We start from the raw sequence: 51438 nt of genomic DNA, 5'->3' as shown, positions 1-51438 counted from the left end.
AAAAATATTTGGCACTGACATTCATCGACACACTGTTGAGTTCTCAAAGAACACGCACACACCATCACTTCTGACACACTCGCCAGCCGCTCCGGGGCAACTTTTCCAGCTTATCTCATCGGGTTGACCGGCGCAAACCGGCACCCGCTGAAGACATTCCGGGGTTGAAGCACAACCATACACGATGGTGAACTTCGGATTGGTCAGGCACTTCGTACAACCTCGTTGCATCACCAGGTGGTGAATGTCGGTGTCCGTGTCGCTCTGACTTGGAATAAGTTACGCGAACCGCACGCGATATTCCAAATCGCCTGGTCGCGGGGATTCGCACGCTGGAATCCGCCGGATCTGCCATTCCTGCCGGCGTGCACCGTCAGATCAGAAGCGTGCACGCTGAGCCGGTTCGCAGGTCCGAAAGCTCGACGATGGGACCGTCGCTCCCATTACCACTCACTCTTCATCGGGGAGTCTTCATGAGGAGTACGGCATACCGGCAGTCACCACTCTCGACGGCACCGACATCCTCTACAAGAACTGGGGTGCCGGCCGCCCGTGGTCCTGAGCCACGGGTGGCCGCTCAATGCGGACAGCTGGGAAGCGCAGGACCGACCTCGCGGCGTCCGAGCTGACGTCGACAAGGTCGACGGCGCCGCGCTCGGGGTCTACCCGGGTGCCCGCACGGCATCACCGACACACACAACGTCGAGCTCGGCAAGGACCTGCTCACCCTTCCTCGATACCTACACCTCGTGGCATCCCCTCACCCGAGACAAAAGGATCACAGTCATGAACAGTCACACCGCAGCGCCCGACACCCTCGACCTCGTCCACGGGCTGTGGACGACCCCACACAGCTGGAACGGCGCCTGGCTGACCCGGAGTTCGATCTGCTCGACGAACCTGTCGAACGCCGAACGCTGATCGGTGGGCTGCTGACGTGCAGCCTTTGGAGTCTAGTTCGCCGCACCAATTCTCAGACGGTCCTCAGAAAAGCCACAATTCGGGCCCCTATCGTTGCCCCGGCAAACCAACCGACATGGGAGGACTCGTCATGAATGTTTCACGAGCACGTCTGCACTTCGGTATCGCCGCCGTCGGCGCGATCTCCGCCGCCCTCGTGATCCCGGGCATCGCCTCCGCCGATCCGGTCGACTCCGACTCCGCCCGCCTCGTGAACTCCACCTGCAGCTTCGCGCAGATCGATGCGGCGATGCACGACGTGACTCCGCAGCTCGCCGCACGCCTCGACCAGGCCCCCGAGCGCAAGGCTCAGCTGGCCGACTTCTTCGCGAAGTCCCCGGCCGACCGCCAGGCCGTCCTCGACGCGCACCCGCAGCTGAAGAGCCGACTGGACACCGCGCCCACCGAGGGACCGGCAGTCGAGTGGCGCGCGAAGGCGCTGACGATCGCCGAGACCTGCGGTAACTACTGACGCACGCTAGGCGGGGCGGACGGTGCGCAGGACCGTCTGCCCCGTGTCCAGCCTGCGAATGTTGTCGGTGATGTCGCCGACGCGACCGACGAACGTGTGGTCGGTGACGCCGGACGAGTGCGGGGTCATCAGGATGTTCGGCAGGTCGCGGAACGGCAGCGCGCTCGGGGCGCCGTGACCGCCGGCGTCGGGGTAGGTGTACCAGACGTCGATGGCCGCGGCCGCGATCCGGTGCGAGGCCAGCGCGTCGTACAGCGGTTGTTCCTGGACGAGGGGGCCGCGCCCGACGTTGATCAGGATGCCGTCGGGGCCGAGCGCGTCGAGTTCCGCGCCGCCGATCATGCCGCGGGTGTGATCGTTCAGCGGCGCGGACACCACCACGACGTCGGACTCGGTCAGGAGCCGGAGCAGCGACGTGTTGTCGCCTGCCCATCGGAGGCCTTCCGCGGCGGCGTCGAGATTTCCCCGCCCGGTCACTGCGCAGCCCTCGGCGCCGAACGCGCGCAGCACATTCCACGAGCGCCGGCCGATGTGACCGAAGCCGACGAATCCGACCCGCGCGCCGCGCATCGACCGGGACTGCGCGATCGCGTCGTCGTAGACGGATGTGGCCCACACGTCGCCGCGGAGTGCGCGGTCGTGACGGAGGAATCCGCGTCTCAGCATCAGCGCCGCCGACACGATGTACTCGGCGATCGAGTCCTCGTGGTGGAAGGTGTTGGCCACCAGGGTGTCCGCGGGCAGCGCGGCGAACGCCACGTTGTCGGTGCCCGCGCCTGCGACGTGCAGCAGGCGCAGTTTCGGCGCTGCGGCCGCCATTGCGGCGGTGAACCGGCCGCCCACGTACACGTCGGCGTCGGCGAGGTCGGCGGCGATCGCCGGCTCGTCGAACGTCCGATGCCACGACACCGTCGCGCCGGACGGCAGTCCCGACTCGAACAGTTCGCGATGCGGCAGCAGGTTCCGGTCGCCGACGACGACCTTCATCAGGCGCGCACCAACGCCGGGCGCTTGCTGTCGAATGTCCAGTTCGGCACCAGGAACTGCATGCCGATCGAGTCGTCGCGCGCGCCGAGCCCCTTCTGCAGGTACAGCTCGTGGGCGGCCTCGACGCGGTCCATGTCGAGTTCGACACCGAGACCGGGAGTCGACGGCACGGTGAGGTAGCCGTCTTCGATCTCGTACGGGTCCTTGGTGATCCGCTGACCGTCCTGCCAGATCCAGTGGGTGTCGATGGCGGTGATGTCGCCCGGAGCCGCGGCCGCGACGTGGGTGAACATCGCGAGCGACACGTCGAAGTGGTTGTTGGAATGCGAACCCCATGTCAGGCCCCACGCATCGCAGAGCTGGGCGACGCGGACGGACCCGTTCATCGTCCAGAAGTGCGGGTCGGCGAGCGGGATGTCGACGGCGCCGGAGCGGATGGTGTGCCCCATCTCGCGCCAGTCGGTGGCAATCATGTTGGTGGCCGTCGGCAGTCCGGTGGCGCGCTTGAACTCACTCATCACCTCGCGACCGGAGAAGCTGCCCTCGGGGCCGACCGGGTCCTCGGCATACGCGAGAACGTCTTTCAGCCCGCGGCAGGTCTCGATCGCCTCCGACAGCAGCCAACCACCGTTGGGGTCGAGGGTGATCCGGGCGTCGGGGAACCGCTCGGCGAGCGCCGTGACGGCCGCCGCCTCCTCGCGGGGTGCGAGGACACCGCCCTTGAGCTTGAAGTCGGCGAAACCGTACCGCGCCTGGGCCGCCTCGGCGAGCCGCACGACCGCGTCCGGTGTCAGCGCCTCCTCGTGCCGCAGGCGCAGCCAGTCGTCGGACTCCGCCGCACCCGACTGGTACTCGAGGTCGGTCTTGTTGCGGTCGCCGACGAAGAAGAGATAGCCGAGCGCCTGCACCTTCTCGCGCTGCTGGCCCTCGCCGAGCAGGGCCGCGACGGGAACGCCGAGGTGCTGCCCGAGGACGTCGAGGAGTGCCGACTCGACGGCGGTGACGGCGTGGATCGCGACACGGAGGTCGAACGTCTGGTTGCCGCGGCCCGCGGCGTCGCGGTCGGCGAACGTGCGCCGCAGATCGGCGAGAACGCCGTTGTACTCGCCGATGCTGCGTCCCGTCACGATCGCACGGGCGTCCTCAAGGGTACGGCGGATCGGTTCACCGCCGGGCACCTCGCCGACACCGGTGTTGCCGTCGGAATCGGTGAGGATCACCAGGTTCCGGGTGAAGTACGGGGCATGCGCGCCGGACAGGTTCAGGAGCATGCTGTCGTGGCCCGCGATCGGGACCACTCGCATGTCGGTGACGACCGGGGTGCTTGTTGTACTCATCTTCCGAAAACCTTCCTTCACAGCGCAGCGACGCCCGTGAGGCGCCTCACAACCCAAACTCTAAGTGGCCCGATCGATACATGTCCAAGACTTGTTGAGCATCGAACGATGCAGACACTGCATCAGAGAAGTTGCTGTCCGATCAGCATCAACGCACCGACACAGGAGACCGTGATCGACGCCCGGCGCAGGCGTGCCGCGTCCAGGTGGCGGTTCACGAACCGCGACGCCACGTAGCCGAGCACCGTCGCCGGGATCAGCAGCAGGAACATCACCGCCGACTCGCGGTGCACCGACCCCGTCGCGGCGAGCACGGCGACCGACAGCGTGGAGCCCACCAGGAAGAACGCGCTCATGTTGCCGCGCAGCTGCGCCCCCTTCGACCCCTGCATCACCAGGGCCATCGGCGGTCCGCCGATCGACGTGGCCGTGCCGAGCAGACCCGACGCGGCGCCGGCGACGGCGAGGTTCCGGCGCCGCGGCGGCGGTGCCCAGCCCAGTGTCGCGAAGACGACCCCGGACAGCACCACGGCCGCGAGCAGCAGCGACAACCCCCGTTCCGGCAGCACCACCAGCAGCAACGCACCCGCGATCGTGCCCGGCACCCGGCCGGCCAGCGCCCACCCGGTGCCCGACAGATCGAGGGCGTCGCGTTCCCGCCACACCACCATCACCGTGACGACCGTTGCCGTCATGATCAGCGTCCCGGGCAGCAGGCCCGGATCGACGAGCGCGACGACGGGTGCCGCGAGCATGCCCATCCCGAATCCGATCGACGCCTGCATGCACGAGGCGAGAAAGACGGCGAACGCGATGATCGCGAACTCTGCCCCGCTCACCCGACCGCGACGGGGACGCCGAGTTCGATCGGACGCCGGAGGTGGTGGCATTCGGCGACGTGGCCGCTCTCGCGCTCGTCGACCGCGGCGGGTGGCACGGTGCTCGCGCAGATGTCGGTCGCGTGGGCGCACCGGGTGCGGAACCGGCAGCCCGACGGCGGGTTCAGCGGCGACGGCACTTCACCGTCGAGGATGATCCGCTTGCCCCGGGATGCGGCGTCCAGTTTCGGTGCCGCCGACATCAGAGCCTCGGTGTACGGGTGGGCGGGACGGTCGAAGACGGCGTCCGTCGCACCCGTCTCCACGATCCGCCCGAGATACATCACGGCGACGCGGTCGGCGACGTGCCGGACCACCGACAGGTCGTGCGAGATGAACACGTACGAGATGCCGAGCTGCTTCTGCAGGTCGTTCAGCAGGTTGAGCACCTGCGCCTGCACCGACAGGTCGAGCGCCGACACGGGTTCGTCGCAGATGACGACGCTCGGGTTCAACGCCAGGGCCCGGGCGATCCCGAGACGCTGACGCTGACCGCCGGAGAACTCCTGCGGGTAGCGGTGCTCGTCGCTGGGCCGCAGACCCACCAGGTGCAGCAGTTCCCGCACCCGTGCCGCCCGGTCACGGCTCGTCTTGTACATCATCTTGTGGGTGCGCCACGGCTCGGCGATGATGTCGGCCGCCGACATCCGGGAGTTCAGCGACGCGTACGGGTCCTGGAACACCATCTGCACGCGGCGGCGCAGCGCGAGCAGGTCCTTGCCCTTCAGCGAGAACGGGTCGACGCCGTCCCACGTCACCGAACCGGAGTCCGGGCGCTCGAGCATCATCAGCGTGCGGGCGAGAGTGGACTTGCCACAGCCCGATTCGCCGACGAGCCCGAGCGTTTCGCCGCGGGCGAGGTCGAGATCGATGCCGTCGAGCGCGCGCAACTGATTCTTGCCCGCCGCGTTGGCCGGCACCTTGAACGTCTTGGTGAGGCCCCGCACCTTCAGAATCGACTCAGACATGAGAGATCTCCTCGGGGAAATGGCACGCCGAGCGGCGACCGGGTGTGGCGACGTCGGCGAGCGGCGGGCGGGTGGTGCGGCACAGGTCGCGGGCCAGCGGGCAGCGCGCCTGGTAGACGCAGCCGGACGGAATGGAATGCAGGTCGGGCGGGGTGCCGCCGATGGATTTCAGGTCCTCCCCGCGGACCGCGTGCACGGGGACCGAATCGAGCAGGCCCTTGGTGTACGGGTGCTGCGGCGAGGAGAAGACCTCGGCGACCGGGCCCGTCTCGACGACGTTGCCCGCGTACATGATCGCGACGCGGTCGGCTTCCTCCGCGACCAAGGCGAGGTCGTGGGTGATGAGGATGACGGCCATGTCGTGCTCGGTGCGCAGATCCCGCAGCAGCGACATGATCTGCGCCTGCACCGTGACGTCGAGTGCCGTCGTCGGCTCGTCGGCGAGCAGGACCGTCGGGCTCAGCGCGACGGCCATCGCGATCAGCAGGCGCTGCCGCATGCCGCCGGAGAACTGGTGCGGGTACGAGTCGACGCGCGATTCGGGTTCCGGAATCCCGACCCGCTGCATCAGCGAGATCGCCTCCCGCCGCGCCTCTTTCGCGGACAGCCCGCGATGGATCCGGAACGGTTCGGCCAGCTGCTTGCCGACCGTGTACACCGGGTTGAGCGCGGTCAGCGCATCCTGGAACACGATGGCCAGTTCGGTGGCGGCGAGGGTGCGGCGGGTCCTGGCCTTCGCCGTCACCAGGTCGACGTCGCCGAGACGGACCGAACCGTCGGTGACGTCGGCGATCGGTTCGAGCAGGCCGACGAGCGCCTGCGCGGTCATCGACTTGCCGCACCCCGACTCACCGAGCAGCGCCAGGGTCTCCCCGCGCCGCGCGGTGAACGACACGTGGTCGACGGCCCGGACCGTGCCCGAGGGGGTACGCAGGTCGACGGTCAGATCCGCGACCTCGAGGGCGACGCGGTCGATGTCTGCGACGTCGAGTGATTCGACAGCCGGTGCGGATGCACTCATGAGACGACCTTTCGGGTGGGGAACAGCCGGGAGCGACGCGACCGCGGGACGGTCAGACGCCAGCGCTGGGCGGGGTCGGTGGCGATCCGGGCCCATGCCGCGAGCACGGTCGCCGACACGGTGGTGATGACGATGGCGAGCCCGGGGAAGAACGACAGCCACCACGCCGTCTGCAGGTACGTCCGGCCCTGGGACACCATCAGGCCCCAGCTGATGTCGGGCGGCTGGATGCCGATGCCGAGGAAGCTCAGCGACGACTCGGCGAGCATCACGTAACAGAAGTCGAGGGTGGCGACGGTGAGCAGCGTCGGCAGCAGGATGGGGAACACGTGCCGGCGGATGACGGCCCCGCTGCGGGCTCCGAACGTGCGCGCGGCGTCCACGAACAACCGGCTCTGCAGTTCCGCCGACTCCGCGCGGGCGGTGCGGAGGTAGATCGGGATGCGGGTGATGGCCAGGACCAGGACGATGTTCGCGGCGCTGGGCGAGAACACGTACAGGACGACGACGGCCATCAGCAGCGACGGGAAACTCATGATGACGTCGGCGACGCGCATCGCCGTCGTCTCCCGCCAGCCGCGGTGGTAGCCGGCCCACATGCCGACGAGGGACCCGACGATGCAGGACAGCGCGACCGCGGGCAGCGCCACGAGGAGGGTGGTGCGGCACGCGACGATCAACCGGGCCAGCATGCTGCGTCCGAGCGGGTCGGTGCCGAGGATGTTCATCCACCCGTTCGCCACGTGGAACGGTGCGAGGTTGGACTGTTCCAGGTTCTGGTCCGTCGCGGCGTCGCCGACGAGCCACGGGCCGAAGACGGCGACGAGGAACACGAACACCAGGATGGCCGCCGCGACCGTGGCCACCCGGTCCCGCAGGAGCAGTCGCCACAACGGTGCCTTGTTCCGGGAGGGTTTCGGCGCCGGAACGGTTTCTTCGACGGGGGCCGCGACGGCGGGCGTCTCGTCGGGGCTCGGATAGATGTCGCCTGCTCCGTCCAGGCGGGGTGCGTTGTCTATGGACATGTCGGCGGCCTCCTAGACCTTGGACTTCTCACGGACACGCGCGTCGAGAAGTGCGTAGCCCGCGTCGATCAGGATGTTGAGGACGAAGATGCTGACCGCGGTCAGGAGCACCGCCGCCTGTAGGACCGCGAAGTCGCGCTGCAGGATCGCGTCGATCATCAGCTTGCCGATGCCGGGCCACCCGAAGATCGCTTCGACGACGACGGCGCCGTTGACCAGGCCGACGGTGAGATCGCCGGCCACCGTCAGCGCCGGGGCCGCGGCATTGCGGAGCGCGTGATGGGTGACGACGCGCAGATCGCCTGCGCCCTTGCTCCGGGCAAGACGTACGTATGGTGCGGACAGTGCCGACACCATCGCGCCGCGGACCACCTGGGTGAGCACGCCGAGCGGGCGGATCAGCAGGGTGGCGATCGGCAGGATCCACGACAGCGCGCTTCCGGTACCCGACGTGGGCAGCACCCCCAGCACCACCGCGAAGATCCACACGCCGGTGATGGCGAACCAGAAGTCGGGGATGCTGGCCGCGGTCATCGACAGCAGACTCGAGATCCGGTCGGCGAGCGAATTCGGCCGGTACGCCGCCCAGCAGCCGATCACGACGGCGCCGATGATCGCGAGCAGCATCGTGAAGAACGCGAGTTGCAGCGTGGCCGGGAACGCCCGCAACGCCATGGTCGCGGCGGATTCACCGGTGCGCAGCGACTCCCCGAAGTCGAGGTGGGCGACCCCGGACAGGTAGTCGACCATCTGGCTCAGGACCGGCTTGTCGAGGCCGTTCTCGGCGGCGAACTCGGCGCGCTGATCGGGTGTCGCGGAGACCGGGAGGTAGAGGTTGGTCGGGTCGCCGGTGAGGCGGGCGAGCAGGAACACCCCGAAGAGGACGACGAGGAGGGGTACGAGGCTGGTGTAGACGCGTCGGCGCAGGAAGGCGAACATGACTCACCGCCTTCGGATCGGGTTCGGTTGGGACATCTCAGGTTCCTCCGGGGGGCTGGGAAGAGGGTTAGCCGTTCGCGGATGTGTCCGCGTGGGTCATCTCGCTCAGGCGCATCTCGTCGCCGGTCGCGGAGTTGGGCGTGTACTGCACGGTCGGGGACTTGGCGAGGACCGCGTTCATGTGGGCGATGTACGCGAACTGCCGGATCTCCTTCGGTTCGTTGGCCAGCACCGAGGCGAACGCGTCCTGGCGGGCGTCGCCGACGAGTTTCTCTGCGGCGTCGATCTGCGCGTCGTATCCGGGCGAGCCGAAGTAGCTCTGGTATCCGTCGCTGCGCATGTACTGGTCGACAGTGAACTGCGCGTCACCCGCCTGGTTGCCGTGCTGAATCATCAGCAGAATCGGTCCGGTGCCCTGCGGGAACGGCCGGATCTGGTACTGCATCTGCCCCGCCGTGTCCATCATCTCGATCTTCACGTTCAGGCCGGCCTTGCTCAGCGAGTTCTGGATGACCTCGATGGTCTCGTTGATCTTGGGGAACTGGCCCGTGCGCCCGATCAGGCGGATCTGGTTGTCGACGGGAACGCCGTCGGCCTTGGCCTCCGCCACCAGTTGCGCGGCGCGATCGGAGTCGTAGGGGGTCGGCTGCAGGTCGGGGTCGAACCCGACGATGCTGCTGCCGACGAGTTGCCCGGCCGGCTCGCCGAGACCCTGGAACAGCGCCTTGACGATCCCCGCCCGGTTGACGGAGAGGTCGATCGCCTCGCGGACGCGGTAGTCGTCGAGCGGCGGTTCGGTGGCCATCATGCGCAGCGCCGTCGTCTCGTTGTTGGGGTAGGCGACGCCGAGGTCGCCCGCGCCGTCCTCCGGACCGAGGTAGGTGGCGAGTTCGGCCTCGTCGTTGGTGACCATCGCGGCCCGGACGCTGCCCTCGGTCCGCCACTGGTAGATCGCCCGCGTGTACTCGGGCGCCGTGCCCCAGTACGTGTCGTTGCGGACCAGCGCGAGTCGCTGCCCGTGATCCCAGTAATCGATCTTGTAGGGGCCGGTGCCGATCGGATCACGCACCTTGTCCTGGGCGTCGGTGGTGGAGGGCACCATCTCCACGAACGAGATCCGCAGGGGAAGGATCGGGTCGGCGACCGGGGTCTGCACCGTCACGGTCGACGGGTCGATCGCGTTCACGACGAGTGCGTCGTCGCCGAAGACGTACCCGTCGACGTCGCAACCGATGGTCGAGTTGACGGTGCGATCGATCGAGAAGGCGGCGTCCTCGGCATCGAACGCGCTGCCGTCGCTGAACGTGACGCCCGGACGGATCCGGAACGTCCAGACCGTGTCCGACGTCTGCTCCCACGAGTCCGCGAGCTTCGGTTCGAGATCGCCGGTATCGGCGTTGCGTTCCACCAGGGGCTCGGTGATGTTGGAGCGGACGACGACCCCGGTAGAGGTGAGTGACGCGTCGCAGGGTTCGAGCGTGGGCGGCTCCTGCGGGAGCACGATCCGCAACGTGTCGGGACTGGCGGCGTCGCTGTGGCTCGAATTGGCCACCGAGCAACCTGTGACCAGAGCCGGCACCGTCAGTGCGGCGGTGGCCACGACGACGGCGCGGTAACGGGTTCCCTGCTGCAGCGAACGTGCAGGGCTCATGGTGTCCTCCGTAGGGATGTGTCGCGTACTCGACGCGAGTGAAGAGGGCCCGCCTGTGACGGTAGACACACGCTATGAGCGGCGCGGACGCAGCGTCAACAGGGGGAAACGGCGCAAAGCGGCTCGTGAGTGCCGTCACAGGCACGATTGAAGGAGACTGCGATCACCCCCGCACGCCCCTGACCGGCGCATACAGGGCGTTTCGGCATCCGCGCACGTCAACGCGCCGCCAACCAATGCCGTTTGAGTATCGATCCATGTTATTTACGTGTTGGACAGGTATTCCGGGGGCCGCTTAACGTACGGGTAACCGGCGGTGCGGAGAGTCGCGCCACCACTCGTCAGGAGGCACGATGGTGACCGCAGAGTCGTCCGTGAAAGAAGCTGCTGTACAGACTGTTTCGGGAGGACGCATCCTGAAGGTCGGGCCACTGAAGCCGTCCCTCACCGCGACGCTCTTCGAGAAGTACGACGCACTCGACCTCCCGCTGGGCGACGGCCGCACCAGCTTCCTCGCCGAGCACGGCGAGTCCGTCACCGCGGTCGTGACGTCCGGCCGCACCGGAGTCGATGCGGCACTGATGACGGAACTGCCGAACCTCGGCGCCATCGTGCACTTCGGAGTCGGTTACGACACAACCGATGTCGTGCTCGCAGAGGAACTCGGAATCGGTGTGAGCAACACCCCCGACGTCCTCACCGACTGCGTCGCCGACACCGCCGTCGGATTGCTGATCGACACGCTCCGCGGCTTCTCCGCCGCCGACCGCTTCGTGCGCGACGGCCGCTGGCCCGCCGAGGGCAACTTCCCCCTCACCCGGCAGGTGAGCGGCACGCGGGTCGGCATCGTCGGGCTGGGGCGCATCGGCTCCGCCATCGCCACCCGCCTCACCGGCTTCGGTTGCACGATCTCCTACCACAATCGGCGCGAGGTTCCCGGCTCCCCGTTCGCGTACGTCGGCTCGGCTGCCGCACTCGCCGCCGGGGTCGATGTGCTGATCGTCGCCGCAGCGGGCGGCAAGGGCACCGAAAAGCTCGTGGACCGAGAGGTTCTCGAAGCCCTCGGACCCGACGGCTACCTGATCAACGTGGCACGCGGAAGTGTCCTCGACGAGGACGCGCTCGTCGAGCTGCTCACCGAACGCAAGCTCGCCGGTGCCGGACTGGACGTGTTCACAAGGGAACCGCACGTTCCCGAAGCGCTCCTCGCGCTCGACACCGTCGTTCTCCTCCCCCACGTCGCGAGCGGCACGACCGAGACCCGGGCCGCGATGGAGGCTCTCACCCTGCAGAACCTCGACGAATACCTTACCCAGGGCACCCTGACCACCCCCGTACTCGAGCCGAGGTCACGATGAGCGTCATTCTCAGCTACGTCCCGACAATCGAAGGTCGTGGCGCGCTGGCGTTCGGATTCGCCGAAGCCCGCATGCGCGCAACCGATCTCGTGGTGATCGCCGACGGAGACAGCGCCTCGGCACCCGGCTTCGGGGCCGAACTGCACTCCGCAAGGGAGGAAGCGGACGCGGCCGGCGTCGACTATCGCATCGCGCGGAACGAACCCGACCGCTCCCACGCAGACAACCTCATCGACGCGTCCTACGACTCCGCCGCGGAACTCCTCGTCCTCGGCATGCGACGACGCTCCCCCGTCGGCAAACTCCTCATGGGTTCCGTCGCCCAGCGCGTGCTCCTCGAGGCGCAGTGCCCGGTGGTCGGGGTCAAGCCGCCCGTCGCGGCAGAGGTCTGAGCGCACCGCGCAGCAGACGTCTGAGCCGCCCGGACGGGGTTGGATCACCGGCCCATCCATAACCCTCACGGCGCCGAATACCTGCCGTGGGACAGCCATGATCGATGGGCCTCGGCGCGCCGACGGCGCGCAACTGGGCGGTCGCCTCCTGACCTTGGTCGGCGACCGCGACTTCCAGGCGCTCGCACCCGAGATCTCCCGGATCGCGTGCGACCACGGCAGCGACCGGTCGGCGTTCACGGCGGTCGTGTCGTGGATCGTCACCACCATCGCCGACCTCATCGCGGATCCGGCCTCGAGCGTCAACGACGCCGTCGACAGCTTCATCAGCGTCGTCCCCCTCGTGCACGACGCGACCGAACTGGCGGAAGAGTTGCCCGCGCCCGCCGAGTGGCTGTTCACCGCCGTCGTGCGACACCTGCAGAGCAGGCGCCGGGCGGGATCCGATCCCCCGCCGCCCGTGCCTGCCGACACCGCACTCACGCGCATGCAGGCCCTCGTCGAAGCGTTGCTCTGGCTCGACGCACTCCTCGAGTGCGACCACAGCCTGTAGGCGGGCCGTCAGGGTTGCACTGGCGGGGTGTAGGTGAGCGTGTTCCCCAGGAACCAGAGCAGTCCGAGCACGATGGGGAGATGGAAGACGAGCTGCACCGCGGTGAACCCGACGAGATGCCGGGCACGAAGTCCGAGGATGCCGAGGAGGGGCAGCATCCAGAACGGGTTGACGAGATTGGGCAGCGCCTCCGCGGCGTTGTAGATCTGGACCGTCCACCCGAGGTGCGCCTGGAGGTCGTTGGACGCCTGCATGACGTAGGGGGCTTCGATGATCCATTTGCCACCGCCCGACGGGATGAACAACCCGAGCACCGCCGAGTAGACACCGATGACCAATCCGAACGTGCCGTGCGAGGCGATGCTCACGAAGCCCTCGGAGATGTAGTGCGCCACCGTGTTCCCGTCGGCATCGTGCGCCCGGGTCATGACGGCGGCGATACCGGCGTAGAACGGGAACTGCACCAGGATGCTCGAGCACGCAGGAACCGCATTCTTCACCGCGATCAGGAAGCGCCGCGGACGCCAGTGCAGCAGCATACCCAACGCCAGAAACAGCAGGTTGTACGTGCTCAGGTTGGAGATCACGAGAATCGGATCACTCGCGGCGAACTCCCTCAGCAGCCAACCGAATACGAGTGCGCCGACGATCACGGGCAGCACCGGGCTGTACTCGAGCCAGTCGCCGGGGCGCTCACGCTTCGGCAACGGCGGCGACACGTCGCGGACGTCCACCCCGAGATCCTCCGCCGTGACGGAGTTCGCCTTGTGCGGCGCCGACAGATACGCGATCACGACGCTGACCACGAAGATCACCGCTGCCAGAAACAGCGACTGCCACAGGAAGATGGTGTCCCGGAACGGGATTACACCGGTGATCGCGAGCAGCTCGGGAGTGAGGCTCATCGGGTTGGCCTGAAGCTGCGCGGCGGAGGAGCTCAGCCCCAGCGCCCAGATTCCGCCGATTCCCAGATAGGCTGCCGCTCCCGCGGCCCGATAGTCGAGGCCGAGTTCGGTGCGGCGTGCCATCGCCCGGGCCAGCAACCCGGCGAAGACGAGTCCGAAACCCCAGTTCACCATCGACGTCACGAGGCTCACCACCGCGATGAACGTGACACCCCCTCGGGCGGTGCGCGGAATCGCCGCGAGTCTCGTGATGAGGCGTTCGGCGGGGGGTGACGACGCCACGATGTAGCCGGTGACCACCACCATCGCCATCTGCATCGTGAACGGGATCAGATCCCAGAAACCGGTCGAGAAGCTCGTCGCCACCGTCGCCGGCGACGCTCCGATGGCCAGAGCGGCTCCGGCCACCAACGCCACGGCGAGCAGCGCGAAGATGAACGCGTCCGGGAACCATCGCTCGATGACCGACGCGAACCGGAGGGCGACCCTGGCAAGGAAACCCTCCCCAGCGTCCTGCTGTTCCTCGCCGCGGCGCGCGGATTCGACGGTGCTACTCATGATGTCGTCACCTCGAACCGCCGTGGTGCGACGGGAAGCCTCGACGCGACTCCCACCGAGGACTCGAACATCTGCGCGTGTGCGAGGAGCCGGGCCTCCTGCCCCGGCGCGCCGACGAGTTGCAGTCCCACCGGCAGTCCGGCGTCGGAGAAGCCGCACGGGAGCGCGAGGACCGGGCACCCGGTGAGGCTCACGCAGAATGTGATTGCGATCCAGTCGATGTACGTTCGCGATTCCACCCCGTCGATGCGTTCGGGATACGTCCACTCCGCGGGGAAGGGATCGAGCGGTGCGGACGGAACCACCAGCAGATCGTGGGTCTCGAAGTAGTCCGCAAACTCGTGGAACAGTTGTCCTCGAACGCGTTCTGCCCACAACAGCGTCTCCGTGGACTGAGTGAGACCGCGCTCGATGTTCCACACGATGTCGGGCTTGACCTCGCTGCGATGCTCCGCGAGGAGCCCGCCGTGCACAGCGGCCACCAAATGGCTCCGCAACGCCTGGAAGGCATCGTAGGCGCCGGTGAAGTTCGGGCAGTCCGTCACGACGTCGGCGCCGAGCGCGTCGAAGTGTTTCATCGCGTCACCGCAGATGCGGCGCATCTCCGGCTCGACCGGGAGACACCCGAGGTCCGGACTGAAGCCGACGCGGGTGGGCGGATCGAACGTCGTCAGGCGTTCCAGGAACGACTGCGGTCGTTCCGGCCTCGTCAACGGGTCGTGCAGGTCGTGGCCGACCATCGCATCCAGCATCAGTGCGACGTCGCCGACGTTGCGCGCCATCGGCCCCTCCACCCACAGCGGATCGAATGGGATCGCCGGCCGGCGGCGCGGAATCCGCCCGGGAGTCGGGCGCAGACCGACGGTCGCGTTGTACCCGGACGGGGTGCGGAGGCTGCCGCCCAGGTCGTTGCCGGTCGCCAGCCAGGCGCTCCCCGAGGCGAGCGCGGCCGCGGACCCGCCGGAGGAACCGCCCACCGAACGGTCGAGGTTCCACGGGTTTCGGCTGGGACCGAACAGTGTGTTGTACGTGTGACCGCCCGCGAACTCGGGCACGTTGGACTTGGCGTACGGGACGCCGCCGTTGTTCTCGAGGACGCTCACCATCGCGTCGGATCGGGCGGCGACGTGGTCGGCGAAGAGGGGTGAGCCGTGCGTCGTGCGCTGCCCTTCGACGTCGTTGTAGTCCTTCACCGCGACCGGTAGTCCGGCGAGCAGACCACGCCCCGCCGGATCCGGAACTTCAGCCTCCAACCGCGCCGCGCGTTCGGCAGCGGCATCGAAGAACTGGATGGGCAGGGCGTTGACTTGTGGGTCTACCTCGGCGACGTGCCTACGGAGTGCCTCGAGGATGCTGGTCGGCGTCTCGGCGCCTTCGCGCAGCAACCGGACGACCTCACGCGCGGGTTTCTGGATCAGATCGGACATCGGGGGCTCCTATCGGGGGCGAACGTGGCTTTCGGCCCCAAGCGTCACTCTGGCGTCGGATTCAATCAACAAAAATAAGCAATATGGAGGATTCAGCCGTATCATTGGCCGATCATGCCGGAACACACAGTCGATCCGCTGGACCGCAAGATCATCGCCGCGCTGGTCGTCGATGGCCGCGCGACGTGGTCGACGATCGCGGCCGCCCTCGGCGAAGCCGAGCGCACGGTGGCACGCCGAGGTTCGCGACTGCTGGAGTCGGGGATGGTGGAAATCCGTGGAATGGCGGACCCGCATCGCACGGCGGATTCCGATCCGTTCATCGTTCACGGCCGGTGCCGCCCGGACAGCACATTGACGGCGGCCGTCGCGCTCGCGCACCGACCGGAGAGCGTGACGGTCTACGTCCTGTCGGGGCCGCAGCACTGCTACGCCGACATCTGGGCTCCGCGCCGGCGGCAGTCCCGCCTCTTCCTGCAGGAGATGGCGACGCCGTCGGGATTTCTGCAGATGGACATCTCGCCGGTGCTCGAATACATACGTACGCTTCACGACTGGGAACCGGGAATCCTTACCGTCACGCAGACCGCCGAAATACGACGAATCCCGAAGACCCGCTGGCCACAGTTCACCGACCCGGTGGTTCTCGACCGGGAAGACAAGGCGCTCGTGGGGCTGGTCGTCGAGAACGGCCGCGCGAGCTTCGAGGAACTGTCCCGGCTCGTCGGGATCTCCGAACAGACCGTCAAACGGCGCATCGACAAGATGCGGCAGTCCGGGCTGCTCACGTTCCGCGCGGTGTTCGACCCGGCGTTGATCGGCCTCCCCGTTGCCGCGTTGCTGTGGATCCGGGCGAAACCGTCGAAGGTGTCGGCGGTCGCCGAGGCACTCGCCGCTCAGCCGTTCCTCCGATACGCGGCGATCATCATGGGCGCTCACCAGATCGTCGCGGACTTCCGGCTGCCGTCGAAGGAAGCCCTGCGGGAGCTGATGCTCGAAGCCGAGTGGCTCGAGCACGTCGACCTGCTGGAGAGCTCACTGATTCTCGAGACCCTGAAGCAGAGCCGCGTGCTGGCCGGCGACCTCGGGTAACAGCAGACCAACTCTCCTCGGTACTCGGCATTTCAGGTCCAAGGCCGGTGTGCCCGCACAGTGACGGCCGTCTCGAGTCGGAATAGCGCGGCCCGTACGCCCGTTCCCCCAGTGGATCCCGATCCTGCGCGGCGGCACCGAGAACGGCGCTGCCGAACACGACCTACGGAAAGATTAATATCTGTGAATCTCTTCTCCCCGTTGACACTCGGCGAACTCGAACTGCCCAACCGGGTCGTGATGGCGCCCCTGACCCGCGTCCGCTCCGGGCGTGACGGCGTGCCCGGACCGCTGGTGGTCGAGCACTACCGACAGCGGGCCTCTCTCGGTCTGATCGTCGGTGAAGGCACCTACCCCAGCCACGCCGGCCAGGGCTTCCCCGGCCAGCCCGGGCTGGTGACACCCGAACAGGTTGCGGGCTGGAAGAACGTCGCCGACGCCGTGCATGCGGCCGGTGGACGGATCGTCGCGCAGGTCATGCATGCCGGCCGCGTCACCCATGAGGGAACCACCGGCGGTCACGAGGTCGTCGGCCCGAGTGCCGTCGCCATCGAGGGTGAGACCCGCACGTACGACGGGAAGGAGCCGTACCCGGTGCCCCGCGCGCTGGGTACCGAGGAACTCCCCGCCGTCATCGAGGAGTTCGTCCAGGCGTCGCGGAACGCGGTGGCCGCCGGGATGGACGGCGTCGAAATCCACGCCGCCAACGGCTACCTGCTGCACGAATTCCTCTCCCCGGCCTCGAACCTGCGTGAGGACACGTACGGCGGCTCCCCCGCGAACCGGGCACGGTTCGTCGTCGAGGTATTCGAGGCCGTGGCAGACGCCATCGGCGCCGGCCGGGTGGGTATCCGCATCTCGCCCGAACACAACATCCAGGACGCCCTGGAACTGGACGCCGACGACGTTCGGGCCACTTACGGCGCGCTGGTCGACGCCATCGCTCCGCTGAAGCCCGCCTACCTGAGCATTCTGCACAAGGACCCGTCCGGGCCCCTCGCACAGGACCTGCGGGCGCGCTTCGGCGGCCCGGTGCTGATCAACAGTGGTTTCGGCGCGGTCACCACCCGCGACGAAGCGCTCGCAATCCTCGACGACGGCCACGCCGATGCCGTCGTCGTCGGGCGTCCCGCGATCGCCAACCCGGATCTCGTGCGGCGCTGGCAGGAAGACCTGCCGCTCAACATCCCGGACCCCGAGACCTTCTACTCGGAGGGCGCGAAGGGCTACACCGACTACCCGGTGTTGCAGCACTGACCCCCGGTCCGACATGGCCCATGACTGCAGGTCATGGGCCACAGTGCTATCCGACGGACGACCCCGTGTCGCGCATCCGGGCCCGGCACCGTACGGTTAGTCGTAGTTGAGTACACAGCTACCGAGTTCACGGGCCGCCCGGCGTGTCCGTGCTCTAATCGGGCGTACCAACTGTGCACGCTGTGCCAGGACGCCCACCTCGAAGGTGGCCGACAGTGAGAGCACCATTCCCAACGACGCTCTCGCAGCCCAAGCTCCCGACGAACAGCTTTACTTCTATCTTCTCGTGACCTGTCGGAGGAACTGCATTTTCGGACCACTGAACTCCGGGCCTGCTCTGCCGCAGCGACGCTCACAGAAGTTGAAAGGTGATCGTTCATGCCACTCACCGTGGAGCACACCACTCGTTACGCCGATGCCCTGATGACGCTGGCCCTGGCCGCGCACCGTCCGGCCACCGTCGTCAACACCGGCACCGGATACGCCGTCCGGGTCGATTTCGAGCGCGGCATTCACCTGCTCGCCACCAACGCACCGGGGGATCTCAGTTCCGATCCGGACGCGCAGAATCCCTGGGTCGTGAGCTTCTTCCAGAAGCAACCCGCCGCCGAGGACACTCGGCTCGTGACGGTGACCGGCGAATGGCTCGTCGACGCATTCGACCAGGCCCTCGCCATGATGCCGATTTCCGGGATCGCCGACGACCCGAATGCACAACCCGCCGAGCTGCGCCTGGCCGGCGCGGACGTCCATGATCTCGCTCAGTAACACCGCCTGACGGGCCGCACCGGCTCGTCACCGCCCGGCAGCAGACCGTCTACCTCCACCGGGTAGGCGGTCTGCGAGTCTCCCCAGCCGCTCGACCGCGGGCAGCGCCTGGGCGATCTTCTCCGCGTCACGGGCAATGATCTCGGCGCTCTGGTCGATCCCCTTCGCACTGACGGCGAGCCCCTCCGCGGTCTCCGCGATCTGCTTGGCGGCGTGGAGCAGCTCGGACAGGTCGTCGAGTGCGGGCCCCAGACGGTCGATCAGCACCCCGATCTGTCGTATGCGGAGCATCACCGTCGTGACGGCGTGTTCCCACTCGCGGATCTCGCTCGAGACGTTCTGCAGGATCTTGATGGGAGGCTCCTTGTCGGTGCGCGGCGGCCGGGCCCGGCGACGCGCAGCCAACCTATCTGTTACTCCCAGTTTCCGGTACTTCGCCTACCCGCTCAGATCATGGCCGGTGGCCGCGCGCGCGTAGGAGTGGAGGCTCGCGATCACCTCGGCGCGGCTGCGACGTCCGGCCAGCACCTCCATCTGGTAGCCGTCCTCCATGGCCACGAAATTCGCGGCGAGCAGGCGCGGCGGGTCGGTGAGCGTGAAGTGCCCCTGAGACTGACCGATCACCAGAATGCCGTAGTAGACGGCAATTTGACGCTCAGTCAGGGAGCTGTCCAGGGCCGCCGCCTTGGCGTCGCGCAACGATCGCGGCCAGCACTCGAACAGCAACCGGACCAGTTCGTCGTCCGGTCCGCTCGCGACCCCGTGATCGATGCAGGCCCGGAGGCGGTCGCGCGCGTCGGGGAACTGTTCGGCGACGCGCTCGCGCTCCTGACTGAACCGCTCGATGGCCCGCTGATACGTCTCGTAGATCAGCGCGTCCAGGTCGCCGTAGTAGAGCACCGCTGCGGGCGTGACCCCGGCCTGCTCCGCGATGTCACGAAGACGCACCCCCTCGAGTCCGCGCGCGAGCACCGCCCGCTGGACTGCCTCACCGAGTTCGGCCCGGCGGGCCCCCTGATCCTTCTTCCGCGCCACTGCCTTCGCTCCGCTCATCGCGAGTTCTTATATGGAGATTTAGACAATACCTGCCCAGCTATTGACAGGTAGATCACACTGTTCTTAAATTTCTATTTAAAGAATCCAATCCGATCTCAGGAGCCACCGTGTCGACCAATCCCACCGACGCCGAGACGAGTCTCGACCCACCACCAGCACCCACCGGGAAGGGACTGCGGGGCGGCTCCGTGGGTCTGCTCGCCGCGGTCGCGCTCGGCCTGTCCTCGGTCGCGCCGGCCTACAGCATCGCGGTCACCCTCGGTTTCGTGACGATGGTCGTCGGCAACCTCGCACCCGCTGCCCTACTTCTCGGATTCGTGCCGATCCTCCTGACCGCGTTCGCTTTTCGCGAGCTGAACCGGGAGATGCCGGACTGCGGCACCACGTTCGTCTGGACCACCCGCGCATTCGGTCCCCACACGGGGTGGCTGTCCGGCGGATGGGTGGTGCAGATCGCGACCCTCATCGCGATGACGGCACTCGCCCGAGTCGGAGCCGGGTACCTCCTGACCCTGCTCGGCCTGGATTCGCTGGCGTCCGACAACGTCGCGGTGATCGTCACCGCGGTCCTGATCGTCGCCGCGGTCACCACCATCGCCTACCGCGGGCTGCAACTCGCCGCCTCCGTGCAATACGTGCTGCTCGGGCTGCAACTGGTCGCCCTGTTCGGCTTCGGAGCGGCCGCGTTCGCCCGCACCGGCGCCTCCGCACCGAGCCTGTCCTGGCTGAACCCCTTCGCGTTCGGCGGTTTCGGCCCCTTCGCCGAGGCGGTGCTGCTGTGCCTGTTCATCTACTGGGGATGGGACGCGCTGATCACCGTCAACGAGGAAACCCGTGACAGCGACCGCATCCCGGGTCAGGCCGCGGTGATCTCCACCCTCGTCCTGCTGGGCACGTACCTCTTCACCGGATTCGCCGCGATCAGCTTCGCCGGCATCGGCACCGACGGGCTGGGTCTGGGCAATCCCGACAACGCGGGCGACGTACTCGCCACACTCGGACCGCCGGTACTCGGCGCGGGCCTGTCGAAGGTGGTCGAACTCGCCATCTGCGTGTCGGCGATCTCAGCCCTGCTCACCTGTGTCATCGGGAGCTCACGCGCCACACTCTCCATGGGTGCCCACGGCGCGCTGCCCCGCGCCTTCACCCGAATTCACCCCACCTACCGCACCCCCGCATTCGGCACCGTGTTCTTCGGGGCGACCGCCGCGGTCCTGCTCACCGCCCTCACCCTCGTCTCCGGCAACTTCCTCGGCGACGCGATCCTCTCCATCGGCCTGCTCATCGCGTTCTACTACGGCGTCACCGGTCTCGCCTGCGTCTGGTACTTCCGCCGCCGCCTGAACGACTCCCCTCGCGACCTGTTCCTCCGGGGCATCCTGCCCGCACTGGGCGGGACGATCATGCTCGCCGCCTTCGCCCGCAGCGCCCACGACATGCTCGACCCGGACTACGGAGCAACCTCGTTCCACGGGATCGGCGGGGTGTTCCTGCTCGGCGTCGGGTCGATCGCCGTCGGCGCCGTGGCGATGATGCTCGTCCGCACCCGCTTCCGCCGCTTCTTCCGAGACGGCCGCACCGCCGTCACCGAACTGACCGTCACAGAGGACTGAAATCATGCGCACACTGACCATCGCCGCCATCCAGACCGCCCCGATCCCGTTCGATGTGGAGGCCACCTGGCAGCGGTTCGCCGACCAGGTCCGCGCCGTGCGCGACACCTTCCCGCACGTCGAACTCGTCGTGGTCCCCGAACTCGTGCTGGCCGCGGAGGCGCCCCTCCTGCAGGCCCGCGCCGACTGGATGGACCGGGTGGCGCTGCCACTCGCCGGCCCCCACATCGACCGGATCTGCGCACTCGCCGAGGAAACCGGCCTGTGGCTGGTGCCGGGAACTCTCTACGAGCGCGGCGACGACGACAAGATCTACAACACCGCCATCGCCGTGTCACCCCTCGGCGAGGTCGTTGCCCGCTACCGCAAGGTCTTCCCCTGGCAGCCGTACGAACAGACCGCACCCGGCAGCGAGTTCGTCGTCTTCGACATTCCCGGCACCGGTCGGATCGGTCTCGCCATCTGCTACGACGGCTCGTTCCCGGAGACCGCACGCCAACTGGCCTGGCTCGGCGCGGAAGTGATCATCCAACCCACCCTCACCACCACCCGCGACCGTGAGATGGAACTCGTCTGCTCCCGGGCCAACGCTTGGACCAACCAGGTGTACGTCGTCAACGTCAACGGCGCCGACCCGGCCGGAGTCGGTGCCAGCGTCGTCGTCGACCCGGAGGGCATCATCCGCCAGCAGGCAGGGTCGGGAGAAGAAGTCCTCGTCGACACCCTCGACCTCGATGCGGTGACCCGGGTCCGCACCTACGGCACGTTCGGCCTCAACCGCCCCTGGGACCAGATCGCCCGGTACGGCCAAGGGATCCGACTCCCGATGTACGACGGCGCGGGCATCCACACACCCCCGTGGCACGACAACGCCGAGCAGATCCCCGCGTCCACGCCCCGCTGACTCGTCCTCCCGGAAGGGGCGGTCACGAGAGACCCGCCCTTTCCGGGACCGGTCCTGGATAATTGCGAGAGTGAGGCCCCTCGCTGCTTCGTCCGTCGACACGGTCCTACAGGACTATCAGCCACGCATCCTGCGCCGCTACCTGTGGATCACGACTGCGCTGCACCTGGCGGGGTTCGTCCTCCCTCCCATGGTCGGGTTGTCGATCCGGCCGGAGACCGTCGCCGCTCGCACGGCCGGTGTTCTCCTCGGAGTGTTCGCACTGGTCGTGCTACACCGGGGCGGTCGCAGGCCGAGCCGACGGGCCTACCAGGTGTGCACGGCGGCGGCACTGCTCGCCACTCCGATCGTGATGTCCGGTCTCGTTCTCGCCGTCGCCCAACTGCTCTGCGCGATCGCGGCGATGTTCCTGGCGATGTATTTCGTCGTGTTCTACCCGAAACGGCAGTCGAGGCTCCTCGTCGGATGCCTCACCGGGTTGATGGTGGTCGGAGTCGTCGTCGCACCCACCGCCTTCACGCTGGTGCCGGTCGAGGTGGACACCGTGACCGTGAAGGCCGCCGTTCTCGTCGTGGCCGTCACCTGCGTAGTCGGCGCGGCCGAGATGTTCGGGTCCCTCACCCGGACCCTGATCGAATCGGCCAGCACCGACGGACTGACAGCCCTGCTCAATCGCGCCGGTTTCGAGCTCGCGTTCCGGCATGCGCTCGAAAGCGCGGGCACGGGGCAGGTCTCCGTGACGTTGGCCCTCATCGACGTCGACCAGTTCAAGTCGACCAACGATCACTACGGCCACGCCGCGGGCGACGCGGTTCTCGTCGACCTCGCCAACTACCTCGCCGGACACATGCCCCGCGGCGCCCTTCTCGCCCGGGTCGGCGGCGACGAGTTCGTCACCTGCGTGGTCGGCGAGCGTCACGACGAGCTGCCCGGCGTCATGGCGCAACTCGCCCGGGAGAGCCCCACCCCCTTCAGCTTCGGCGCTGCGTCGTCCACCGGAGAGGCCGACCCCCTCACCGCGCTCTATCGACACGCCGACCGCGAGCTGTACACGGCGAAGCAGAGACAGCACCCACCCGAGCCGCCCGCCGACGAACCGTCGCTGCGCACGGGGTGGAACATTTGAGCAGTGGCCGTGCCCCGGGTCATTCGGCGATTCGCGCGGTCACCGGACGACGGTTCGCCGGCTTCACATGGGTGACCATCCACACCGCGGCGACGACGAGCGCGCAGCCGGCGAACTGCCCGACGCTGGGACGCTCGTGCACGATCACGATGGAGAACAGCATCGCCAGGACCGGCTGGAGCAGCAGCAACGTGGCACCCACCTCGGCGGCGAGCCTCGGCAGTGCGAATCCGATGAGGACCCAGCCGAGTACCTGGCTGCTCAGCGACAGTGCCGCCAACCATCCCAGCGCGGGCCATCCCGGCGTGAGGTCCACCGTTCCCCACAGCGATCCCACCGCGGTCCCGACGACGCCGGCGGCGATCGTCGACACGAACACCTGCGACGACGCCCGGTGTGCGGATCCGGCCCGGCCGATGACGAAGATGTAGATCCCGTAGGCCACGCCCGCCGCCAGCGACAGCAGAGTTCCGAGGAACAGCTGATCGCCGTCGCCGCTGCCGCCGAGGATTCCGCCGGCGAGAGCGACGCCGGCGAACAGGAAGGGAACGGCCACGACGAACCGCACCGGCACCCGCGCACGGAAGAAGACCCACGCGAGCAGTGGCACGACGACGACTTGCACGTTGACGACGACGGTGGAGATCCCGGCACCGATCAGGTGGATCGATCGCGCCCACAGTGCGAAGTCGACGCCGAGCATCATCCCGCCGAGTACCTGGGCCGCAATCACCCGGCGCGGGATCCCGCCGTACCTCCGAAATTCCTGCAGGGCAAGGAGACCGAGGATCGGCAACGCCAGAACACACCGGAAGAACGTCGACGTGGCCGGCTCCACCCCGGACAGCTTGATGAGACTGCCGGTCAGCGAGGTCGCCACCGCACCCGCCAGAACGAGCAGTCGCGGATCGACGGACGCGACGCTGAACGAGGGGCTGACGAGGACACGGGGGCGCAAACGGAGGGCGGTAGTCACACCGAGAATTCTCCGAGGCCCCAACCATTACAACAAGTGAATAGTCGTGTCATGAAAACAGTAGACTTACTACCATGTTGAGTGTCGATCGCCTCCGCGCGTTGTGCGCTGTCGCCGAACACGGTTCGATCGGCGCCGCGGCCCGCGCCCTGCACGTGACACCGTCCGGGGTCTCGCAGCAACTCGGCAAGTTCGAGCGGGAGGTCGGCGTCGCACTCCTGGTGCCCGCGGGCCGCGGTGTTCAACTCACCGATGCGGGCCGGCTCCTGGCCCGTCGCGGACAGGAAGTGTTATCGCTTCTGGCGCAGGCCGAATCCGAAGTCGTCTCCCTCGACCGCGATGTGGTGGGCGAACTGCGAATCGGGTCCTTCTCGTCCGCAGGCAGAGTCGTCGTGCCGACTGCCGTGGCGACGCTGCGCAGACGCCACCCACAGCTCGGCGTCAGCTTCTTCGCCGGCGAGACCGAGGAACTCATACCGGCGATCGTGCGCCGGGAACTCGACCTCGCCGTCGTCGACAGCTGGGTCACGATGCCTCTGCACCTGCCCGAGGACGCAGTGCACTCCCTGGTGCACCGGGACTCGGCCGACGTCGCACTGTCCCGGGACCATCCGCTGGCGTCCCGCGATCACGTCGATCTCGACGAGATCGCGGACATGCCGTGGACGACGTGGAAGAAGGGCGCGGTGTACCACACCTGGCTGGTGCAGACATTGCGCAACCGCGGCGTCGAACCGGATATCCGGTACGAAGTACCCGAATTCGCGGCTCAACTCGAATTCGTCGCGCACGGACTCGCCGCTGCCCTCGTGCCCCGCCTGGCTCGCGTCTGGGTGCCGGACAACGTGGCGATCGTCCCGGTGCGTCCCACCCTCGAGCGCGAGATCTACGCGCTCCGCCGAGCCGACAACGACCGTCCCACGGTCCGCGCGGGAATCGAGGCATTGACCGAAGCCTTCGCCGGCATCGGCACGTGACAGCTCCCCCGTGGCCCACCTGTCGCGACGGGTCTGACGCGGCCACCCGGGCCGCGCACGAACACCTGCCAGAAGGCCCTACACGTACAGGCGTTTCGGTTGCACAATGGTGGTGGGCAACCACCCGGAGGTGCGCGATGAGCGAAACGTGTGCAGCGCCGATACGCCTGTGGCGTCTGGGTCCATGGAGCCGCAACCCCCTCATGCGAGGCTGCGACCGACTCCGATCCACGATGGTTCTCATCGGGGTGGCGTTCGTGCTCCTGATGATTCCGCTGGCCGCGGCCGTCGGAACCGAAACGTACTCGCGGCTGGACCAGCAGACTCAGGCCGAACTCGCCACCCAGCACTCGACCCCGGCCACGCTCGTCGAGGATTCCCGCACCGGGACCGCGGGAGAGCCGCTGCCCGCCTCACCCCAGTATCAAGCCCACGCGCGGGTGCAGTGGTCGGCGAACGGGCAGACACACACCGGCGACGTTCCCACCGCGGCGGGCGCGAAGGCAGGTCAGACCGTCACCGTCTGGCTCGACCCGAACGGCGACCTCGTCTCCGCACCGGAGACCGGTTCGCAGAACGCCGCCACTGCGGTGAGCGTCGCGTGCGGGATCTGGGTGACGGCGGCCGGCGGCTACTGTTTCCTCTTCCTCGTCGTCCACTGGGTCGCGTCCCGCCGCCAGCAGGCTCAGCTGACCCGTGAATGGAACGAACTCGACAGACCACCCGGGTGGCACGTCAGCTGACGGGCAACGGGACCGACCCGCCACGACTACCGTCCGGGCGCCCCCGCCGGCGGCTGTCCGCCACCCCCACCGGGACCACTCGGCGCGGACTGCGTGTTCGCCGACTTCTCGGCGACACCGATCGTGATCGAGATCGTCATCCCGGTGGCGGGTTCGCCGGTCACGGTGGCCAACTCGGCATCCCAGCCGTCCCCGAACACGTTGTCCGAGTCCAGGGAGACCTTCGACAGGTTGCCGACGCTGTTCGCGTAGCCGCTGTCGTAGGCGAAGACCGTGGTGCATGCGTCCTGCGGCACCGCGATCTGCGACGTCAGCCGGGCGTCCTCGCCCGCCACCGCGGATTCCAGCGAGTCGAACACCTCGAAGTGAATGTGCGGCCAGCGTCCCGAGTAGCAGGCCGGGAAGATCGACGTGAACGACACCGTGCCCGCGGAGTCCGCCACCTGAACGCCACGCAGGTAGTTCTGCTCGGTGATGCCCTGGCCGTAGAGCGAGTACTCGCCGTCCCGGTCGCAGTGCCACAGGTAGACGGCCATTCCTGCGCCGGCCGCGCAGTCCTTCGTCAGGTCCTGCAGCCTCAGTTCGATGGTCGTCGCGACACCCTCCGCCGTCCCGGAGTAGGCACCGAAGCTGCTGCGGATGTCCTGCCGGACGATCCCCGACTCGACCAGCACGTTCGGGCCGTTGGACCCGTCGCCGGGATACGGTCCGGCCGTTTCCTGCGGCGCCGCCGCCACGCACGTGCCGTCGCTCACCGTCTCCGCCGTGGTCGCGTCCGCCCCCGTCGAGGACGAGGACGAGGTGGCCGTGGATCCCGCCGTCGAGCACGCGGCGAGCGCGGTCGCACCCGCCGCGCCGAACACGAACAGTGCGCGGCGACGCGACAACATCGATTTCAGGTCGTGGCTGAGGCCGCGGTCGTGCTCGTGCACTTCGTCGGCGTGCTGACGCGGGCTGTTCGTCATGAGGACCTCTCCATGGGCTGTTCGGGGTTACGTCCCATACAAGCGGTCGCCGGTGCGGGCACCCTCGAGCTTCGCTGTGGAGTCGCTGTGAACAGAACCGCCCACGTCACCGATTCGAGCACGCACCAAACACCCTGTCGCCCAGCGGCGGTCGCCTGCGCTGCCTCGACGAGACGCGTCGGTCACAGGGATTCGGCACCGGCCGTGCCGGAGAGTGACTCGTTGTCGTGGTCGCGCACGAGCGGGATGCCCAGGGCAGCGAGCAGCATCCGGCAGTCTTCGGCATCGATCGAGTGGTGGGCGACTGTCCGCTGAGCCTTACGGACGGACTCTTCGTCGAGCTCGCGTTCGCTCTCGAATATAGAAGCATCCCTGTCGGACATGGCTCCCACCTTTCCTCGGCACCACCTGAATAGCCCGGAGTGAGTCCACCGAAACCGACACGGGACAGCGCGATCGGGTGTCGTCCGAAGCGGATTCACATCCGCCGGAGGTCAGGTACGAGGCCGTGTCGAACCGGGCCTACGGGAGGATCAGCGACTGTAGGTCGCGAACAGCCTGCGGATGCTCTCGTCCCAGTACTGCTGGCGACGGCGTTCCACGGCGCGTGAGCACATCGCCCACACCGCACCCAGGAGCAGCGCGCTCGCGGCGAGAGTGATGAGCACTGCCGCGACCCCGGCGCTGACGACGTCGGAGGTCGTGATCCGCGGGCCTGCCCAGCTTCCGTCCGCGTTGACCGCGATGTGCTTCTCGGTGCCCGCCGGAGTCCCCGAGGGGACCTCGATGCTGTCGGTGCGGGACTCCGAGCCCCACGCCCACGTCGCCTTCACCATCGGGGTGGTCCGGACGGAGCCGCGGGGGGACATGGTGATGGGGGCGTCGGTGCTGGTGACCGCCTCGACGAGGGTGGTGGTGGCGCGTTGTTGCGCGGCCCGCGCACTCTCCTGGTGGTATTCCCAGGTGCCGATCACCGCGGCGAGCACGATCGCGACACCCGCGAGGGCGACGATGACGGATTTCAGGGTGGCCGCGAACCGATCGACAGGTCGCGCGAACGGGTTGGACGGTCGACCCGACACCGAGTACACCACGGTTGCCTTCGAGCGCCCCAACACAATCCACCTCATTGTTTCGTCCACGTTAAATGTCTGCTTCACCAGTGTCGCCACTGATCAGGCAACAGGGAAACCGAAATGGACAAACTTGACGAGTCTCACACTCCGCTTCCCTACGCCGTCGTCCCGCTCATCGGGGCCGTGCTCCTCCCGCTCACCGGCAACAACTATGCGCTTCTGTTCTGCATCCTGGCGGCCTGCGCCGCCGTCGCCGGCGCAGCCGTTCTCTTCGTGCGGTCGATCCGATGACGACACCGACACACCTGCGTCTCGAACACCTCCGGCCCGGGCAGCCCTGCGGCACGACCCATCCGCGACTGTCCTGGCGGCTGCCCACCGGAAGCACAGGTCAGCTGGCGTACCAGATCCGGGTCGCGGGCCTCTCCGACCGCACGTCGAGCACCCTGTTCACCACCGAGATCGTCGAGGGACGCGACCACGTCCTCGTACGACCTTGGACGGCAACGCATCCGGTGCCGACCGCAGGAGAGGAACGCGCCTGGCAGGTGCGGTGCTGGACGGATCTCGGACCGAGCGTCTGGTCCGAGCCCGCTCCGTGGGTCACCGGTCTCCTGCACGGCGGCGACCTCACGGCCGACTGGATCGAACCGTCCGAGCCGGACGTTCCCCCGCTCGGTCACCGTCCCGCATACCGGTTACGCGCCTCCTGGCGCCCGCGGGCGGCGATCACTCACGCGTCGCTGTTCGCGACCGCTCACGGCATCTACGAGTTCTTCGTCAACGGTGCCCGGGTCGGTGATCACGAGCTGACCCCCGGCTTCACCTCCTACCGGGTGCACCTGCAGGTGCAGCACTTCGACGTCACCGGCCTGCTGCACCCGGGACACAACGAACTGGGAATCCTGCTGAGTGACGGGTGGTTCCGTGGCAGGCACGGGTTCGAGCGCCACGGCGACGGTTTCGGTGACCGGCTTGCCGCGCTCGCGGAACTGCACGTCCGGTATGCGGACGGAACGTCGGAGCGCTTCGGTACCGGCGACGGCTGGACCAGCGCACCGAGTGAGATCGACGCCGCCGACCTGATGGACGGCCAGCGGGTGGATCTGCGCCGTGTGCCCGCCGACGAGGTACACCACCCCGCCGCGGTCGCTCGAGGCGGACTCTACGACGATCGCTCCCGGTTGACGACCGGCGTTGCACCCCCGGTGCGCCGGATCGAAACCCTGGCGGCGGTGGCCGTCACCGAGCCGCGACCCGGAACGTACGTCGTGGATTTCGGCCAGAACATCAACGGGTGGGTGACCGCGGCCGACCTCGGAGCTGCCGGCACCCACGTCACCCTCACCCACGGCGAGTCCCTCGCCGCCGACGGGAGCGTCGACACGGATCACCTGCGTGCCTTCGAATTCGCGACCGGCAAGAGTTTGCCTGCCGGTCAGGTCGACCACGTCGTGTCGTCCGGGCGCCCCGGCGAGACATTCGAGCCGCGCCACACCACTCACGGGTTCCGCTACGTCCAGTTCGACGGGCTCGAGACGAAACCGGGGCCCGACTCGATCACCGCCGCCGTCGTGCACACCGACCTGGAACAGGTGGGGAGTTTCGGGTGCGACAACGATCGTCTCGAGAAACTCCATGCCGCCGCGGTGTGGAGTTTCCGCGGCAATGCCTGTGACGTCCCGACCGATTGTCCCCAGCGCGAGCGGTCGGGCTTCACCGGCGACTGGCAGATCTACGTCGAAACAGCCGCCTTCACACATGATGTCGCGGGTTTCAGCGACAAGTGGCTGCGCGACCTCGCCGCCGACCAGTGGCCGGACGGCACGGTTCCCAACATCGTGCCGAACCCGGCAGGCAATCAGCCGTCGGGCAACCATTTCGCCGACATCGCCAACGGCTCGGCCGGATGGGGCGATGCCGCCGTCATCGTGCCGTGGCAGCTGTGGCGGCTGTACGGCGACGTCGAAGTGCTGGAACGCCAGTACGATTCCATGACCCGGTGGGTCGAGCGGGCCGCCGGCGCGGCCCGGGATCGCCGCCATCCCGACCGCGCACTGGCGCGCCCCACACCGGACGACCACGAAGAGTATCTGTGGGACACCGGTTTCCACTGGGGAGAATGGCTCGAACCCGGCGAGATTCCCGCCCCCGACCCCGCCCGCGATAACAGCGTGGTCGCCACCGCGTACCTCGCGCGGTCGGCCGGACTGCTCGCGCAGATCGCCTGCGTACTCGGCCGCGACCGGGATGCGCACCGGTACGCTGCGATCGCCGCGGGAGCCGTCCACGCCTGGCAACGCGAATTCATCACTCCCGGCGGCACACTGACCCACCCGACGCAGGCGAATTATGTTCGCGCCTTGGAGTTCGGGCTCGTGCCCGCCGAAGGCCGCCGACGGTTCGCCGACGAACTCGCACAATTGCTCGCCGACAACGACTATCACCTCGGCACCGGTTTCCTGGCCACCGGGATGCTGCTGCCCGCACTCGCGCGCAACGGGCACCTCGACACCGCCTACCGGGTACTGCTGTCCACCGGTAATCCATCCTGGATGGAGATGATCGACCGCGGGGCCACCACCATCTGGGAGCGATGGGACGGAGTCGACGAGAACGGCCGCGCCACCGCCTCACTGAATCACTACGCCAAGGGTGCGGTCGTCTCGTTTCTCCACCAGTTCGTCGCCGGCCTGCGCCCGGCCGAGACCACCGGCCCCGACACGGTCGGCTATCGCCGTTTCGTCGTCGAGCCGTGTCCCGGCGGGGACATCACTGCTGCCCACGCCGAGCACTGCAGCCCCTACGGCAACATCGCGGTGCGCTGGACGATCACCGACGACGTGTTCACCCTGAGCCTGACCGTGCCGGCAGGCAGCGAATGTGAACTCAGGCTGGGAGACCGGGTCGAACTCCTTCCGGCCGGGACCTACACCCGCACCTGCCCGGCGACTCGCGTCAGCCGGCGATCGTCGCGTGCATCTCCCACACGATGATCTCGGCGCCGGTGTCGGTGGTCACCTGCTGGCCGCCGCCACCGCTGAGCCGGACGGCGTCACCCTCGGCGAGGATGCCGACGCCTTCCATCGACGCTTCGCCGCGCGCGACGAACACATGGAGGAACGGGGCGTCGGGCAGGGTGATCGGCGCCTGCCCGGGCTGCAGGCGTGCGACATGCATTGCGGCGTACTTGTTCTTGATCCGGATCGCCGAGTGGTCGGCGTAGTGCGGCATGCCCGATGCGACGGGGACCAGTCCCCCGGCGAGTAACTCGTGGTCGATTTCGAGTTGCTCGTAACCGGGTGTGATACCGGCTTCGTCGGGGACGACCCACATCTGGATGAAGTGGACGGGATCGGTGTGCTCGTCGGCGTGCTCACCGGTGACGCCGTCCAGCCGCCACGAGTCGTTCTTCTCCGAGTGCAGGATTCCGGTTCCGGCGCTCATACGCTGGGCCAGTCCGGGATAGATGACGCCGGAGTGGCCCATCGAATCCTGGTGCACCAGTGAACCCTGGAGCACCCAGGTGACGATCTCCATGTCCTGGTGGGGGTGGGTGTCGAAGCCCTGACCCGGGACGACGATGTCGTCGTTGTTCACCATGAGCACCCCGTGATGGGTGTTGGCCGGGTCGTAGTGGCGGCTGAACGAGAACGAATGCTTGGAATCCAGCCAGCCGGCGTCGGTCTTGAACCGGTCGTCGGCTCGCCGGACGTCGAATCGGGGCGGGGTGATCGCAGCGGTCATGAGCGAAGCCTTTCCAGGGTTCTCACAGAACGTGTGAGCCGTACATTTCGCCGAGCGGGTCGGCGATGAGTTCGAGGCGGGCACCGTCGGGGTCGCGGAAGTACAGCGACACCTCACTGTGTTCGACGAGTTCCACGCCGGCGTCGATCAGTTTCGTGCGCAGGTGGTCCCACCGGCCGGGTTCGACGCTGATCGCGATGTGGTGTAGTCCGCCGAGCACTTCCTGGTACGGGCCGACGTCGAGGCCCGGGAAGTCGAAGAACGCCAGCAGGTTGCCGTTGCCGATGTCGAAGAAGAAGTGCGACGACCCGGGGTAGTCCCGATTCTCGATCAACTCGGTGAGCGGGAACTCGAGCAGATCCTGATAGAACCGGACGGTGCGCTCGACGTCACTGCTGATCAGCGCGGTGTGATGGAGGCCGCGGGCCGAGGACGCGGGCCTCGACGACACCGGCTTCAGATGCTCGGCGCGGATCCGGTCGCGTTGCTCCGCGAACCTCTGCGAACGCTCCTGCTCGTCTGTGGTGCCCATTGCCCTGCCCCTCTCCGCGGAGCGCAGTGATTGCGCTTTCAACTAAATTCAGACTACAGCAAGTCGTTGCGCTGTCAACTACTTCGGCTATGCTGGTGCCGTGGAACCGACTCGATGGCTCAGCGCCGAAGAACAGAACACCTGGCGCGCCTACCTGGACGCCACACGCCTGCTCCTCCAGGCGCTCGATCGGCAGCTCACCCGCGACGCCGGCATCTCGTTCACCGACTTCGAACTGCTCGTCGTGTTGTCGGAGGCGCCGCAGCGGCAACTGCGGATGCGTGAACTCGCCGACGCGGTGACCACCACCCGCAGCGGCGTGACCAGGGCGATCAGCCGGTTGGTCGACACCGGCTGGGTGCGCCGGGTGGAATGCGAAGACGACAAGCGGGGGACGCTGGCCGAGTTGACCGACGCCGGCGCCGAGAAGCTCGCCGCCGCAAGCCCCGGACATGTCGCGGAGGTGCGCCGCACCATGTTCGACCTGCTCAGCCCCCGCGACGTCGGCATCCTCGGCCACGACTTCAACGAAATGCGCGCCCACCTGCTGGAAAACCCCTGAACCCCGAAAGGTCGGCCATGAGCAGCACGGCACCCGAAACCGAGTACATCCACATCGACAAGCAGAGCCCGGCCGTCTATCAGGCGCAGATCGCCGTCGCCAAAGCCGTCCGTCACGCGACCACCGAGGCCGGGATGGACCGGCGGTTCGTCGAGTTGATCAACGTGCGCGTCTCCCAGATCAACCGCTGCGCGTACTGCCTGGACGTTCACGTCGCCGCGGCGCTCGCGGCCGGCGAGATTCAGCAGCGCCTCGCGATTCTGCCCGCCTGGCGGGAGACGACGCTCTTCTCCGACCGCGAGGTCGCGGCGCTGACCTTGGCCGAATCGATCACCACCCTCCCGGACGCGCAGACCCAGGAGGCCGACTACGCCTTCGCACGGCGATTCCTCTCCGAGCAGGAGATCTCCACGGTGAGCTGGATCGCCGTCACCATGAACGCCTTCAACCGGATCTCCATCGTCAGCCGCCATCCGGTCCGGCCGAAGCAGTAACACCGCAGTTCACCTGCGTTTCGCAGAATTTAGTTGACATCGCAACGACTTCGGCTTAACGTAGTAGTTGCAGATTCAATTACCTCGATTTCGAGTGACCGTTCGACAGTCCAAGGAGTTTTCATGACCACCGCCACCGCCACCCTGCCCAACCTCACCGCCGGAACCTGGGCCATCGACACCGTCCACTCCACCGTCGGCTTCTCCGTCCGCCACCTCATGGTCAGCAAGGTCCGCGGCACCTTCAACGACTTCACCGGCGCGATCACCGTCGCCGAGGACGGCACCGCCGCCGTCACCGCCGAAATCCAGGTCGCGTCCATCGACACCAAGAACACCGACCGCGACGCCCACATCAAGTCCGCCGACTTCTTCGACGCCGAGCAGTACCCCACCGCCACCTTCACCTCCACCGCCGTCCGCGCCAAGGGCGACGACTACGTGGTCGAGGGCGAATTCACCCTCCACGGCGTCACCCGCCCCGTCGAGCTCGCCCTCGAGTTCAACGGCGTCAACCCCGGCATGGGCAACGGCCCGGTCGCCGGCTTCGAAGCCACCACCGTCCTCAACCGCAAGGACTTCGGCATCACCATCGACATGCCCCTCGAAGGCGGCGGAGCCGTCGTCGGCGACAAGATCACCATCACCCTCGAGATCGAGGCCGGCCTCCAGGCCTGACCCCACCCGCACCACGCGCCCCGTCATCCACCCGGATGGCGGGGCGTTTCGTCGTTAATACGACGCAACACTTTCGATCGACGTGATCCAGGTCATTGTGATCTTGGGCGGGCTCGAGTGACCCTGGCCCCTTCGACAACGGCGACCGCGAAACGAAGGTGACCACATGGGTAGCGACTCCGAACTCTCGTTCGCGCTCGACCTCACGCTGGACGAGGCACGGCGGCGCACCGCTGTTCTCGAGGCGATCGGCGAGGACTGGGATCCCGTCGCCGTGCTCGCGGAGGAAGAGCGGGCGTACGACATGCTGTACTCCGGTCTCGACCCCGAGCAGCAGCGCATCTACGACGAACTGGTCCAGGCGGGTGTGCTCCCGGATCGGACGGTGGGCCGTGTTACCGATTGATCCGACCGCGGACTTCTCCCGTCGCGCCTGGTTGCCCTGCCCGGGCTGCGACCACGGCTCGGACTGCGGCGACTGCGGGTCCGGCCGCAACTGCGACCGGCATTGGCAATACCTGCTGAGCAATCGGGGCACCCACGTCCATCTCCAGTGCCCCGACTGCACCCACCTGTGGAGTATCGACACCCGCCACGGGCGGCCTCGGCGGCGGCGGAAGGCCGCGTAGGCGCCGGACCGAATCTTGCTCACCCCCGACTCCGCGGCCTGTCGGCGAGCAGTTGGGTGAGCCGGTGCGCCTGGCGGAGGAGGAGTTCTCCCAGTTCGCGGCGGCGCTCCTCGCGGAACCGGCTCTCCACCCCGGTGATGCTCAACGCCCAGGCCGGTGATCCCTGGGCGTCGAAGACGGCGGCGCCCATCCCCCAGCTGCCCTCGACGAGCAGCCCGGGGTTGACGGCGTACCCGTTCAGTCGGGTCTCCGCGATGCGCTCGGCGATCTCGTCCCGCCTGTGCTGCGTTCCCCACTCGCCGGTGACATCGGCGCGCGACAGGTAGTCGTCGATGTCGCGGTCCGGCAGGTGGGACAGGATGACCAGACCCGCCGACGCCACCCCGAGCGGCAGGCGGATGCCGACGTACAGCACGTGGGAACGCAGCGGGAAGCTGCCCTCCTCGCTCGCGATGCAGACCGTTTCGTCGCCGCGGCGGGCGGACAGGAAGACACTCTCGCCGGTCTCGCGTGCAAGATCTCGGAGGACGTCGCGGGAGCGGTCCGTGATGTCGTACCGGCCGGCGGCGAGCGAGCCGAGCAGATACAGCTCGGGCCCCAGCGACCATTTCCCCGACTTCTGATCGCGGTCGACCAGTCCCTCCTCGGCCAGCGAGACGAGGAGGCGATGCACGGTGGGCCGGGCGAGACCCGTCTCCCGCGCCAGGGCGGACGTCGAGGATCCCGACGATTCGAGGGCGGCGATGGCCCGGAAGAGAGATCCCACCCGGTGGATGACCTGCGGCCGCTGCGCGTTGTCCATGACCGCAGTATACGTTCACTCAGTGAACGCTCTCTCGTGCGACGTTCAGCCGGCGAGCACTGTCTCCTCACCCCTTGAAATGCATGAAGTAACCCCTTTTAGTGGAGCAAAGCTCGTTGCGCGAAGACGTTCACCAGGTGGACGATCTGGTGCGGAAGACGGTATCGCCGGTACGGCGGCCAGGAGAAAGGATGCACATGGGATCGAGAGTGTTCGACACCCCGGAAGAAGCAGTCGCGGACGTGTCCGACGGCGCGTCGATCGCCGTGGGCGGGTTCGGCCTGTGCGGAATCCCCGACTCGCTGATCCGCGCGCTCGCCGACTCCGGTGTCGGGAATCTCGAGGTCTTCTCCAACAACTGCGGTGTGGACGACCACGGGCTCGGAATTCTGCTGGGCGCCCGTCAGATTCGACGTGTCACCGCGTCGTACGTCGGCGAGAACAAGGAATTCGCCCGCCAGTACCTCTCCGGTGAGCTCGAGGTGGAGCTGACCCCGCAGGGCACGCTGGCCGAACGCCTCCGGGCCGGCGGTGCGGGCATCCCCGCGTTCTTCACCCCCGCCGGTGTCGGCAGCCCGGTCGCCGACGGCGGCCTGCCCTGGCGGTACGCCGCCGACGGTTCCGTCGCGCTCGCGTCGCCCCCGAAGGAAACCCGCGTGTTCGGCGACAAGCGTTACGTCCTCGAACTAGGGATCACCGCCGACTTCGCCCTGGTCCACGCACTGCGGGGCGACACCGCCGGCAACCTCGTGTTCGACAAGTCGGCCCTGAACTTCAACCCCCTCGCGGCGATGGCCGGGAAGGTGACCATCGCGCAGGTCGAGGAACTCGTCCCCGCAGGCACCATCGACCCCGCCCAGGTGCACCTGCCCGGAGTCTTCGTTCAACGCATCGTCGAGACCGGCCCCCAGAACAAGCGGATCGAGAAGCGGACAGTCAGCAGCACGGAAGGAGCCACTCGATGACCGGCACCAACGGATGGACACGTGAGCAGATGGCCGCCCGTGCGGCCGCGGAGATGGTCGACGGCGAATACGTCAACCTCGGCATCGGACTGCCCACCCTCATTCCCGGATACCTCGGCACCGACGTCACCGTGACCCTGCATTCGGAGAACGGGATCCTCGGCACCGGCCCGTACCCCACCGACGAGAACGTCGACCCCGACCTGATCAACGCCGGCAAGGAAACGGTCACCGTCAACGCCGGTGCCGCGTTCTTCGATTCCGCGCTGTCGTTCGGCATGATCCGCGGCGGCCACATCGACACCGCCGTCCTCGGTGGCATGCAGGTCTCCCGCACAGGGGACCTCGCCAACTGGATGGTCCCCGGAAAGATGGTCAAGGGCATGGGCGGCGCGATGGACCTCGTGCACGGCGCGAGCCGCGTCATCGTCCTCATGGAACACACCGACCGGGACGGCAATCCGAAGATCATCGACGCCTGCACCCTGCCGCTGACCGGCCAGGGCGTCGTCAACCGCATCATCACCAACCTCGCCGTCATCGACGTGGTCGGCGACGGCACCCTCGCTCTCCGTGAGGTCGCCCCCGGCGTCACCGTCGACGAGGTCGTCGCCGCCACCGGAACCCCCCTCGAGATCCGCGAATCCGCACTCGTCTGAGCAACGTTCGTCACGACACCAAGGACAATCCCATGACTTCTTCCGCCAGGTCCGTCATCGTCGCCGGAGCCCGGACCCCCGTCGGCCGGCTGACGGGTTCGCTCGCGTCACTGTCCGGTTCCGATCTCGGTGGCATCGCCATCAAGGGCGCCCTCGACAAGGCCGGGGTGGCACCCGAACTGGTGGAGTACGTGATCATGGGGCAGGTCCTCACTGCCGGCGCCGGTCAGATCCCGGCCCGGCAGGCCGCGGTCAACGCGGGCATCCCGATGTCGGTGCCGGCCTTGACCGTCAACAAGGTGTGCCTGTCGGGTCTCGACGCCATCGCGCTCGCCGACCAGCTGATCCGCGCCGGCGAATTCGATGTCGTCGTCGCCGGCGGGCAGGAGTCGATGTCCCAGGCGCCGCACCTGCTCCCGAACTCGCGGAGCGGTTTCAAGTACGGCGACACCACCCTCGTCGACCACCTCGCCTACGACGGCCTGTACGACATCTTCACCGAGCAGGCGATGGGCGCCCTCACCGAGGACCGGAACGCGAACACCGACAAGATCGGTCGCGACGAGCAGGACGCCTTCGCTGCCGCCTCACATCAGCGTGCCGCGGCCGCGTGGAAGAACGGCCTCTTCGACGACGAGGTCGTTCCCGTCACCATCCCGCAGCGCCGGGGCGAGCCGCTCGTCGTCACCGAGGACGAGGGCATCCGCGCCGACACCACGGCGGAGTCGCTGTCGAAGCTGCGGCCCGCGTTCAGCAAGGACGGCACCGTCACCGCGGGTTCCGCGTCGCAGATCTCCGACGGTGCGGCCGCCGTCGTGGTGATGAGCAAGGCCAAGGCCGAGGAGCTGGGACTCGAATGGCTCGCCGAGATCGGCGCCCACGGCGTCGTCGCCGGACCGGACTCGACGCTCCAGCAGCAGCCCGCCAACGCCATCGGCAAGGCGTGCACCCGTGAGGGACTCGACCCCTCGGCGCTCGACCTCGTCGAGATCAACGAGGCCTTCGCCGCCGTCGGCATCGAGTCGACCCGGCAACTCGGAGTCGACCCGTCGAGGGTCAACGTGAACGGCGGCGCCATCGCCATCGGGCACCCGCTCGGCATGTCGGGGGCACGGGTCGTGCTGCACCTCGCGCTCGAGCTGAAACGACGCGGCGGTGGAACCGGCGCCGCCGCACTCTGCGGCGGCGGCGGACAGGGCGACGCCCTGATTCTCCACGTGCCGGGCGAATGATCGCCGCTCGCGCACAGTAGGTTTCGCGTCAGCGAGTCATGATCGGCCCGACGCGAGTGCGGTGACGGCCGGCGCGAACATGGTGGACTTGATCGCACCGAGCGTGCCGGCGTCCTTCCCCGCGAGCGGCGCGATCAGGTCGACGGCGGCATCCAGGACCGCGCCCTCGGGCGCGGTCCCGTCGACCAGCCCACTGGTGTGCGCGTCGGCGCCGCCGTAGCGGCGGCCCGTGGTCATGGCGGTGATTGCGGCCTGTGGTGTCAGCTTCGCCTGGATCAGCGCGGCCATCCCAGGGGTGAACGGGATGTGGATGTCGACCTCGGGGAAGCAGTAGTACCCGCGGTCGGACCGCATCACCCGGTAGTCGTGGGCGATGCCGAGCATGGCGCCGGCGCCGAACGCGTGCCCGTTGACCGCGGCCACCGTTGGCAGGGGGAGCGTCAGAATCCGGCTGAACAGGGCCTGCACGCGCCCGACGTACCAGTCCGCGCGGTCGCCGTTGGCCATCAGCCAGTCCAGGTCGAGCCCGTTGGAGTAGAACTTCCCCGTGGCCGTGGTGACCAGGGCCTGCGCGCCGTGTTCGTGGGCGTCGTCGAGGAGCCGATCGACGGTGTCGAGCCACTCGGGGGAGAAACGATTCTCGTCGTCGCCGAGGTCGAGGACGGCGATCGTGTCCCGGTAGGTCAGGGTGGCGGTCATCGGGAACCTTTCGTGTTTTTGTCGTGACGTTTCCCCGGGGGCGGGGGGTCGAGTGCGAGAACGGCGCGGACCGCCGCCTCCAGGCGTCGGCGCATGGCGTCGTCCGGTTTTCGCCGGGCGTGCAGCAGCAGTCCGGTAGGGAGTCCGACGACGCACGCTTCGATCACTTCGACCGCGCGACCGTCCCTGCGCCCCCACAGCGCGAGCGCCAACCGGACGAACAGTTCGACGAGGACGGAGTCGAGGCGCGACAACTCGGTGGCGACGTCGTCGGGAATTTCCGATCCGAGCAGTTCGTCGCGGCGAACGGTGAGAAGGAGCCGCGACGACTGCGGGAACCGCTCGGCGAAGACGGCCGGGGTGTCGGCGGCAGCGACGACGGCGTCCACGGGACCACGCCCCAGCGCGTCCTCGACCGATTCCTGTTGCAGGTCGAGAAATCGGTGCGCTGCCCGCAACCAGGCGCGCCCGACCAGCCCGCCCCGGGAGCCGAAGGCGTGATAGATGGCGCCGTTGGACATCTCCGTGGCCGCGGCGACCGCACGCAGGGTCACCGCGCTCGGCCCGCCCTCGACGGCCAGCCGTTCGGCGGCATCGAGCGCGTCGTCGAGGTCGTGGACGCGTGGCCTGGGCATATCGCGAACGATAACAGATCGTGCGTTCTATTACTCGTGGGTAGGGATCGGCCGATCGCGCCGTGGGAACCGCCCGATGATTGGCTTGCCGTTGCGCCTCGAGTCACAATGGGTTAGCTTTGTTCGGACATAAACACATTACGTGTTCTGTACATGGAATACGTCGAGGAGATGTTCATGGCCAGCGATCTCACCCGAACTACCGCCCCGTCCCTGCCTGCCGACGCCCCCGGGCGGCACTCGCACAGACTCGGCATCATTGCCGTCGTCGCCACCTTCGGCGGCCTGCTCTTCGGATACGACACCGGAGTCATCAACGGCGCACTCGAACCGCTCAAGGAAGACCTCCAGCTCACCTCGTTCACCGAAGGCCTGGTGGTCAGCATCCTGATCTTCGGTGCCGCGATCGGCGCTCTCATCGGCGGACGAATGTCCGACAGGTTCGGGCGCCGGCACAACATTCTGGTGCTCGCGATCATCTTCATGATCGGGACGCTCGGCTGCGTGCTGTCCCCGACGTGGGAGGTGCTCGCACTGTTCCGCTTCATCCTCGGCCTCGCCGTCGGCGGCGCATCCGCGACCGTGCCCGTGTACCTTTCCGAGATCTCCCCCACCGAACGACGCGGCAGCGTGGTCTCCCGCAACGAAGTCATGATCGTCGTCGGACAGTTCGCCGCATTCGTGATCAACGCCATCATCTTCAACATCTGGGGCGAGAACGAGAACGTCTGGCGCTTCATGCTTCTGGTCGCCGTCATTCCGGCCATCTTCCTGTTCGCCGGAATGCTGCGGATGCCGGAGAGCCCGCGCTGGCTGATGTCGCAGGACCGACACGACGAAGCGCTCGCCGTGCTTCTCCAGGTTCGGTCCCCGGAGCGGGCACGTGCCGAGTTGGAGGAAGTTCGGGCGCTCGCCGAGGAAGAGAAGCTCTCACAGACCGGCGGGGCCGCCGACCTGTCGGTGAAATGGATCCGCCGCCTCATCTTCATCGGCGTCGGCCTCGGAGTGTTCCAGCAGGCCACCGGCATCAACTCGGTGATGTACTACGGCACCCAGCTGCTCGGCGACGCCGGATTCTCCTCCAACGCCGCCATCGTCGCGAACACCCTCAACGGTCTGTTCAGCGTGCTCGGCGTCCTCACCGGCGTCGCCCTGATCAACCGGATCGACCGTCGGAAGATGCTCATCGGCGGCTTCACCCTCACCACCACGTTCCACGTGCTCGTCGGCCTGTCCGCGTTCCTGCTGCCCGACGGCACCCTCAAGGCCTACCTGATCCTGACGTTCGTGGTGCTGTTCGTCTTCTCGATGCAGGCCACGATCGGCCCCCTGGTGTGGCTGATGCTGTCGGAGATCTTCCCGCTGAAGATCCGCAGCTTCGCCATCGGCGTCTGCATCTTCGCACTGTGGATCGCCAACGCGGTTGTCGCGCTGCTCTTCCCGCCCGTCGTGGCCGCACTGGGAATCGGTGCGACGTTCTTCATCTTCGCCGGCCTCGGCGTGCTGGCACTCGTCTTCATCAAAACCCAGGTTCCGGAGACCCGTGGCCGCTCGCTCGAGGAACTCGAAGACCAGTTCCGGCGCGACTACTCGTGACAGTCGCCCGCACCGTGCCCGCAGAAAGGTTGATCCCATGACAGTGCTCGTAGCCGTGACCGACTCCTCCGAAGGATCGCACGCCCTCCTCGCCGGCAAGAAGGAAGCCGCGATGCTGGGCACCGACCTCCTGGTGGTGAACCTCTCCCTCACCGAACCCGAAGAGGTGCACACTCTCGCGGACGACGGCGTGACCGTCCTCGACCGCATCGGCCGTGGAGACCGCGATCCCGCGACCGCCGTGCTCGACCTGCTCGACGAACGACCCGACATCGAACGTCTCGTGATCGGCGTCAAACGCCGCAGCGCGGTCGGCAAGGCCCTGCTCGGCAGCGTGAGCCAGCGCCTCATCCTGCAATCCCCGATCCCGGTTCTCGCGGTCAAAACCCCTCAGTAGGAGACGAGTTGAGCAAGCACGGGAGCCTGCGCCTGGTCGCCGGCATGGTCGGGGGCGGGCAGGGTGCCGACATCGGCAAGACCCACCGCTACGCGATGCGTCTCGACGACCGCTACGTCCTGCAGGCCGGGGTCTTCGGACGAGACGGCGCATCGTCGGCGCGGATCGCGGAGAGCCTCAATGTGCCGGCCGATCGCACGTATCGCGACTACCGGGAGATGGCGGAACGGGAATCCGCCCGCGAGGACGGCGTCGATGTGGTCGCCGTGACCACCCCGAACGACAGCCACTTCGACATCGCGCGCGCGTTCCTGGAGGCGGGCATCTCGGTGGTGTGCGAGAAGCCCCTCACCACCGACTCGGCGTCGGCTGCGGAACTGGTCGCGATCGCCGAGGCGTCCGGTGCGATCCTGGCCGTCCCGCACTGCTATTCGGCCTACGCCATGGTCCGGCACGCGGCCCGGATGGTGCGTGACGGCGACCTCGGGCGGATCCGGTTCGTGGCGGTGGAACACGCGTCCGGGTGGGCGGCGACACCCCTCGAAATCGGCGAACACCGCCAGGCGCGGTGGCGCACCGACCCCGACGTCGCGGGCTTCCCCAGCGTCGTCGGCGATCTCGGTACCCACGCCTTCCACCTGTTGCGGTACGTCACCGGCCTCGAGGCCACCCGGATGTCGGCCGAACTGGACACCCTCGTCCCCGGACGGCGGGTGTTCGACAACGCCACCGTGCGCCTCACCCTGTCCAACGGGGCACCCGCGACGCTGTGGGCGAGCATGGCCGCCACCGGCAACGAGCACGGCCTGCGCATCCGGGTCTTCGGCGACACCGCGAGCGTCGAATGGCGGCACGAGGATCCCCACCACCTGACGGTGCGCGACCTCGACGGCGGCACCACGATCCTCACGCAGGGAATGCGCACGCTGTCCGAGGACGCCACCCGGCTCACGCGCCCCGGTCTGGGGCATCCCGAGGGCTTCCTCGAGGCGTTCGCGAACTTCTACCGCGACCTCGCGGACGAACTCCGCGCCCGCCGCGACGGCGAGCCCACAACCATCCGCGATCTGTCCTTCCCCGCCGGGCGCGACGGCCTGATCGGCGTCCAGTTCGTGGAGGCGACCGCCGCCTCCCACGCCGCCGACTCCGCCTGGGTCGTCCCCGCTTTCGCACACGAAAAGGTCGGTATCTGACATGCAGCGTTTCGCCCTCATCGGAGCCGGATTCATCGGCGGCGTGCACGGTGCCAACCTCGCCGCGCACCCCGACGTCGACCTGGCTCTCGTCTTCGACATCGACCTCGCCCGTGCGACGGACCTCGCCAAGCGGCACGGCAGCCGCGCGACCACCGACCTCGCGGAGGTCTTCGACCCGACGGCAATCGACGCCGTCTTCATTGCGTCGTCCACCGACACCCACGCCGAGCACCTTCGCGCCGCGGCGACGGCGGGAATCCCGGCCCTGTGCGAGAAACCGATCGATCTCGATCTCGCGCACGCCGTCGATATCGTGCGCTTCGCCGAGGCCCGATCGCTGCGGGCGATGGTCGATTTCAACCGCCGCTTCGACCGCGACTACGCCGAACTGCAGCGGGTGGTCGCGTCCGGCGAGATCGGTTCGGTGGAGCTGATCCAGATGACCAGCCGCGGTCCGGCGATGCCGCCGCTCGAGTACATCGCGGTCTCGGGCGGGCAGATGCGCGACCAGACCGTCCACTTCTTCGACCTGGCGCGGTGGATCTCCGGGCTCGACCCCGAGTCCGTCTTCGCGACCGGGTCCACGCTCGCCGAACCCCGCCTCGCCGAGTACGGCGACGTCGACACGTCGGCAGTGACCCTGCGTCTGCCCGGCGGCGCGCTCGTCCAGATCGACTGCACCCGGCGGATCGGCTACGGCTACGACGAACGCATCGAGGTCCTCGGTTCGACCGGCATGGTCGAGGCGCGACGGCAGCGCGCCGGATCCGTCTCCCGGTACAGCGCGGGCCGCGTGGTCGACGACGGCTTGCACGCGGGATGGTTCGAACGGATCAGGGCCAGCTACCGCACCGCGCTCGACCACTTCGTCGACGCGCTGGAGAACGGTGCCGACATCGGCCCGACCCTGTCGGAGGCGCTGAAGGCGCAGGCGATCGCCGAGGCCGCGACGCGCTCACTCACCAGCGGCCGGATGGAACCGATCGAGTACCCGGCCTGAACCCGCTCACAGCGGGTCGCCGAGGACGACGACGTCGGCGCGGGTTCGGCCGGGCGCGACCAGCGCGGTGTTGCGTTCGTCGCTGCGCCGCACCCATTTTCGGGCGTCATCGGGCGACTTGCCGAAGCGGACGTGCCGCTCGACGAGCCGGGCGACGCGCTCGTCGTCGTCCGGGGCGAGGAACCATGCCTCGTCGAGCAGGCCGCGCACCCTCGCCCACGGCTGCTCGTCGAGGAGCAGATAGTTGCCCTCGGTGATCACCAGCGGGACGTCCGGCGGGACGGCGATCGACCCGGCGTAGGACTCCTCGACCTCACGGTGGAACTGCGGGGCGTACACGGTCTCGCCGTCGGGTTCACGCAGCCGGCGCAGCAGCGCCACGTACCCGGCGGCGTCGAACGTGTCCGGCGCGCCCTTGCGCCCGGCCCGGCCGAGGCGGATCAATTCCGCACCCGCCAGATGGAATCCGTCCATCGGCACCACCACCGCGGACGGTCCCAGCGCCGCCAGCACGGCCGCAGCGACGGTGCTCTTGCCCGAGCCGGGCGGTCCGGCGATCCCGAGAATGCGGCGCGTGCCCGGCTCGGTCAGCGCCCGGGCGCGCGCAACGAGTCCCTCGAGTCCACCGTCGTCCATAGGCAGACCGTAGTCCCCGGCACTCCGCGGCGCACACACCCGGCGCCCGATGTCACAGAGGGTCAGTCGAATTGGACCGCTGTGACATCGGGATTGCCCGCTGACTGCGTGGACGGGACCTGCGAGCTGGGTGCGTCCTCCGCCGGGGCGGAACGCCACGTCGTCCCGAGCGCCGCACTGATAAGCCGGTCCTGCACCACGACGAGGATCAAGGTCATGACGCAGCCGTAACCGAAGATGACGAGGAGCCACAGCAGGTTCGGCCCCGGTTCGCCGGGGGCGAGCATCGGGGTCAGCAGCATGACGAGCAACGACTCGATGAGGCCCAGCAGCACCGCCGGGACCACTCCGAAGGGTGTGCGTCCCAGCAGGATCGGGTGCACCGACAGGATCAGGAAGATCACGAGGGCCACGCCGACCCCCATCATCAGTTCGAACGGCACCCCGGGCAGAGCGGCCTTGACCAGCATGAACAACCCGGCCCAGCCGACACCGCACGCGAAACTCAGGAACATCCCCAGGAGGGCCTTCGGAGGCGCCTGGAGGGTGAAGAACAGCATCACCGGAAGGATCAGCATCGCGCTGTACGGGGCGAAGGGGGTGAGGCCCTGGAACGGGATCATCAGAATCGAGATGAGGACGGCACCGAGCACCGCCTGGATCAGGATTCCCTTGGTCTGTGAAGACATGGCGGTCCGCTTCTGTCGATGGTTGGGGATGAAATAGGTCAGACAACAGTGCGTCAGTTCACACAACAGAGTGTCAGTGATGTAGGCAACAACTTATTCACTCGCACGACGCGTTGTCAAGAAACATTTCATAGCGTCCACCGACGCATGATCGCCCAATGTCACAGCCGGTCAATCAGAATGAACCGCGGTGACATTGGGCGATCGATGGGGTGACGTTCGATCGCTGCCGTCAGTGACTCACCCGCGCGAGGTCTGGCCTGTGGCGGTCAGTCGCCTACCGAGATGTTTGGGCGTGCGCAGCACGAGCGATCTGTCTTCGATGATCACGTCGGGGCAATGCTGCTCGATGACCGTTTCCAACTTGCGCACCTCGTCGAGATTTCGGAGCCACATCGCCATGATGATGCTGTAGGGACCGATGGTGGGGGCGAGGAGCCGGACGTCGCTGAGAGTCGACAGTCGGTCGAGTACCTGATCCATCGATCGCGCCGGCGACTTCAGGAAGTACCAGGCGTATGCCGGTCGACCGGAGTGCCGCCGTGCGACTTCCGTGCGAATCACCGCGCGACCCGAGGCGAGCAGGTTGTTCATCGATGCGCGCGTGCTGTCGACGCTCAGGGACAGCCGTGCGGCGATCTCGGTCGCGGGCAGGCGGCCGTCGGTGGCGAGTTCACGAAGGATCTCCGCCTCGTCCTTCGGATGAGCCCGCAGTCGACGAGGTGCCGGGGCGCTGTTGGCGAGTTGTTGCACGGCAGCGGCTTCCGTGGAGTCGAGCGCCCTGAGTCTCCAGCTGCGGGCGTCGGTGTGGATGCCCGTGAGTACGTGGGTGGTCATGTCCGAGATTCCGTCGAGCGATCCCATGCGTTCGAGGAGATAGTCACTCAGCTGCTCATGGTCCTCGAATGCGGTGGTGACGAGCAGGTCGCGGCCGCCGGTCGTCAGGTCGATGGTGATGGCTTCGCGGTCGCGACCGATCTCGTCCGCCACAGCGCGTGTGCGGCCGGGCGGGCATTTCAGCTCGATGAGCGCGAGCACGCGTTCCGCGGTGGCCGGGTAGGCGGTGACCCAGGCCAGCCCCTCGGACTGCAGTCGGGACCACCGGCGGGCAATCGTGACGGCGTCCACTCCGAGGATGGGTGCCAGCGCGGTCCACGGGGCCCGCGGCGCGATTTGGAGCGCATGGATCAGGCGCCGATCCTCCTCCGCCAGCATCGTGTCTCTCGCGTCGGTCATGTCCTGCGAATCCTTCCACCGACGGGCCCTGCCGGTGGGGTGGCCGGGCCTCCGCCCCAGTGGGCATTTCTCCTGCAATATTAGGCGCGTAGATCCTGCATTCTGCGCACACTTCCCATTCTGTGCCGGTATCCGGCGACTCGGACAGCGTGTACTCCCTGATGCGCCATCATTCCCCCAGCTCGTATGCATGAATCCTGCGTGCCGATATCGGCACTACACCTCGTAGGGGCAACAATCATGAAGGTCATTCCTGCGCCGTCGGTCCGTCGGACACCATCGGGTCCGCTTCGGCGGGAAGTGTGGCTACCGGCCGTTCTCGCACTCGTGATCGTGTCGGCGTTCCAGGCCGTCGGCGTCTGGAAGATCAACCTCGGCCCCGCCGCGATCGCCGTGTACCCGATGGTGTGGGCGCTCCTCGCCGGCGGATTCGTCTCGGCACAGCGGCGGTGGCCGCTCACGCCCGGGATGTGGGCCGTCGCCGAGTCACTCATGGCGGTGGGTGTCTCGCTCCTGGTCGCCCGGTTGAGCCTCACGCTCGGCCCCAACATCGACGTCCTGTTCGACGCCGGGCCCGCTCTGCTGTTGCAGGAGGTCGGGCACCTCGTCGGGACCGTCGCGATTGCCCTTCCCCTCGCGGTGGCACTCCGGATGGGGCGCGCGACGGTCGGTGCCACGTTTTCCATCGATCGGGAAGCATCCTTCGCCATCGTGGGCGACCGGTTCGGTGTGAAATCGGACGAATATCGCGGTGTGCTGTCGATGTACGTCTTCGGCACGATGTTCGGCGCCGTCATTGTTGCGTTGATCGCCTCGTTGACCGCGTCATTGGGCATCTTCGACCCCCTGGCGTTGGCGATGGGTGCCGGCGTCGGGTCGGGATCGATGATGGCGGCCGGTGCCGCTGCGATATCCGCGGCTCACCCGGAAGTGGGCGAGCAGGTCCTGGCACTGGCGGCCACCTCGAACCTCATCACCATGATTCTCGGCGTCTACGTGGGTGTCTGGATCGCCCTTCCGCTGGCAGATCGTCTCTACGGGTTGCTCACCCGCTCCTCGTCCCGCCCCGCCGTCGTCTCGGGCGAGCGCACCGAATCATCGCCCGCACCCGCCGACTCGGCCGACACACACGCCGCGCCCTTCGGCCACGACGACGAAAAGATCACCGTTCCGCTCTACCTGAGCCTCCCGATCGTCGCCGCGATCTGCATCGCCGCCGCAACGATCGCCGCAGGGGAGCCGACGATCGGCATCCCCATCGGCTTCGCCCTCATCGTCGGGCTCATGCTGGCCGCGACCGCACTGTCCCGTCTGACCCGCGGCAAGATCACCGCGGTCATCTGGGCCAGCGTGCTCGGCGTATCCGTATCGGGTCGGTGGTTTCCCGGATCGGAGTGGATCGTCCACAACACCGAATCGATCGACTTCATGTCGATGTGCGCGGTGGTGCTGGGATTCGCCGGATTGGCTGTGGGAAAGAATCTTCCCGCGCTCCGGATGATCGGGTGGAAGATCGTTCCCGTCGGATTCGCCGCGATCTTCGCCTCCTTCGTGCTGTCGACCCTCATCGCCGAGTTCGCGCTCGGATTCTGGAGGTGATCCCACGCCGACCCCCGTTCGCGAACGCGACGACACAGCAGAACACCCACGACGACTGGAAGGCCGATCACCGATGACGCGAGTCGACGACAGCACCACCGCATCCGAAACGAACCAGCTCCTGAAGAAATCGGCCGCGCACACCATCACCGAGGAGCGTGGACGAATCATCGCGCTCAGCCGCGACATTCACGCACAGCCCGAGCTCGCCTTCGCCGAACACTTCGCGTGCGAGCGCATCTCCACGGAACTCGAGTCGGCAGGATTCGACGTCACGAGGGGCGCATACGACATCGAGACCTCGTTCGAGGCGGTATACGGCAGCGGCGATTTCCGCGTCGTGTTGTGCGCGGAGTACGACGCGCTGCCGGGGATCGGACATGCCTGCGGCCACAATGTCATCGCCGCCATCTCCGTCGGCGCGGCCCTTGCCCTGAAGCCGATCGCGGACGATCTCGGCGTGCAACTCGTGGTCCTGGGTACCCCCGCCGAGGAGCACGGTGGCGGCAAGATCGCGTTGATGCGTGCGGGAGCGTTCGAATCGGCCGTGATGTCGGCGATGGTCCATCCGTCGAACAGCGACACCCAGGTGCGCACGTCACAGATCGTCATGCAGTGCGTCGACCGCTTCGTCGTGGAGTTCACCGGCCGGGCCGCCCATGCCGCAGCAGCCCCGCACGAGGCCGTCAACGCCGGCGCCGCCGCGACTCTCGCACAGGTCGCCATCGGTCTGCTGCGCCAGCAGTTGCGCGACGGGATCCGCGTCGCATCGATCACCTCCGACGCCGGCACGGTGACGAACATCGTCCCCGGGTACTCGCGCCTCGACATCGAGGTCCGGTCGCAGAACCTGGAGGAGATGATCGACGCCAAACAGCGGGTGCTTGCGTGCCTCGAAGGCGCCGCCATCGCGACGGGCTGCTCCTGGGAGCACGGGCGCACCGAACCCCGATACCTCAGCATCCGCCAAGATCCGCTCCTTGCCCAGGCGTGGGACGCGAACATCGAACTGTCCGGACTTCCCGTGGCGGACAGGCACGACGGGTCGGGCGGTTCGACGGACATGGGCAACGTCTCACGGGTCGTTCCCAGCATTCACCCGATGATCAAACTCGACGGTGCAGCGGGTCCGCCGCACACCGTGGAGTTCGAACGAGCGGCCGGTTCCGACGCGGGCGACGACTGCGCCATCACGGGGGCGACCGCACTCGCATGGACGATCGTCGACGTCGCGTCGGATCCCGGTACGCGCGAACACCTGCTGCGCCGCGCCGCCGAGCGTCCCACGGGCGCCACGATGGTCGACCACGACGACGACGCTCGGGCCGCCGCCCATCTCGCGGAGTAGGGTGTGGTGACCAGCGTCTTCGATCTGTTCTCGATCGGAATCGGTCCGTCGAGCTCGCACACCGTCGGCCCGATGAAGGCAGGCTCGATGTTCGTCGACGAGGTGAAGAACTCCGACCTCGGCACGGTCTCCCGGCTCGAAGTCGACCTGTACGGCTCGCTGGCCGCGACCGGACGTGGGCACGGGACCCTCGGGGCGGTGCTCCTCGGCCTCGAGGGCAATGCGCCCGACACCATCGACCCCGACTACGCACGGTCGCGCGTCGCCGAGATCGATGCCGGATCCCCACTGCGGTTGGGTCCGGACTGCGAATTACGTTTCACCACTGCGGATATCACCCTACACATGCGCGACGCCGGCACTCGGCATCCGAATACCCTGCGGTTCACGGCCCACTCGGACACCCCGCACAGCGACACCGCACAACCCGGCCACACGGCGACGTACTACTCCGTCGGAGGAGGGTTCGTCGAGCGCGACGGAGCGCCCGCGCCGCAAACACCCTCGGTCCCCTGGCCATTCGCCACGGCAGGGGAACTACTCGACATCTGCGTTCGTGAGGGCCTCGCGATCAGCGATGTGATGTGGCAGAACGAGTGCGCGACCCGCTCCCCCGACCACGTGCAGAGATATCTCCTCGAAGTCTGGAACGTGATGAGCGAGTCCATCCGTCACGGCTTCCACACCCGGGGCCGCCTTCCCGGTGGGCTGGGGGTCGAGCGCCGTGCTCCCAGCCTGTACGAGCGGATACGGCTGATCGGCACCGACCACTCGGTGTCGATGGACTGGCTCAACGCGGCGGCGATGGCCGTCAACGAAGAGAATGCCGGCGGCGGGCGCGTCGTCACCGCACCCACCAACGGCGCGGCCGGCGTGATACCGGCAGTGCTCAACTGGGCACTACGGTTCGTCCCCACGGTCGGCGCGGGCGATGAACGCGACGACGCAATCGTCCGTTTCCTGCTCACATCCGGCGCCATCGCATCACTCGTCAAGGGCCGGGCGTCGATCTCGGGCGCCGAGATGGGCTGCCAAGGCGAGGTCGGATCCGCCTGTTCGATGGCTGCCGCCGCCCTCACCGAAATGCTCGGCGGCACACCGGCACAGGTCGAGAACGCCGCCGAGATCGCGATCGAACACAACCTCGGTCTCACCTGCGACCCGGTCGGTGGACTCGTTCAGATTCCCTGCATCGAACGGAACGCGGTCGCCGCCGTGAAAGCGGTCAACGCCGCGAAGATCGCGATGCACGGCGACGGGACGCACCGAGTGACCCTCGACCAGGCCATCGAAACCATGCGGCAGACCGGCGTGGACATGCTGTCGAAGTACAAGGAGACCTCGCTGGGCGGACTGGCTGTCAACGTCACGGAGTGTTAGGTGCGATGTAGTCGCATGATTTCTCGCCGTGACCTCGCGCCTACGGTGCCACGTAGAACGTGCCCACGCTCGGAGTGCCGAACACGTCGTGCAGGTCCGGCAGGTGCGCGGTCACGGTGACGACTACCTGACCGGAGCCGGTCGTGACCGCGTCTCGGTCGGGGTGCCGGTCGGTGATATTCCCGGACGCTCCAGTCGAGAGATTGATCCACTGGAACTCATATCCGTAACCATCCGGGGTCGGATAGATCTGGCCGTGTCCGTGGTGGACGACGGGGTTGTAGAACGCGCCCCCGCGGGTCAACGGCCAGCCGACAATCGTTCCAGGGACTTGGAGGGTCGTCATGCCGTCGAACTGTGGTGGTTCGGCAGACGCCGGGACGGAGCACCCGATCCACGCACTCACCGCAAGCACACCGATCATCGATCTTCGCACTGTTCGCCTCATGTGAACTCCTCCCCTTGTGCTGATTCCCCGGATACGTCCGATTCCGACGACGATTCGTTACGGAACGGGTTCCGGTCGTATCGAGGAGTCAGATCACCGTTCCGACGTCGCGGGCCACCAGGTGGTCCAGGGCGCGTTCGGCGACCGCGGCGATGGTCATCGACGGATTGCAGGCCGCGGTGTTGCCGGGCATCAGTGCGCCGTCGAGGACATACAGTCCGCGCTGGCCGAGCACTCGGCCTTCGAGGTCGCACACCGAGCCCATCGACGCCCCACCGAGCGGATGCCAGGTGGA

General features: G+C 67.6%; 55 protein-coding genes (1 of these 55 running past the window's edge). 29 read left to right on the top strand and 26 right to left on the bottom strand.

Going from position 1 to position 51438, the window contains the following annotated elements; translation table 11 throughout:
* Positions 1–786 precede the first annotated feature (786 nt).
* Both DTA22_RS36885 and DTA22_RS27065 read left to right on the top strand, forming a co-directional pair.
* Positions 787–921: a hypothetical protein gene (locus DTA22_RS36885; protein WP_255221603.1), complete on the top strand. Its 135-nt coding sequence runs from the start codon at positions 787–789 to the stop codon at positions 919–921.
* Positions 922–1051: 130 nt separating this feature from the next.
* Positions 1052–1432: a hemophore-related protein gene (locus DTA22_RS27065; RefSeq protein WP_112301716.1), complete on the top strand. Its 381-nt coding sequence runs from the start codon at positions 1052–1054 to the stop codon at positions 1430–1432.
* Between the two features lie 6 nt (positions 1433–1438).
* Here the strand turns inward: DTA22_RS27065 and DTA22_RS27060 are convergent, their stop codons facing one another.
* From DTA22_RS27060 to DTA22_RS27025, 8 genes are all read right to left on the bottom strand, one after another.
* Complete coding sequence (locus DTA22_RS27060) at positions 1439–2419, bottom strand: 2-hydroxyacid dehydrogenase (protein WP_112301520.1); 981 nt, start codon at positions 2417–2419, stop codon at positions 1439–1441.
* A complete protein-coding gene (gene gudD / locus DTA22_RS27055; RefSeq protein ID WP_005569238.1) occupies positions 2419–3756 on the bottom strand; it encodes a glucarate dehydratase in 1338 nt (445 codons plus the stop codon). Before gudD ends, DTA22_RS27060 begins: the two co-directional genes overlap by 1 nt.
* Before the next feature lie 122 nt (positions 3757–3878).
* Complete coding sequence (locus DTA22_RS27050) at positions 3879–4595, bottom strand: sulfite exporter TauE/SafE family protein (protein WP_112301519.1); 717 nt, start codon at positions 4593–4595, stop codon at positions 3879–3881.
* On the bottom strand, positions 4592–5602 hold the full coding sequence (locus tag DTA22_RS27045; RefSeq protein ID WP_112301518.1) for an ABC transporter ATP-binding protein: 1011 nt from the start codon (positions 5600–5602) through the stop codon (positions 4592–4594). The genes DTA22_RS27050 and DTA22_RS27045 overlap by 4 nt, the downstream gene beginning before the upstream one ends.
* On the bottom strand, positions 5595–6623 hold the full coding sequence (locus tag DTA22_RS27040) for an ABC transporter ATP-binding protein (RefSeq protein WP_112301517.1): 1029 nt from the start codon (positions 6621–6623) through the stop codon (positions 5595–5597). The genes DTA22_RS27045 and DTA22_RS27040 overlap by 8 nt, the downstream gene beginning before the upstream one ends.
* Positions 6620–7648: an ABC transporter permease gene (locus DTA22_RS27035; protein WP_112301516.1), complete on the bottom strand. Its 1029-nt coding sequence runs from the start codon at positions 7646–7648 to the stop codon at positions 6620–6622. The genes DTA22_RS27040 and DTA22_RS27035 overlap by 4 nt, the downstream gene beginning before the upstream one ends.
* 12 nt (positions 7649–7660) lie before the next feature.
* Positions 7661–8587 carry an ABC transporter permease gene (locus tag DTA22_RS27030; protein WP_037236243.1) on the bottom strand — a complete coding sequence of 309 codons (927 nt, stop codon included), beginning with the start codon at positions 8585–8587 and terminating at the stop codon, positions 7661–7663.
* A gap of 67 nt (positions 8588–8654) precedes the next feature.
* Positions 8655–10238, bottom strand: coding sequence for an ABC transporter substrate-binding protein (locus DTA22_RS27025; protein ID WP_112301515.1), 1584 nt, complete (start codon positions 10236–10238; stop codon positions 8655–8657).
* Between the two features lie 353 nt (positions 10239–10591).
* On the opposite strand from DTA22_RS27025, the gene DTA22_RS27020 reads away from it, so the two are divergent.
* The 3 genes from DTA22_RS27020 (at position 10592) to DTA22_RS27010 (ending at position 12541) form a co-directional block, all read left to right on the top strand.
* The gene (locus DTA22_RS27020) at positions 10592–11596 is read left to right on the top strand and encodes a 2-hydroxyacid dehydrogenase (RefSeq protein WP_112301514.1); all 1005 of its coding nucleotides are present in this window, start codon (positions 10592–10594) and stop codon (positions 11594–11596) included.
* The gene (locus DTA22_RS27015) at positions 11593–11988 is read left to right on the top strand and encodes a universal stress protein (protein ID WP_037236234.1); all 396 of its coding nucleotides are present in this window, start codon (positions 11593–11595) and stop codon (positions 11986–11988) included. Before DTA22_RS27020 ends, DTA22_RS27015 begins: the two co-directional genes overlap by 4 nt.
* Before the next feature lie 97 nt (positions 11989–12085).
* Positions 12086–12541, top strand: a complete 456-nt coding sequence (locus DTA22_RS27010) for a hypothetical protein (RefSeq protein WP_112301513.1) — start codon at positions 12086–12088, stop codon at positions 12539–12541.
* 8 nt (positions 12542–12549) lie between these two features.
* On the opposite strand, the gene DTA22_RS27005 is transcribed toward DTA22_RS27010, so the two are convergent.
* Positions 12550–14004 carry a short-chain fatty acid transporter gene (locus DTA22_RS27005; protein ID WP_112301512.1) on the bottom strand — a complete coding sequence of 485 codons (1455 nt, stop codon included), beginning with the start codon at positions 14002–14004 and terminating at the stop codon, positions 12550–12552.
* A complete protein-coding gene (locus tag DTA22_RS27000) occupies positions 14001–15431 on the bottom strand; it encodes an amidase (protein WP_112301511.1) in 1431 nt (476 codons plus the stop codon). The genes DTA22_RS27005 and DTA22_RS27000 overlap by 4 nt, the downstream gene beginning before the upstream one ends.
* 114 nt (positions 15432–15545) lie before the next feature.
* On the opposite strand from DTA22_RS27000, the gene DTA22_RS26995 reads away from it, so the two are divergent.
* The 3 genes from DTA22_RS26995 to DTA22_RS26985 all read left to right on the top strand — a co-directional run bounded on the left by DTA22_RS26995 (position 15546) and on the right by DTA22_RS26985 (position 18548).
* The gene (locus DTA22_RS26995; protein ID WP_112301510.1) at positions 15546–16523 is read left to right on the top strand and encodes an Lrp/AsnC family transcriptional regulator; all 978 of its coding nucleotides are present in this window, start codon (positions 15546–15548) and stop codon (positions 16521–16523) included.
* A gap of 183 nt (positions 16524–16706) precedes the next feature.
* Positions 16707–17780 carry an alkene reductase gene (locus tag DTA22_RS26990; RefSeq protein WP_037236228.1) on the top strand — a complete coding sequence of 358 codons (1074 nt, stop codon included), beginning with the start codon at positions 16707–16709 and terminating at the stop codon, positions 17778–17780.
* Between the two features lie 378 nt (positions 17781–18158).
* Positions 18159–18548, top strand: coding sequence for a hypothetical protein (locus tag DTA22_RS26985; protein ID WP_037236225.1), 390 nt, complete (start codon positions 18159–18161; stop codon positions 18546–18548).
* Positions 18549–18575: 27 nt separating this feature from the next.
* Here DTA22_RS26985 and DTA22_RS26980 read toward each other — a convergent pair whose 3' ends face one another.
* Together DTA22_RS26980 and DTA22_RS26975 are read right to left on the bottom strand one after the other, a co-directional pair.
* Positions 18576–18953 (bottom strand): hypothetical protein, encoded by a 378-nt coding sequence (locus DTA22_RS26980; protein WP_037236223.1) that lies wholly within the window; start codon positions 18951–18953, stop codon positions 18576–18578.
* Positions 18954–18986: 33 nt separating this feature from the next.
* Positions 18987–19601, bottom strand: coding sequence for a TetR/AcrR family transcriptional regulator (locus tag DTA22_RS26975; protein WP_245973384.1), 615 nt, complete (start codon positions 19599–19601; stop codon positions 18987–18989).
* A gap of 110 nt (positions 19602–19711) precedes the next feature.
* On the opposite strand from DTA22_RS26975, the gene DTA22_RS26970 reads away from it, so the two are divergent.
* The 3 genes from DTA22_RS26970 (at position 19712) to DTA22_RS26960 (ending at position 23247) form a co-directional block, all read left to right on the top strand.
* Positions 19712–21217, top strand: coding sequence for an APC family permease (locus DTA22_RS26970; protein ID WP_112301509.1), 1506 nt, complete (start codon positions 19712–19714; stop codon positions 21215–21217).
* 4 nt (positions 21218–21221) lie between these two features.
* A complete protein-coding gene (locus DTA22_RS26965; RefSeq protein ID WP_037236217.1) occupies positions 21222–22121 on the top strand; it encodes a carbon-nitrogen hydrolase family protein in 900 nt (299 codons plus the stop codon).
* Between the two features lie 70 nt (positions 22122–22191).
* Positions 22192–23247 carry a GGDEF domain-containing protein gene (locus DTA22_RS26960; protein ID WP_037236215.1) on the top strand — a complete coding sequence of 352 codons (1056 nt, stop codon included), beginning with the start codon at positions 22192–22194 and terminating at the stop codon, positions 23245–23247.
* Positions 23248–23266: 19 nt separating this feature from the next.
* Here DTA22_RS26960 and DTA22_RS26955 read toward each other — a convergent pair whose 3' ends face one another.
* Positions 23267–24223 (bottom strand): DMT family transporter, encoded by a 957-nt coding sequence (locus DTA22_RS26955; RefSeq protein ID WP_112301508.1) that lies wholly within the window; start codon positions 24221–24223, stop codon positions 23267–23269.
* 74 nt (positions 24224–24297) lie between these two features.
* Here DTA22_RS26955 and DTA22_RS26950 point away from each other — a divergent pair, with 74 nt between their 5' ends.
* On the top strand, positions 24298–25200 hold the full coding sequence (locus DTA22_RS26950) for a LysR family transcriptional regulator (RefSeq protein WP_037236209.1): 903 nt from the start codon (positions 24298–24300) through the stop codon (positions 25198–25200).
* A gap of 137 nt (positions 25201–25337) precedes the next feature.
* Positions 25338–25943 (top strand): Rv1733c family protein, encoded by a 606-nt coding sequence (locus DTA22_RS26945; RefSeq protein WP_037236206.1) that lies wholly within the window; start codon positions 25338–25340, stop codon positions 25941–25943.
* 26 nt (positions 25944–25969) lie between these two features.
* Here the strand turns inward: DTA22_RS26945 and DTA22_RS26940 are convergent, their stop codons facing one another.
* From DTA22_RS26940 to DTA22_RS26930, 3 genes are all read right to left on the bottom strand, one after another.
* Positions 25970–26908 carry a peptidase associated/transthyretin-like domain-containing protein gene (locus DTA22_RS26940; RefSeq protein ID WP_112301507.1) on the bottom strand — a complete coding sequence of 313 codons (939 nt, stop codon included), beginning with the start codon at positions 26906–26908 and terminating at the stop codon, positions 25970–25972.
* Positions 26909–27090: 182 nt separating this feature from the next.
* Positions 27091–27291, bottom strand: coding sequence for a hypothetical protein (locus DTA22_RS26935; protein ID WP_037236200.1), 201 nt, complete (start codon positions 27289–27291; stop codon positions 27091–27093).
* Between the two features lie 150 nt (positions 27292–27441).
* Entirely contained in the window at positions 27442–28026 is a 585-nt protein-coding gene (locus DTA22_RS26930; protein ID WP_112301506.1) for an Rv1733c family protein, read from the bottom strand.
* Positions 28027–28104: 78 nt separating this feature from the next.
* Here DTA22_RS26930 and DTA22_RS26925 point away from each other — a divergent pair, with 78 nt between their 5' ends.
* Both DTA22_RS26925 and DTA22_RS26920 read left to right on the top strand, forming a co-directional pair.
* Positions 28105–28275 (top strand): hypothetical protein, encoded by a 171-nt coding sequence (locus DTA22_RS26925; protein ID WP_245973386.1) that lies wholly within the window; start codon positions 28105–28107, stop codon positions 28273–28275.
* Entirely contained in the window at positions 28272–30980 is a 2709-nt protein-coding gene (locus DTA22_RS26920) for an alpha-L-rhamnosidase (RefSeq protein WP_112301505.1), read from the top strand. The genes DTA22_RS26925 and DTA22_RS26920 overlap by 4 nt, the downstream gene beginning before the upstream one ends.
* On the opposite strand, the gene DTA22_RS26915 is transcribed toward DTA22_RS26920, so the two are convergent.
* Positions 30943–31731: a pirin family protein gene (locus DTA22_RS26915; protein ID WP_112301504.1), complete on the bottom strand. Its 789-nt coding sequence runs from the start codon at positions 31729–31731 to the stop codon at positions 30943–30945. The two genes, DTA22_RS26920 and DTA22_RS26915, sit on opposite strands and share 38 nt — an antisense overlap.
* 22 nt (positions 31732–31753) lie before the next feature.
* Positions 31754–32263, bottom strand: a complete 510-nt coding sequence (locus DTA22_RS26910) for a VOC family protein (protein ID WP_037236173.1) — start codon at positions 32261–32263, stop codon at positions 31754–31756.
* Positions 32264–32363: 100 nt separating this feature from the next.
* Between DTA22_RS26910 and DTA22_RS26905 the strand changes: the two genes are divergently transcribed.
* The 4 genes from DTA22_RS26905 (at position 32364) to DTA22_RS26890 (ending at position 34403) form a co-directional block, all read left to right on the top strand.
* Positions 32364–32825 carry a MarR family winged helix-turn-helix transcriptional regulator gene (locus DTA22_RS26905; RefSeq protein ID WP_112301503.1) on the top strand — a complete coding sequence of 154 codons (462 nt, stop codon included), beginning with the start codon at positions 32364–32366 and terminating at the stop codon, positions 32823–32825.
* A 17-nt stretch (positions 32826–32842) separates the two neighbouring features.
* Positions 32843–33319, top strand: a complete 477-nt coding sequence (locus DTA22_RS26900; protein ID WP_112301502.1) for a carboxymuconolactone decarboxylase family protein — start codon at positions 32843–32845, stop codon at positions 33317–33319.
* A gap of 123 nt (positions 33320–33442) precedes the next feature.
* On the top strand, positions 33443–33997 hold the full coding sequence (locus DTA22_RS26895) for a YceI family protein (protein WP_009476977.1): 555 nt from the start codon (positions 33443–33445) through the stop codon (positions 33995–33997).
* A gap of 166 nt (positions 33998–34163) precedes the next feature.
* Positions 34164–34403, top strand: a complete 240-nt coding sequence (locus DTA22_RS26890; RefSeq protein WP_005237803.1) for a DUF6400 family protein — start codon at positions 34164–34166, stop codon at positions 34401–34403.
* 242 nt (positions 34404–34645) lie between these two features.
* On the opposite strand, the gene DTA22_RS26880 is transcribed toward DTA22_RS26890, so the two are convergent.
* Positions 34646–35428, bottom strand: coding sequence for an IclR family transcriptional regulator (locus DTA22_RS26880; RefSeq protein WP_112301500.1), 783 nt, complete (start codon positions 35426–35428; stop codon positions 34646–34648).
* 197 nt (positions 35429–35625) lie between these two features.
* Between DTA22_RS26880 and DTA22_RS26875 the strand changes: the two genes are divergently transcribed.
* From DTA22_RS26875 to DTA22_RS26865, 3 genes are read left to right on the top strand one after another with little or no spacing between them, the layout of a single operon-like run.
* Positions 35626–36393 (top strand): CoA transferase subunit A, encoded by a 768-nt coding sequence (locus DTA22_RS26875; protein WP_016884572.1) that lies wholly within the window; start codon positions 35626–35628, stop codon positions 36391–36393.
* Positions 36390–37052 carry a 3-oxoacid CoA-transferase subunit B gene (locus DTA22_RS26870; protein WP_005260718.1) on the top strand — a complete coding sequence of 221 codons (663 nt, stop codon included), beginning with the start codon at positions 36390–36392 and terminating at the stop codon, positions 37050–37052. The genes DTA22_RS26875 and DTA22_RS26870 overlap by 4 nt, the downstream gene beginning before the upstream one ends.
* A gap of 32 nt (positions 37053–37084) precedes the next feature.
* A complete protein-coding gene (locus tag DTA22_RS26865) occupies positions 37085–38284 on the top strand; it encodes an acetyl-CoA C-acetyltransferase (RefSeq protein WP_112301499.1) in 1200 nt (399 codons plus the stop codon).
* Between the two features lie 36 nt (positions 38285–38320).
* Here DTA22_RS26865 and DTA22_RS26860 read toward each other — a convergent pair whose 3' ends face one another.
* Entirely contained in the window at positions 38321–38983 is a 663-nt protein-coding gene (locus DTA22_RS26860) for an enoyl-CoA hydratase-related protein (protein WP_112301498.1), read from the bottom strand.
* Entirely contained in the window at positions 38980–39618 is a 639-nt protein-coding gene (locus DTA22_RS26855) for a TetR/AcrR family transcriptional regulator (protein ID WP_112301497.1), read from the bottom strand. The genes DTA22_RS26860 and DTA22_RS26855 overlap by 4 nt, the downstream gene beginning before the upstream one ends.
* A 153-nt stretch (positions 39619–39771) precedes the next feature.
* Between DTA22_RS26855 and DTA22_RS26850 the strand changes: the two genes are divergently transcribed.
* The 4 genes from DTA22_RS26850 to DTA22_RS26835 are packed head-to-tail and all read left to right on the top strand — an operon-like array spanning position 39772 to position 43807.
* Positions 39772–41214, top strand: a complete 1443-nt coding sequence (locus tag DTA22_RS26850) for a sugar porter family MFS transporter (protein WP_037236151.1) — start codon at positions 39772–39774, stop codon at positions 41212–41214.
* A 37-nt stretch (positions 41215–41251) separates the two neighbouring features.
* Positions 41252–41611: a universal stress protein gene (locus DTA22_RS26845; protein WP_005237812.1), complete on the top strand. Its 360-nt coding sequence runs from the start codon at positions 41252–41254 to the stop codon at positions 41609–41611.
* An 8-nt stretch (positions 41612–41619) separates the two neighbouring features.
* On the top strand, positions 41620–42804 hold the full coding sequence (locus tag DTA22_RS26840; RefSeq protein ID WP_112301496.1) for a Gfo/Idh/MocA family protein: 1185 nt from the start codon (positions 41620–41622) through the stop codon (positions 42802–42804).
* A 1-nt stretch (position 42805) separates the two neighbouring features.
* Entirely contained in the window at positions 42806–43807 is a 1002-nt protein-coding gene (locus DTA22_RS26835) for a Gfo/Idh/MocA family protein (protein ID WP_112301495.1), read from the top strand.
* A gap of 6 nt (positions 43808–43813) precedes the next feature.
* On the opposite strand, the gene DTA22_RS26830 is transcribed toward DTA22_RS26835, so the two are convergent.
* The 3 genes from DTA22_RS26830 to DTA22_RS26820 all read right to left on the bottom strand — a co-directional run bounded on the left by DTA22_RS26830 (position 43814) and on the right by DTA22_RS26820 (position 46368).
* Complete coding sequence (locus tag DTA22_RS26830; protein WP_112301494.1) at positions 43814–44443, bottom strand: nucleoside/nucleotide kinase family protein; 630 nt, start codon at positions 44441–44443, stop codon at positions 43814–43816.
* A 62-nt stretch (positions 44444–44505) separates the two neighbouring features.
* Positions 44506–45132: a hypothetical protein gene (locus DTA22_RS26825; RefSeq protein ID WP_037236136.1), complete on the bottom strand. Its 627-nt coding sequence runs from the start codon at positions 45130–45132 to the stop codon at positions 44506–44508.
* Between the two features lie 240 nt (positions 45133–45372).
* Entirely contained in the window at positions 45373–46368 is a 996-nt protein-coding gene (locus DTA22_RS26820; RefSeq protein WP_037236133.1) for an Lrp/AsnC family transcriptional regulator, read from the bottom strand.
* Positions 46369–46608: 240 nt separating this feature from the next.
* Here DTA22_RS26820 and DTA22_RS26815 point away from each other — a divergent pair, with 240 nt between their 5' ends.
* The 3 genes from DTA22_RS26815 (at position 46609) to DTA22_RS26805 (ending at position 50695) form a co-directional block, all read left to right on the top strand.
* The gene (locus DTA22_RS26815) at positions 46609–47967 is read left to right on the top strand and encodes a DUF3100 domain-containing protein (protein ID WP_245973387.1); all 1359 of its coding nucleotides are present in this window, start codon (positions 46609–46611) and stop codon (positions 47965–47967) included.
* A gap of 73 nt (positions 47968–48040) precedes the next feature.
* The gene (locus DTA22_RS26810; RefSeq protein ID WP_245973388.1) at positions 48041–49315 is read left to right on the top strand and encodes an amidohydrolase; all 1275 of its coding nucleotides are present in this window, start codon (positions 48041–48043) and stop codon (positions 49313–49315) included.
* 3 nt (positions 49316–49318) lie between these two features.
* The gene (locus tag DTA22_RS26805) at positions 49319–50695 is read left to right on the top strand and encodes an L-serine ammonia-lyase (protein ID WP_112301491.1); all 1377 of its coding nucleotides are present in this window, start codon (positions 49319–49321) and stop codon (positions 50693–50695) included.
* Positions 50696–50735: 40 nt separating this feature from the next.
* Here the strand turns inward: DTA22_RS26805 and DTA22_RS26800 are convergent, their stop codons facing one another.
* Both DTA22_RS26800 and DTA22_RS26795 read right to left on the bottom strand, forming a co-directional pair.
* On the bottom strand, positions 50736–51041 hold the full coding sequence (locus DTA22_RS26800) for a hypothetical protein (protein ID WP_146777802.1): 306 nt from the start codon (positions 51039–51041) through the stop codon (positions 50736–50738).
* Between the two features lie 190 nt (positions 51042–51231).
* Positions 51232–51438 carry the 3' end of a GMC oxidoreductase gene (locus DTA22_RS26795; RefSeq protein WP_112301489.1) on the bottom strand. 1389 nt of this gene lie beyond the right edge of the window, so only the last 207 of its 1596 coding nucleotides appear in the window; its start codon lies beyond the right edge, outside the window — the gene reads right to left on this strand; its stop codon occupies positions 51232–51234.

It is taken from the genome of Rhodococcus wratislaviensis (genome assembly GCF_900455735.1).
GTDB lineage: Bacteria > Actinomycetota > Actinomycetes > Mycobacteriales > Mycobacteriaceae > Rhodococcus_F > Rhodococcus_F wratislaviensis.
Note: the sequence above shows the minus strand (reverse complement) of the source record. Positions and strands in the feature narration are given on the sequence as shown.

Coding starts and splice junctions, on each gene's coding strand:
- DTA22_RS27020 (WP_112301514.1), top strand. CDS start 10,592: ATGGTGACCGCAGAGTCGTCCGTGAAAGAAGCTGCTGTACAGACTGTT.
- DTA22_RS27005 (WP_112301512.1), bottom strand. CDS start 14,004: ATGAGTAGCACCGTCGAATCCGCGCGCCGCGGCGAGGAACAGCAGGAC.
- DTA22_RS26830 (WP_112301494.1), bottom strand. CDS start 44,443: ATGGACGACGGTGGACTCGAGGGACTCGTTGCGCGCGCCCGGGCGCTG.
- DTA22_RS26975 (WP_245973384.1), bottom strand. CDS start 19,601: ATGAGCGGAGCGAAGGCAGTGGCGCGGAAGAAGGATCAGGGGGCCCGC.
- DTA22_RS26820 (WP_037236133.1), bottom strand. CDS start 46,368: ATGACCGACGCGAGAGACACGATGCTGGCGGAGGAGGATCGGCGCCTG.
- DTA22_RS26950 (WP_037236209.1), top strand. CDS start 24,298: ATGTTGAGTGTCGATCGCCTCCGCGCGTTGTGCGCTGTCGCCGAACAC.
- DTA22_RS27010 (WP_112301513.1), top strand. CDS start 12,086: ATGATCGATGGGCCTCGGCGCGCCGACGGCGCGCAACTGGGCGGTCGC.
- DTA22_RS27000 (WP_112301511.1), bottom strand. CDS start 15,431: ATGTCCGATCTGATCCAGAAACCCGCGCGTGAGGTCGTCCGGTTGCTG.
- DTA22_RS26890 (WP_005237803.1), top strand. CDS start 34,164: ATGGGTAGCGACTCCGAACTCTCGTTCGCGCTCGACCTCACGCTGGAC.
- DTA22_RS26940 (WP_112301507.1), bottom strand. CDS start 26,908: ATGACGAACAGCCCGCGTCAGCACGCCGACGAAGTGCACGAGCACGAC.
- DTA22_RS27065 (WP_112301716.1), top strand. CDS start 1,052: ATGAATGTTTCACGAGCACGTCTGCACTTCGGTATCGCCGCCGTCGGC.
- DTA22_RS26855 (WP_112301497.1), bottom strand. CDS start 39,618: ATGCCCAGGCCACGCGTCCACGACCTCGACGACGCGCTCGATGCCGCC.
- DTA22_RS27060 (WP_112301520.1), bottom strand. CDS start 2,419: ATGAAGGTCGTCGTCGGCGACCGGAACCTGCTGCCGCATCGCGAACTG.
- DTA22_RS27015 (WP_037236234.1), top strand. CDS start 11,593: ATGAGCGTCATTCTCAGCTACGTCCCGACAATCGAAGGTCGTGGCGCG.
- DTA22_RS26865 (WP_112301499.1), top strand. CDS start 37,085: ATGACTTCTTCCGCCAGGTCCGTCATCGTCGCCGGAGCCCGGACCCCC.
- DTA22_RS26800 (WP_146777802.1), bottom strand. CDS start 51,041: ATGACGACCCTCCAAGTCCCTGGAACGATTGTCGGCTGGCCGTTGACC.
- DTA22_RS26880 (WP_112301500.1), bottom strand. CDS start 35,428: ATGGACAACGCGCAGCGGCCGCAGGTCATCCACCGGGTGGGATCTCTC.
- DTA22_RS26845 (WP_005237812.1), top strand. CDS start 41,252: ATGACAGTGCTCGTAGCCGTGACCGACTCCTCCGAAGGATCGCACGCC.
- DTA22_RS26965 (WP_037236217.1), top strand. CDS start 21,222: ATGCGCACACTGACCATCGCCGCCATCCAGACCGCCCCGATCCCGTTC.
- DTA22_RS26920 (WP_112301505.1), top strand. CDS start 28,272: ATGACGACACCGACACACCTGCGTCTCGAACACCTCCGGCCCGGGCAG.
- DTA22_RS27035 (WP_112301516.1), bottom strand. CDS start 7,648: ATGTCCATAGACAACGCACCCCGCCTGGACGGAGCAGGCGACATCTAT.
- DTA22_RS26900 (WP_112301502.1), top strand. CDS start 32,843: ATGAGCAGCACGGCACCCGAAACCGAGTACATCCACATCGACAAGCAG.
- DTA22_RS27025 (WP_112301515.1), bottom strand. CDS start 10,238: ATGAGCCCTGCACGTTCGCTGCAGCAGGGAACCCGTTACCGCGCCGTC.
- DTA22_RS26985 (WP_037236225.1), top strand. CDS start 18,159: ATGCCACTCACCGTGGAGCACACCACTCGTTACGCCGATGCCCTGATG.
- DTA22_RS26815 (WP_245973387.1), top strand. CDS start 46,609: ATGAAGGTCATTCCTGCGCCGTCGGTCCGTCGGACACCATCGGGTCCG.
- DTA22_RS26995 (WP_112301510.1), top strand. CDS start 15,546: ATGCCGGAACACACAGTCGATCCGCTGGACCGCAAGATCATCGCCGCG.
- DTA22_RS26860 (WP_112301498.1), bottom strand. CDS start 38,983: ATGACCGCCACCCTGACCTACCGGGACACGATCGCCGTCCTCGACCTC.
- DTA22_RS26835 (WP_112301495.1), top strand. CDS start 42,806: ATGCAGCGTTTCGCCCTCATCGGAGCCGGATTCATCGGCGGCGTGCAC.
- DTA22_RS26945 (WP_037236206.1), top strand. CDS start 25,338: ATGAGCGAAACGTGTGCAGCGCCGATACGCCTGTGGCGTCTGGGTCCA.
- DTA22_RS26875 (WP_016884572.1), top strand. CDS start 35,626: ATGGGATCGAGAGTGTTCGACACCCCGGAAGAAGCAGTCGCGGACGTG.
- DTA22_RS26825 (WP_037236136.1), bottom strand. CDS start 45,132: ATGTCTTCACAGACCAAGGGAATCCTGATCCAGGCGGTGCTCGGTGCC.
- DTA22_RS27040 (WP_112301517.1), bottom strand. CDS start 6,623: ATGAGTGCATCCGCACCGGCTGTCGAATCACTCGACGTCGCAGACATC.
- DTA22_RS27030 (WP_037236243.1), bottom strand. CDS start 8,587: ATGTTCGCCTTCCTGCGCCGACGCGTCTACACCAGCCTCGTACCCCTC.
- DTA22_RS26850 (WP_037236151.1), top strand. CDS start 39,772: ATGGAATACGTCGAGGAGATGTTCATGGCCAGCGATCTCACCCGAACT.
- DTA22_RS26910 (WP_037236173.1), bottom strand. CDS start 32,263: ATGGGCACCACAGACGAGCAGGAGCGTTCGCAGAGGTTCGCGGAGCAA.
- DTA22_RS26915 (WP_112301504.1), bottom strand. CDS start 31,731: ATGACCGCTGCGATCACCCCGCCCCGATTCGACGTCCGGCGAGCCGAC.
- DTA22_RS26870 (WP_005260718.1), top strand. CDS start 36,390: ATGACCGGCACCAACGGATGGACACGTGAGCAGATGGCCGCCCGTGCG.
- DTA22_RS26810 (WP_245973388.1), top strand. CDS start 48,041: ATGACGCGAGTCGACGACAGCACCACCGCATCCGAAACGAACCAGCTC.
- DTA22_RS26935 (WP_037236200.1), bottom strand. CDS start 27,291: ATGTCCGACAGGGATGCTTCTATATTCGAGAGCGAACGCGAGCTCGAC.
- DTA22_RS26925 (WP_245973386.1), top strand. CDS start 28,105: ATGGACAAACTTGACGAGTCTCACACTCCGCTTCCCTACGCCGTCGTC.
- DTA22_RS36885 (WP_255221603.1), top strand. CDS start 787: ATGAACAGTCACACCGCAGCGCCCGACACCCTCGACCTCGTCCACGGG.
- DTA22_RS26895 (WP_009476977.1), top strand. CDS start 33,443: ATGACCACCGCCACCGCCACCCTGCCCAACCTCACCGCCGGAACCTGG.
- DTA22_RS27045 (WP_112301518.1), bottom strand. CDS start 5,602: ATGTCTGAGTCGATTCTGAAGGTGCGGGGCCTCACCAAGACGTTCAAG.
- gudD (WP_005569238.1), bottom strand. CDS start 3,756: ATGAGTACAACAAGCACCCCGGTCGTCACCGACATGCGAGTGGTCCCG.